At 37.0% G+C, this 40,766-nt stretch carries 37 protein-coding genes and 1 pseudogene; 30 read left to right on the forward strand and 8 right to left on the reverse strand.

Translation table 11 applies throughout. From position 1 onward, the window contains the following. Positions 1 to 88: 88 nt before the first annotated feature. The 22 genes and pseudogenes from CI949_RS02200 (at position 89) to ric (ending at position 22,637) form a co-directional block, all read left to right on the forward strand. Positions 89 to 1,312 (forward strand): fucose isomerase, encoded by a 1,224-nt coding sequence (locus CI949_RS02200; protein ID WP_133529904.1) that lies wholly within the window; start codon positions 89 to 91, stop codon positions 1,310 to 1,312. Between the two features lie 120 nt (positions 1,313 to 1,432). Next, on the forward strand, positions 1,433 to 2,182 hold the full coding sequence (locus CI949_RS02205; protein WP_133529905.1) for an ABC transporter ATP-binding protein: 750 nt from the start codon (positions 1,433 to 1,435) through the stop codon (positions 2,180 to 2,182). Further along, positions 2,182 to 3,120, forward strand: a complete 939-nt coding sequence (locus CI949_RS02210) for a SufD family Fe-S cluster assembly protein (protein ID WP_290762676.1) — start codon at positions 2,182 to 2,184, stop codon at positions 3,118 to 3,120. The genes CI949_RS02205 and CI949_RS02210 overlap by 1 nt, the downstream gene beginning before the upstream one ends. Before the next feature lie 157 nt (positions 3,121 to 3,277). Beyond that, positions 3,278 to 4,228: an ABC transporter substrate-binding protein gene (locus CI949_RS02215; protein WP_133529907.1), complete on the forward strand. Its 951-nt coding sequence runs from the start codon at positions 3,278 to 3,280 to the stop codon at positions 4,226 to 4,228. Beyond that, complete coding sequence (locus CI949_RS02220; protein ID WP_133529908.1) at positions 4,209 to 4,961, forward strand: ABC transporter permease; 753 nt, start codon at positions 4,209 to 4,211, stop codon at positions 4,959 to 4,961. The genes CI949_RS02215 and CI949_RS02220 overlap by 20 nt, the downstream gene beginning before the upstream one ends. Beyond that, complete coding sequence (locus tag CI949_RS02225) at positions 4,954 to 5,724, forward strand: ABC transporter ATP-binding protein (RefSeq protein WP_133529909.1); 771 nt, start codon at positions 4,954 to 4,956, stop codon at positions 5,722 to 5,724. Before CI949_RS02220 ends, CI949_RS02225 begins: the two co-directional genes overlap by 8 nt. Before the next feature lie 57 nt (positions 5,725 to 5,781). Next, entirely contained in the window at positions 5,782 to 6,531 is a 750-nt protein-coding gene (locus CI949_RS02230) for a patatin-like phospholipase family protein (protein ID WP_133529910.1), read from the forward strand. Between the two features lie 228 nt (positions 6,532 to 6,759). Next, a complete protein-coding gene (locus CI949_RS02235) occupies positions 6,760 to 7,764 on the forward strand; it encodes a cyclopropane-fatty-acyl-phospholipid synthase family protein (protein WP_290762683.1) in 1,005 nt (334 codons plus the stop codon). Positions 7,765 to 7,824: 60 nt separating this feature from the next. Continuing rightward, entirely contained in the window at positions 7,825 to 9,222 is a 1,398-nt protein-coding gene (lpdA, locus tag CI949_RS02240; protein WP_290762685.1) for a dihydrolipoyl dehydrogenase, read from the forward strand. A gap of 181 nt (positions 9,223 to 9,403) precedes the next feature. Then, on the forward strand, positions 9,404 to 9,802 hold the full coding sequence (locus tag CI949_RS02245; protein WP_290762687.1) for a ferritin-like domain-containing protein: 399 nt from the start codon (positions 9,404 to 9,406) through the stop codon (positions 9,800 to 9,802). Continuing rightward, positions 9,803 to 10,603, forward strand: a complete 801-nt coding sequence (locus tag CI949_RS02250; protein ID WP_133529914.1) for a family 1 encapsulin nanocompartment shell protein — start codon at positions 9,803 to 9,805, stop codon at positions 10,601 to 10,603. It begins immediately after the preceding gene. A 347-nt stretch (positions 10,604 to 10,950) separates the two neighbouring features. After that, entirely contained in the window at positions 10,951 to 12,222 is a 1,272-nt protein-coding gene (locus CI949_RS02255; RefSeq protein WP_290762690.1) for a putative DNA modification/repair radical SAM protein, read from the forward strand. A 41-nt stretch (positions 12,223 to 12,263) separates the two neighbouring features. After that, positions 12,264 to 13,055, forward strand: a complete 792-nt coding sequence (locus tag CI949_RS02260) for a TIGR03915 family putative DNA repair protein (protein ID WP_290762692.1) — start codon at positions 12,264 to 12,266, stop codon at positions 13,053 to 13,055. 130 nt (positions 13,056 to 13,185) lie between these two features. Continuing rightward, a complete protein-coding gene (locus CI949_RS02265; RefSeq protein ID WP_133529916.1) occupies positions 13,186 to 13,665 on the forward strand; it encodes a DUF6530 family protein in 480 nt (159 codons plus the stop codon). 11 nt (positions 13,666 to 13,676) lie between these two features. Further along, positions 13,677 to 14,825, forward strand: a pseudogene (gene wecB, locus CI949_RS02270) (UDP-N-acetylglucosamine 2-epimerase (non-hydrolyzing)). Positions 14,826 to 15,075: 250 nt separating this feature from the next. Next, the gene (locus tag CI949_RS02275) at positions 15,076 to 16,752 is read left to right on the forward strand and encodes a 2-oxoacid:acceptor oxidoreductase subunit alpha (protein ID WP_290762695.1); all 1,677 of its coding nucleotides are present in this window, start codon (positions 15,076 to 15,078) and stop codon (positions 16,750 to 16,752) included. Then, positions 16,752 to 17,603, forward strand: a complete 852-nt coding sequence (locus CI949_RS02280) for a thiamine pyrophosphate-dependent enzyme (protein WP_290762696.1) — start codon at positions 16,752 to 16,754, stop codon at positions 17,601 to 17,603. Before CI949_RS02275 ends, CI949_RS02280 begins: the two co-directional genes overlap by 1 nt. 91 nt (positions 17,604 to 17,694) lie before the next feature. Further along, the gene (locus tag CI949_RS02285; protein ID WP_108139556.1) at positions 17,695 to 18,186 is read left to right on the forward strand and encodes a ferritin family protein; all 492 of its coding nucleotides are present in this window, start codon (positions 17,695 to 17,697) and stop codon (positions 18,184 to 18,186) included. A 286-nt stretch (positions 18,187 to 18,472) separates the two neighbouring features. Next, entirely contained in the window at positions 18,473 to 18,997 is a 525-nt protein-coding gene (locus CI949_RS02290; RefSeq protein WP_133529920.1) for a DUF2179 domain-containing protein, read from the forward strand. 175 nt (positions 18,998 to 19,172) lie between these two features. Then, a complete protein-coding gene (hcp, locus tag CI949_RS02295; RefSeq protein ID WP_365941424.1) occupies positions 19,173 to 20,837 on the forward strand; it encodes a hydroxylamine reductase in 1,665 nt (554 codons plus the stop codon). Between the two features lie 264 nt (positions 20,838 to 21,101). Then, positions 21,102 to 21,872 (forward strand): DUF438 domain-containing protein, encoded by a 771-nt coding sequence (locus CI949_RS02300; protein WP_133529922.1) that lies wholly within the window; start codon positions 21,102 to 21,104, stop codon positions 21,870 to 21,872. A 51-nt stretch (positions 21,873 to 21,923) separates the two neighbouring features. Further along, the gene (ric, locus tag CI949_RS02305; protein WP_133529923.1) at positions 21,924 to 22,637 is read left to right on the forward strand and encodes an iron-sulfur cluster repair di-iron protein; all 714 of its coding nucleotides are present in this window, start codon (positions 21,924 to 21,926) and stop codon (positions 22,635 to 22,637) included. Positions 22,638 to 22,740: 103 nt separating this feature from the next. Here ric and CI949_RS02310 read toward each other — a convergent pair whose 3' ends face one another. Further along, positions 22,741 to 24,516, reverse strand: coding sequence for a methyl-accepting chemotaxis protein (locus tag CI949_RS02310; protein ID WP_290762703.1), 1,776 nt, complete (start codon positions 24,514 to 24,516; stop codon positions 22,741 to 22,743). 343 nt (positions 24,517 to 24,859) lie between these two features. Between CI949_RS02310 and CI949_RS02315 the strand changes: the two genes are divergently transcribed. Together CI949_RS02315 and CI949_RS02320 are read left to right on the forward strand one after the other, a co-directional pair. Continuing rightward, the gene (locus CI949_RS02315; protein WP_133529925.1) at positions 24,860 to 25,702 is read left to right on the forward strand and encodes a methyl-accepting chemotaxis protein; all 843 of its coding nucleotides are present in this window, start codon (positions 24,860 to 24,862) and stop codon (positions 25,700 to 25,702) included. A 70-nt stretch (positions 25,703 to 25,772) separates the two neighbouring features. Continuing rightward, positions 25,773 to 26,261 (forward strand): inorganic diphosphatase, encoded by a 489-nt coding sequence (locus CI949_RS02320; protein WP_133529926.1) that lies wholly within the window; start codon positions 25,773 to 25,775, stop codon positions 26,259 to 26,261. A gap of 275 nt (positions 26,262 to 26,536) precedes the next feature. Here the strand turns inward: CI949_RS02320 and CI949_RS02325 are convergent, their stop codons facing one another. Further along, the gene (locus tag CI949_RS02325) at positions 26,537 to 27,205 is read right to left on the reverse strand and encodes a Crp/Fnr family transcriptional regulator (RefSeq protein ID WP_133529927.1); all 669 of its coding nucleotides are present in this window, start codon (positions 27,203 to 27,205) and stop codon (positions 26,537 to 26,539) included. Between the two features lie 394 nt (positions 27,206 to 27,599). Between CI949_RS02325 and CI949_RS02330 the strand changes: the two genes are divergently transcribed. The 3 genes from CI949_RS02330 to CI949_RS02340 are packed head-to-tail and all read left to right on the forward strand — an operon-like array spanning position 27,600 to position 30,537. Next, positions 27,600 to 28,808 (forward strand): ABC transporter substrate-binding protein, encoded by a 1,209-nt coding sequence (locus tag CI949_RS02330; protein WP_133529928.1) that lies wholly within the window; start codon positions 27,600 to 27,602, stop codon positions 28,806 to 28,808. Then, positions 28,805 to 29,500, forward strand: a complete 696-nt coding sequence (locus CI949_RS02335; RefSeq protein ID WP_133529929.1) for a GTP-binding protein — start codon at positions 28,805 to 28,807, stop codon at positions 29,498 to 29,500. The genes CI949_RS02330 and CI949_RS02335 overlap by 4 nt, the downstream gene beginning before the upstream one ends. Further along, positions 29,500 to 30,537 (forward strand): ATP-binding cassette domain-containing protein, encoded by a 1,038-nt coding sequence (locus CI949_RS02340; protein ID WP_290762705.1) that lies wholly within the window; start codon positions 29,500 to 29,502, stop codon positions 30,535 to 30,537. The genes CI949_RS02335 and CI949_RS02340 overlap by 1 nt, the downstream gene beginning before the upstream one ends. A 148-nt stretch (positions 30,538 to 30,685) precedes the next feature. Here the strand turns inward: CI949_RS02340 and CI949_RS02345 are convergent, their stop codons facing one another. Together CI949_RS02345 and CI949_RS02350 are read right to left on the reverse strand one after the other, a co-directional pair. After that, positions 30,686 to 31,258 (reverse strand): hypothetical protein, encoded by a 573-nt coding sequence (locus CI949_RS02345; RefSeq protein WP_290762707.1) that lies wholly within the window; start codon positions 31,256 to 31,258, stop codon positions 30,686 to 30,688. A gap of 78 nt (positions 31,259 to 31,336) precedes the next feature. After that, entirely contained in the window at positions 31,337 to 32,407 is a 1,071-nt protein-coding gene (locus CI949_RS02350; RefSeq protein WP_166637112.1) for a metalloregulator ArsR/SmtB family transcription factor, read from the reverse strand. Positions 32,408 to 32,588: 181 nt separating this feature from the next. On the opposite strand from CI949_RS02350, the gene CI949_RS02355 reads away from it, so the two are divergent. Genes CI949_RS02355 through CI949_RS02365 form a run of 3 tightly spaced genes read left to right on the forward strand, consistent with a single transcriptional unit; the run spans position 32,589 to position 36,199 of the window. Continuing rightward, positions 32,589 to 34,382 carry a DAK2 domain-containing protein gene (locus CI949_RS02355; protein ID WP_290762708.1) on the forward strand — a complete coding sequence of 598 codons (1,794 nt, stop codon included), beginning with the start codon at positions 32,589 to 32,591 and terminating at the stop codon, positions 34,380 to 34,382. A gap of 41 nt (positions 34,383 to 34,423) precedes the next feature. Then, positions 34,424 to 35,200, forward strand: a complete 777-nt coding sequence (locus CI949_RS02360) for a DUF1295 domain-containing protein (protein WP_290762710.1) — start codon at positions 34,424 to 34,426, stop codon at positions 35,198 to 35,200. A gap of 24 nt (positions 35,201 to 35,224) precedes the next feature. Next, positions 35,225 to 36,199: a DUF523 and DUF1722 domain-containing protein gene (locus tag CI949_RS02365; RefSeq protein WP_108139526.1), complete on the forward strand. Its 975-nt coding sequence runs from the start codon at positions 35,225 to 35,227 to the stop codon at positions 36,197 to 36,199. Between the two features lie 115 nt (positions 36,200 to 36,314). On the opposite strand, the gene gndA is transcribed toward CI949_RS02365, so the two are convergent. The 4 genes from gndA to CI949_RS02385 form a co-directional block, all read right to left on the reverse strand. Then, positions 36,315 to 37,712, reverse strand: a complete 1,398-nt coding sequence (gene gndA, locus CI949_RS02370; protein WP_290762712.1) for an NADP-dependent phosphogluconate dehydrogenase — start codon at positions 37,710 to 37,712, stop codon at positions 36,315 to 36,317. Positions 37,713 to 37,748: 36 nt separating this feature from the next. After that, complete coding sequence (locus CI949_RS02375) at positions 37,749 to 38,405, reverse strand: cyclase family protein (protein ID WP_290762714.1); 657 nt, start codon at positions 38,403 to 38,405, stop codon at positions 37,749 to 37,751. 64 nt (positions 38,406 to 38,469) lie between these two features. After that, positions 38,470 to 39,993: a glucose-6-phosphate dehydrogenase gene (gene zwf / locus CI949_RS02380; protein ID WP_290762715.1), complete on the reverse strand. Its 1,524-nt coding sequence runs from the start codon at positions 39,991 to 39,993 to the stop codon at positions 38,470 to 38,472. Between the two features lie 71 nt (positions 39,994 to 40,064). Then, a complete protein-coding gene (locus tag CI949_RS02385; protein WP_133529939.1) occupies positions 40,065 to 40,700 on the reverse strand; it encodes a lactate utilization protein in 636 nt (211 codons plus the stop codon). Positions 40,701 to 40,766 lie beyond the last annotated feature (66 nt).

Below are 40,766 nucleotides of genomic sequence, written 5' to 3' on the forward strand. Positions count from 1 at the left end.
GCTTAAAGCATATAGATTAAATATAATAGATGTAGAGTAAACTTAGAACCTAAATTAAAAAACATTTAGCTAAGCTGGAGGTAATAAAATGAAAATAGCACTGGTTTCTATTGTGTCTGAGATTCATGATGAAGATAGAATAGATGAGACATTAGAGGATAAGTATAAGGTATTAAATGATAACTTTGAGTTGGAAGAAATAAAGGTCGATGAGATTCCTTTTACTGATTTTGATGAATTTGATTTAACAATCAATTTTATTAAATCAGGGGGCTCAGAGAGTATTTTTGCAGAAAATGTTGACTATCTGCCCCAGCCGTCCTACCTATTAGCGACTGAGCTGCATAATTCGCTTCCCGCATCTCTAGAAATATTGAGCTTTTTGAATGCTGAGGGTTTGGATGGGAAAATTTTACACGGAGAAATGGAAGATTTAGTTGTAGAAATTGAAGAACTGGCTGCCTATAAGCAGGTAAGGGACCGAATTGCTGAGGCAAGACTTGGAGTTATTGGTCAGCCTTCAGACTGGTTGATCGGTAGTCAGATTGATTATCAGCATGCTGCTCACCACTGGGGAACTGAATTTGTGGATATCGAACTTGAGGAAGTTTATCAGGCCCTGGAGCAGGTTGATTCTGCTAAGGCTAAAAGAATAGCAGCTGATTTCTTAGAAAATGCTGCAGAAATTGTGGAGAGCAATGAAGCTGATCTGGTTGAGGCTGCAAAAATTTATCTGGCTTTAAAAGAAGTTGTTTATGCTAATGACTTAGATGCACTGACAATTCGCTGTTTTGATATTGTAATGGAATTAAATACCACCGGCTGTCTGGCCCTGGCCCTTTTAAATAATGAAGGGTTGGTTGCTGGCTGTGAGGGTGATGTTCCGGCTGCTTTTACCATGTTTTTAGCCCATCAGTTAACCGGGCAGATGCCCTTTATGGCTAACCCGGCGGCAATAGATAAAAAAAATGATGAAATTCTTTTTGCCCACTGCACTGTAGCTACAGATATCAGCAAGGATTACATTATCCGCTCGCACTTTGAAACTGGTATTGGAGTTGGAATTCAGGGGATTTTAGAAGAGGGGCCGGTTACAGTATTTAAGATTGGTGGAGCCGGACTGGAGCAGTATTTTGTGGCAGAAGGAGAAATTATTGAAAACATGGATTCTCCCAATGCCTGTAGAACTCAGCTTAAAATATCGCTTCCGCAGAGTTCGGACTACTTTTTAAATGATGCGATTGGTAATCATCATTTGATTATACCCGGTTATCATGCAGACAAAATCAATGAATTTTTAGGAATGGAATAAATAAAGTGTGTAGCCACCGTTTACGGAACCATAAATTACCATTTATAAGTTTGAGTTTGTTAGATAAATATTTGGCAAAAAATGTTTTGGTAAACGGTGGTTCATATAAGGAGGAGTATGATGTCGAAATTATTAGAAGTTAAAGACCTGCATCTAAAAATTGAAGATGCAGAAATTTTACGGGGGATGGAATTTTCCCTGGAAAAAGGAGAAGTATTTGCCTTAATTGGGCCAAATGGCTGTGGGAAATCAACACTGGCTTACACTCTGATGGGGATCAATAATTACCACCCGCAAAAAGGAGAGATTCTTTATAAGGGTGAAAAAATCAATGACTTAAAAATTAATCAGAGGGCCAAAAAAGGAATAACCTTAGCCTGGCAGGAACCAGCCCGCTATCAGGGAGTAACTGTGAGAGAGTTTTTAGCACTAGGTTTAAGAAGCAAAGGTGAAGAAGTAACAGAAGAAAAGCTTCGGGATGCCTTAAATAAGGTGGCAATTAATCCCTATCAGTATTTAAACCGCTTTGTCGATAAAAGTTTGAGTGGAGGAGAAAGAAAAAGAATTGAGCTAGCTTCCTTAATTTTAATGCATCCGGAGCTGATAATTTTAGATGAGCCGGATTCTGGCGTTGATATAGTTGCTCTAAATAATATTGCAGATATGATTAAGTATTTTAAGGATTCAGGCAGTGGCCTGCTTTTAATAACTCATTCTGAGGAGATGCTGCAGTATGCAGATAAGGCAGCTTTAGTCTGTGAAGGAGAAATCATTCGTCAGGGTGACCCAGCAGATATCAGCGAATATTTTAAATCGTTCTGTTTTCCCTGTGCCAAAGAAGAAGAGTGTGAGACGGAGGTGGCCAGCTGATGAATGACTACGAAATGATGGTCGATGCCTACAAAGATGCAGGTGGAGATGATATTTTTTCTGACAGTGAAGTAGCACATGTAGTTTTAGAACAGGACAGAATTCTCGGCATGCATGCTGTTGAAGGACTTGAAGTTGAAGCTGACAAAGTCGAAGCTAATAAAGTAAGGGTTAAGGTTACCGTCAGAGAAGGATATAAAATCAAAAACCCGGTGCATATGTGTTTTGGGGTTCTGCCTAAAGAAGGTAAGCAAATTATAGATATGAATGTTGATATCCAGAAAGATGCCCAGGTAGAAGTAAGAGCTGACTGTGTATTTCCCAACGCTGTTAAAGTTCAGCATATCATGGATGCGGTGATTAATATTGGTGAAGGCGGCAGCTACATTTATAAGGAGCACCATTTTCACGGAGATAATGGTGGGGTAGAAGTAATTGCTAAATCTGATATTAATGTTGAAGCCTACGGAAAACTGGTGACCAAATTTGATCTCTTAAAAGGTAGAGTTGGAAAAATTGATTTTGATTATGAAGCTGAAATTGCTGAACATGGAACTGTTGAAATGCTGGCCCGGATCAGCGGTCAAAAAGATGACCTGGTTAAAATTAGAGAGGCAGCTCATTTAAATGGCGAGTCAGCCAGAGGAATTCTGGATTCTAAGATTGCCTTAAAAGATCAGGCAGAAGCTGAAATTTACAATGAGCTGACAGCAGATGCGGCAGATGCGATGGGGCATGTGGACTGTACTGAGATTATTAAGGATCAGGCAGTTGCTCGGGCAATTCCAATAGTAGATGTCCGTCATCCTGAAGCAAAGGTAACTCATGAGGCAGCAATTGGTAGTGTAGACAGCACCCAGCTGCAGACTCTGATGGCTCACGGCTTAGACGAAGAAGAAGCTTCTGATGTAATTATTCAGGGACTTTTAAACGATTAACTTAACACGTACACGCACCGGGAACCACCCGATTTATGTCGCAATTAGTCGAAAACAGGGTGTTTGAGACAAAAAATTACAAAAAACGACAGGTTCACGGTGCGTGCACATAAATGAACACAAATAAACATAAACGAAAATACAGGAGGAATAATTTATGTTAAAGAAAAAGAGATTATTAACATTAGTTTTACTAGTAAGTATTATGGCTTTAGCAGTATTACCTGCTGCAGCCAAGAGAATAAATATTCAGACACCTACTGTTCCAGCTGCACTTCCATTTTTATGGATGCAGGAAGAAGCTGAATTACCGGAGGCAGTGGACCTAAATATTAATCTGTCTTCTGATCATCAGCGCGGTATTTCACTGCTGGCCCAGAACGATATAGACTTATTGGTTACTGGTTCTAATGTTGGTGCCAATGCCTACAATCGAGGAATTAATATAAAGATGCTTAATGTTAATACCTGGGCGATTGATTATCTGTTGACCGACGGTTTTAAAGCAGAAAGCTGGGAAGATTTAAAAGGAAAAGATCTGGTACTGCCGCTGCAGGGAGGCCCTCTGGATTTTCTTGCCCGCTATCTGGCTTCAGAAAATGGACTTGATCCAGAAACCGATCTCAACCTGGTTTATAGAGCCCTGCCTGGTGCTGCTCAGTTATTTATGGCTGGAGAACTTGATGCTATTATTCTCCCTGAGCCGCTGGCAACTATCAGTCTAGCTAATAGAGAAAGCGCAGAACTGTCAATGGATATTCAAAAAGAGTGGGCTAAAATTCATGGTGATGAGAGAATTCCTTTTGTAGCACTTTTTGTAAATGGAAATTTTGCCGAAGAAAATCCTCAGTTTACAAATATAATTAATGGTTATTATAAACAGGGTGTAGAATGGGTAAATAACAATCCGGAAGCAGCAGCTCAGCTTGCTTCTAAACATTTTGAAATGCCGGCACCTGTTTTGAAAAAGTCATACAGCAGAGTTAACTTAAATATTTATTCAGAAGCAGAAAGTCGTGAGTTGACAGAACTTTACTTCGGTGAGATTTTAGAGATGTATCCAGACTTATTAGGTGGAAGTCTGCCCGATGAAGAATTTTATTACTAAACCATTCTGGCTCTTATTGATAGTAATTTTTCTGATCTGGGAAAGGGGTGCGGCCGGCTTAAACAGCCTCATCCTGCCCTCGATTGGAGAAAGTTATCAGGCTTTAAAAGGAATAGCAGTTTCAGGAATTTTAGTTGAAAGTTTTATCATAACTTTACGAAGAACATTAATTGCCTATGGGGCTGCTGTGCTGGCTGGAATAAGTCTGGCCCTTCTTCTGCACCGCTTTTCTCTGCTGCAGCGAACATTCCGGCCTTTGATTACAATTATTCAGGCTACCCCACCGGTTGTCTGGGTTTCCCTGGCTGTGGTCTGGTTTGGTGTAGCCGATGATCTGACACCAATATTTTTGATTTTCACTGTTTCTCTGCCTGTGATTTTCGTTAATATCTTTCAGGGGCTGGAGGAGATGAATACCGATCTAATTGAGATGGCCAGAGCATATTCAACACCACGCTTAAGAATTTTAAAAGAGATATATTTACCTTCACTGCTGCCGGCTCTAGTTTCTGCTTTAAGTGTAGCTTTTGCCTTTGCCTGGAAGTCATCAGTTTTTGCAGAGTTTATTGCTTCCTCGAGTGGGATCGGTTATCAGCTCAGTCGGGCTAATTCTATGATGGCAACAGACCGCCTTTTTGCCTGGACCATAGTTTTAGTTTTATTTATGCTTTTTGTAGAATATTATCTTTTAGAAAAATTAAAAGCACATGTCAGCAGGTGGAAAAATGACTGATCAAGAAAAAATTTTAGAACTCAAAAATGTCAATAAATCATTTCAGGATTTAAAAGTACTGCAGAATTTGAATTTGGAAATCAACCAGGGGGAAATTTGCTGCCTTTTAGGACCTTCAGGCAGCGGTAAAACAACTCTCTTTCGCATTGCCTCCGGACTCGAAGCAGCAGATTCGGGGCAGATAATTAAAAAGAACCGGCCTCGTTTTGCCTATGTTTTTCAAAGCCCACGACTTTTGCCCTGGAAAACAGCTGCAGAAAATTTAATTTTTGTGCAAAAAAATTACGGCCTGGAAAAAGAAGAGAAACTCAGAAATTTACTTTTTAAATTATCCGGACTCGAAGAGTTTAAGGATTCCTACCCGCATGAATTATCGGGAGGAATGCAGCAGCGGCTTGAATTAATAAGAGCCTTTGCAGTAAAGCCAGATTTAGTCTTTTTAGATGAGCCGTTTAAATCCTTAGATATGAAAACCAGGGTTAATTTAAGAAAGCTGATCAGTTTAATTCAGCGAGAAAGTGGAATCACAATTTTTTTGATAACCCATGATCCGGAAGAAGCTCTCCTACTTGCTGACAGAATTTATATTCTAGCAGCCGAAAAAAAGGGGATCCTAAAAGAAATCAGGGTAGAAGAACCGCGCGAGAATCGTAAAATAGCTGAGCCTGATCTTTATCAGCAGCTGGAAAATATAATGAATATTTTTACAAGTTTAGTCTCTGATTTAGATTATGCAGTTGAAGATATTAGAAAGCTCTTTTAGCAAGTAATTTTTTAAAATTTTAATTTCATTTGGTAAATATAAAGAGAGGATGATTTTATGGCGCCAAAGATAGGAATTGCCTTATCCGGGGGAGGAGTTAAGGGTTTTGCTCATTTAGGAGTTTTGCAGGCCTTAAAAGAAAAGGGAATTGAGCCAGATCTGCTGGCAGGAGTCAGTGCCGGGGCAATTGTGGGTTCTTTTATAGCAGCCGGAAAAAGTCCGGCAGAGGTAATGGAATTAATTAATGAAAATGATTTCTTTGATTTCGCCAAGCTGAGTATACCAGACCGAGGTATTTTTACCTTAGATAACATGACAGAAAACTTAGAAAAATCACTCGGGGCTGAGACTTTTGAAGAATTAAAAATTCCATTTTATGTTGGTGCAGCAAATATTGAAAAAGCGAGAATGGAATATTTCAGCAGTGGGGAGTTAGTGAAGATTATTCAGGCTTCTTCTTCAATCCCGGTGCTTTTCTCTCCAGTTGAAATTAATGGAGATCTCTATGTTGATGGTGGCTTATTTGAAAATTTGCCGGTTAACCCACTGATTAATAAATGTGATAAACTGATCGCTGTCAATGTAATGCCGGTAAACTTAGAAGAAAAAATGGAGAGTATTACAGATATTGCTGTCAGAACTTTTCAGCTGAAAACAGTTGCTAATGCCATGGAATTGAGAGAAAAGGCGGATATTTATATTGAGCCGACAGGAATAGAAAAGTATAATATTTTAAATACCAAATACAGTCAGGAATTATATGATCTTGGTTATAATTACTGTAAAAACTTAGAGATTGATTTATAACTCAAAAACTGGCAACAGGAGGTTATAAAGATGCTGACTAAAAAGATTCTGAATGCTGTTTTTAAGAGAGTTGACGGGCAAAAATTTGAAATTGAATACTGGGACGGAGAAACTTAAGTTTTTAATTCAGAACTTAAATCTGAATCTGCCTTTAAAATAATTTTCTCAGAAAAATTAAGTTTAAATGAAATTAGAAAAAGTCCGCAGCTTAAACTAGCAGAAGCCTATATGGAAGAGAAAATCAATTTTGAAGGTGATATCAAAAAGCTGATTGAAACAGCAGGTGAAAATATTTTCGAGCTGATGGAAGAAATTAAAAAATATAAAATTGATCAGCCACTTAACTTTCAAACTTCTAATTCGCTGGCTGAAGAGGAAGAAGGAGTTAGAAAACATTATGACCTCGGCAACGATTTCTTTAAACTCTGGCAGGACGAGACAATGACTTATTCCTGTGCATATTTTAAAGATGAAACTGATGAGCTTAAAAAAGCGCAGCTGCAGAAACTCGACCATGTTCTTAAGAAATTAAATTTAAAACCGGGCGAAAGACTGCTCGATATTGGCTGCGGCTGGGGTTCACTTGCCCTGCGTGCTGCTGAAAAATATGGAGTAGATGTAATGGGGATTACTTTGAGTAAGGAGCAGGAGATAGAAGCCAAAAAGAGAGCTGCCGCGGCTGGACTGACGAATCAGATAGAGATTAGAAGACAGGACTACCGCAGGCTGGCTGAGGAAGAGCAAAAATTTGATAAAATAGTAAGTGTGGGGATGTTTGAACATGTCGGCAAAGATAATATTCCTCAATATTTTGAAGCTGTAGATAAGATGTTAAAAAACAGGGGACTTTCACTGCTGCACAGTATTACTCATTTAAAAGAGAAGCCAACTCATCCCTGGCTGCAGAAATACATTTTCCCCTGGGGCTATATCCCTTCCCTGAGAGAAATAGTCTGGGAGCTTCCCGAAAGAAATTTTCATCTTATAGATGTCGAGGATATTGGTTATCATTATTCACTGACTGCAGAAAGATGGCTTGATAATTATGAAGAGGTCAGCCAGGAAGTTAAAGAAAAGTTTGATGATCATTTTTATCGCATGTGGCAGACTTTTTTAATGGGAGCTGTATTTACTTTTAGATTTGCCTCAACTTCAGTCCATCAGCTGCTTTTCTCAAAAGGTAAAAATATTGATCTCCCCCTGACAAGAGATTATATCTATCAAAATGATTAATAAATTAAAGCAATCAAAATAGACAATAATTATAATTTAAAAATAAAAGGAGCTGAAAAAATGGCAGACAAAAAATATAAAATTGCAATAATAGGAAGTGGGCCCGGAGGCTATACAGCCGCTTTAAGAGCTGGTCAGCTGGGTGCGGATACTGTTTTAATCGAAAAAGAAGCTCTGGGAGGGACCTGCTTGAACTGGGGCTGTATCCCAACCAAAGCTTTTGTTCGCTCGGCAGAGGTCTTTGCCGATATTCAGAATGCTGAAGATTTTGGAATTAAGGTAGAAAATGCTGAACTGGACTTTTCTGCAGTTGTAAAAAGAAAAGATAAAATAGTTAAGCGTCTGGTGCGGGGTGTTGATCACCTGCTCGGCAAAAAAAACATAGATCGAATCGATGGCAGGGCATCATTTATTGCTCAGAACAAAATACAAATAGAAAAAGAAGCGGAAACTATAGAAATTGAAGCTGATAATATTATTATAGCTACCGGGTCTGAAACTGCTTCTCTTCCGATTCCAGGGGCGGATCTGGACGATATTTTAGACAGCCGCTCTGCACTTGATCTGGATGAACTGCCGGAATCAATGATTATTGTCGGTGGTGGAATAATTGGGATGGAATTTGCTTTTATCTTTCGTAATTTTGGGGTTGATGTAACAGTAGTTGAATACTTGGATCAGCTGGTAAGCGGCGTCGATTCTGAAATTGCTTCTGAACTAAACCGTTCTGCCCGCCGCCGCCGGATTAGTGTTAAAACTTCTGCTGAGGTCAAAGAAATCAAAAAGCAGGCTGATGCTTTTGAGGTAGTCTACCAGCAGAAAGGAAAAGAAAAAACTGCTGCAGCCGAAAAAGTTCTGATGGCAGTCGGCCGCAGACCATATACTGATGGCCTTAGTCTGGAAAATGCCGGGGTAAATCTTTCTGAAAAAAGAAGGGCAGTTCAGGTGAATAAAAAAATGGAGACAAATGTTTCGGGGATTTATGCGGTTGGTGATGTGACAGATAAAATTCTGCTGGCCCATGTAGCTTCTCATCAGGGAGTTATTGCTGTAGAAAATATTATGGGGATGGATAAAAAAATGGATTATCAGGCTGTTCCTGGTGCTATTTTTACTTCGCCTGAAATTGGGACAGTTGGTTTGAGTGAAGAGGAAGCAAAAGAAAAAGGTATAGATTATGAGGTTGGCAGTTTTCCCTTTGCAGCCAGCGGTAAGGTTATGGCTATGGGAGAAAGAGAAGGTAAAATTAAGCTGATTACTGAAAAAGAAAGTGATAAAATTATTGGAGCGGCTCTGATTGGAATTGAGGCCAGTGATTTAATTTCAGAACTGACTCTGGCGGTAAACCTTGGTCTAACTGCAGAAAACTTGCGGGAGACTATTCATGCCCATCCGACAACAGCAGAGGTTGTTCACGAAGCTGCTTTAGCCCTTGCCGATGGTTCTCTAAATGCCTGATTAGAATTAGATTAAATATGCAGGGGGAACGGTTTTAAAGACTATCACAGCAGGCTTTATCAACATTTTTCGACAAAGTTAAAATTTGACTTCAGCAGAAAAGAAAGATATAATTACTTTGAGAATGAATATCAATTTTCCGTTTAAATTTAGGTATTAAAATTTGAGGGAGGTTAGATTTATGAGCGAATATCATGAACCAGAGGAAAAATTATCTGAAGAAGCGATTGATTATCATCGTGTTATCAAAAGTGTAATTGAGGAGTTAGAAGCTGTTGATTGGTATAATCAGCGTGCTGAAGCAACAAATGATCCCGATGTTCAGGCAATTGTTGAACATAATCGTGACGAAGAGATTGAGCATGCCTGCATGGGGCTAGAATGGTTACGCCGTAAAAATCCTGTCTGGGATGAAATGTTAAGAACTTTCCTTTTTCAAACAGCAAAAATAACTGAAATAGAAGAAGAGGGTGAAGGTGAAGAAGGTGGAGAAGGTGGAGAAGGTGGAGAAGGCAGCGGAGAAGAAGCGCCTGCTTCCAGTAAATCACTTGGTTTAGGCAGTATGAGAGGAGGAGAATAAATGGATATTTTAAAACGCTCTTTAGCACCATTTGCAGCAGAAGCCTGGAATTTCTTAGATGAAGAGGCAACTGACGTACTGAACCAGAAATTAAAGGCTCGTAAAGAAGTTGATTTTCTGGGACCCAAAGGCTTAGAACTCTCTTCAATAAACACCGGCCGTTTTAGCCCGGTAGGAATTGTAGATGTGGAAGGTGTAACTTATTCCACCAGAGAGGTTCTACCCTTAGTAGAATTAAAAGTTCCATTTACAATGAAGCTCAGTGAGATAGAAGCTCTGGCTAGAGGAGCAGAAGATGTTGACACAGATAATTTAATTGATGCTGCTTCTAAACTGGCTAAAGCTGAAAATAAAGCTGTATTCTATGGTCTCGATGAGGTAGGAATTGAAGGTATTGTTGAGGCTTCAGAATATGATGAAGTTAGTGTTTCCGGCGGAGAAAAAGAACTGATTTCTGGTCTCTTAAGAGCGCTGACCTTATTTGAAGAAAATAGTGTTGGTGGAGCTAAGCGGTTACTCTTAGGTCCTGAACTTTATGCTCTGCTTTATGAATTAGATGATAAAGGTTATCCACTAAAGCGTAAGGTTGAAGAAATGGTTGATAACGGTGCTGTCTTAGTACCTGATCTCGGCAACAGAGGTCTATTAATTTCCGAACGCGGTGGAGACTTTGAATTAACAGTTGGTCAGGACATTTCTCTAGGATATGAAGATAGAAATAGTGATGAGGTAGAATTATTCTTCCTTGAAACCTTCACCTTTAGAGTTAATGGTCCAGAAGCCGCTGTAGTCTTGAAGTAAAATTAAACCATATAATTAAGGATCTAAACTACCGTCTGCTGAAAAATTTTAGCGGGCGGTAGTTTTTTGCTTGCTGGGTGAACTGATGTATGTTATAATTAAAGATATCAATAGTAATACAATCTTCATTTGACGTATATTTTGTTATTTTTAGGAGCTTCTCTAACTCCTTTCAGTCAAACAGACGAGAAATCACAAAAAGAAAAAAATTATTTGGCATTTTTGAGGAATATGCCAATCCTTATTTAATTAAAAAAGAGGAGAATGCATGGAGAAATGCGGTGAGTGGAAAAAATGCTGATAAGATATTAAATGGAGAAATTAATCAGGATTAGAAAGGAAAAAAGATGGATCTTCAGAAAAAACTTGAAATTTTAAGTGATGCAGCTAAATATGATGTTTCCTGTTCTTCAAGCGGCAGCAGTGGGCGTGGTGACAGCTCGAGTCTTGGCAATACTGCGGCAGGCGGAATCTGTCACAGCTGGACTGATGATGGCCGCTGTGTTTCCCTGCTCAAAATTTTATTTACCAACTACTGCATCTATGACTGTCAGTACTGTGTAAATCGGGCCAGTAATGATCGGCCGCGAGCTTCTTTTACTCCGAAAGAGGTGGCTCAGCTGACTGTTGATTTTTATAAGCGCAACTATATTGAAGGTCTGTTTTTAAGTTCAGCAGTTAACAGAGATCCGGACTGGACCATGGAGCAGCTTTTAAAAACTGTGCAGCTTCTGCGCAATAAACATAATTATCAGGGATATATTCATCTTAAAGCAATTCCAGGCGCTGATTTTAAACTGATTTATCAGGCTGGACTGCTGGTGGATCGGATGAGTGTCAATATTGAGCTTCCCAGCGAAGGTAGCCTGGAAAAGCTGGCACCTCAGAAGAAAAAAGCAGGAATTTTAGCTCCGATGAAGGGTATCGGAGAGGGGATAGAAAATAATATTGTAGAGCGCAAAAAATATAAGCTGAAAGAAAAATTTGTGCCGGCCGGGCAGTCAACTCAGCTGATTGTAGGGGCCAGCCCAGAATCAGACAGGCAGATTATTTCTTTATCAGAAGGCTTATATGATCATTTTAATTTAAAGCGGGTATATTATTCTGCCTATTTACCGGTTAATAATTCCTCACTTTTGCCGGCTCTGCCGGGGCCACCACTAAAGCGGGAGCACCGGCTCTACCAGGCAGATTGGTTATTAAGATTTTATGGATTCAAGGCGGGAGAATTATTAACTCCCGGTAGAGAAAATTTTGATCTAAAAATTGACCCTAAAGCTGACTGGGCCTTAAACAATCTGGATAAATTCCCGGTAGAAGTAAATACTGCTGATTATGAGATGCTGCTTAGAGTCCCCGGGATTGGTCCTCGCTCAGCTGCTAAAATTGTTAAAGCTAGAAAAGAAAAAAAGTTGAGCCATTATAACTTAAAAAAGATGAGAATTGTTTTAAAGCGGGCAAATTTCTTCATCACCTGTGATGGCAAGTATGCAGCGGCAGTTCCTTTTGAGAGTGAGGTTATTTACAACCGCTTGGCTGAAAAGGAAAGTGAACAGCTGTCCTTATTCAGCGCCAATCAGAGCCAGGAAAAAGAATGGGACTTAGATTTAGTTAATTAAGTTATTTTTGAGGATATTAATCTAGAAAAGGTTTGATGAGAATGATGAGCAGAAATAATTCGAAAAAAGTATATACTTATGATGGCAGCTATCAGGGTTTAATGACAGCTCTTTATACTGCTTTCAAAAATAGAGAGGCACCAGTTAAAATTTTAGCTGAAGCAGAATTTCGTGATGATTTGTTTTATCAAAAGGAAGTAATTAATACTGATCAGGAAAAATCAGAGTTTTTTTCTGAACAGATTAAAAAGCATATTTCAGCCCAGGCCTTAAATAATATTTTCCACTGCTACCTTTCGGAGTCAGATAAAATGGAATTATATATCTTTCGCTATTTGTTTACCGGTTTTAAGGTTGGTAAAAGTGTGGACGAACTTTTAACTAAAGATTATATCCGCCAGATTCACGACCTGGCCAACAGGGTGAGGCATGAGAGCCACCGTTTAAAGGGCTTGATCAGACTGAAGGAGGCTGCCGGAGGTAAATATTATGCAGCAGTAGAACCTGATTATAAAACTCTAATTTTACTGGCACCTCATTTCAAAAGTAGATTTTCGACTATGGACTGGATAATCCACGATCATAAACGAGAAGAAGCTGTAATTTATTCTGCCGAGGATAAGGAGTGGCTTTTAATTGATTTAGAAAAAGGATTTGAGCCAAAACTTTCAAGAAGAGAAACAGAAGTTCAGGATCTCTGGCGGGCATTTTTCTCTGCCGTTAGTATTAAAAATCGAAAGAACAGAAAGGTTCAGCAGCAGTTTATGCCTAAAAAATACTGGAAGCACCTGATTGAGACACCGGGGAGCAGCCAGAACTATAAATTAGAATAAAATTTTTGCTGCAGTTTAAATGACTGCAGTTTTTATTATTTTAGTATATTGACAAAAAGCAAAAAGAGGTTTATACTTAAGTAGTAATTTAGTAATTTACTAAACTAGTAAATAAATTGGAGGTCTAAAAATGAAAATACCAACAAGTTTAAAACACAAGCCGGTAATAGTCTGTGAAAATTACGAAAATATTGACGGCAGGAATGCTTATGATTCTGATGCTAAAGGACTATCTTTAGGTTTAGCTCAGTGGAATGACCGCGGTAAAGTAGATATTTCCGCCAAAGTCTGGCGCCACACAGGAAATAAATGGTCCAGGCAGTCAGAGGAACTTCCCTTGCATCGAGTACTTGATCTTGCAATTTTAGTCGCCAGGACTTCCAAGCATTTTAGAGAAGCATACCGTTACGAAAAGTTATATGACCAGGAAGATCCACAGCTGGACAGAGTTGGTCTTCAGGGTGATGCAATGACAGTTGCAGTTGCAGAAGATAATGAAAATCTGGAAGAAGATATTAAACTTTTTGATCAGGCACTGCGAAATGATAATGAACTGATTGGTGAGAGGTTATCAGTGCTGGCAAGGATTCTAAAAGATATGGGTTATTAAGGATGATTAAGATGCAGAAAAAAATCATGGCTGTTTTTGGAACCAGGCCAGAAGCAATTAAGATGGCACCACTTCTAAAGGCACTTAAGGAAAATGAAAACTATAAATTAGTAATTACAGTAACTGCTCAGCACAGAGAAATGCTGGATCAGGTGATGGAGCTCTTTAAACTGGAAGCTGATTATGATCTGGATATCATGCAGGACAGGCAGACTTTAAGCGGCCTTTCTGCCAGAATAATTAACAAACTGGATGGCATTTTGAGTCAAGAAAAACCCGATCTTTTACTGGTCCATGGGGATACATCCTCCACCTTTATTTGAGCCCTGACTGCTTTTTACAATCAGATAGATATTGCTCATGTGGAGGCAGGCTTAAGGACTCATAACAAATATTCACCTTTTCCGGAGGAGATGAACAGACAGCTGACAGGAGTGCTGGCTGATCTCAATTTCGCCCCTACCAGCAAAGCAAAAGCTAATTTAATGCTGGAAAACACTGCTGAAGACAGGATTTTTGTGACCGGAAATACGGTTATTGATGCTCTGCTTTCTGTGGTAGATGAGAATTATCAGTTTGAAAACCAGCTGCTTAAAAAGATGGACTTTGCAGAGAAAAAAGTAATACTGCTGACAGCTCACCGGCGGGAGAATTTAGGCCAGCCGATGGAAAATATTTTTAGAGCGGTGAGAGAGTTAACAGCTGAGATTTCAGATTTAGAAGTTATTTTCCCAGTCCATCTAAATCCGGTGATTAGAGAGCTGAGTAAAAAAATGCTGGCAGACAATAATCAGATTCATTTAATTGAGCCGCTTGATTATTTACCCTTTGCCAATTTGATGGCCAGAGTTGATCTGGTGCTTACTGATTCGGGTGGAATCCAGGAAGAAGCTCCTTCACTCGGCAAGCCGGTATTAGTTCTAAGAGATACTACCGAAAGACCGGAGGCTGTTGAGGCTGGTACTGTCTTAAAAGTTGGAACTGAATATAATGATATTTATCAGCAGACCTACAAATTGTTAACTGACAGCAGTGAATATAATAAACATGCAGCAGCTGTTAATCCTTATGGGGATGGGCAAGCTGTAGTGAGAATTATTAAGGCAATGGATTTTAATTTTGAATTTAGTCAGGAGAGACCGGAAGATTTTAATCAATAATTAAATACGAGATTTTTTAGAGGGCTCTCAGTTAAAATTATTTTAACCGGGAGCTTTTTGCTGTCAGTAATAATAATCATTTTTAGTATTAGATAAATCAAAATTTTTCTAAAATCACGCCAAAATATTTCCATTCACAAGCAGGATTTACCAGCTCTCTCTTGAATAATATATATTAGACAGAGAGTATAATTTAAGTTTTGTTAAACAGAGAAAATAAGATTTGGAATTCGCAAAGGAGGTAATAAGATTGGATTTTAACATTGTAATTGCTGGAGAAGCAGGTCAGGGTTTAAAAACAGTAGAAGCAATGCTGACCAAAACTTTTTCCCGTCACGGTTATTACTTATACAGCACTAAAGATTATATGTCACGTGTTAGAGGTGGCCATAACTTTATGCAGATCAGAATAAGTGATCAAAAAGTAGAAGGACCGGATGAGGGAATAGATTTACTTTTAGCTTTAAATGACGAAAGTGTAGAGATTCACCGTTCAGAAATGAATGAAGATGGAACAATTCTTTCTGAAGTTGAATCAGATAAGGATGAGATGATATATATTGATGCCAGGGGAATGGCGAAAGAGGTTAACCCCCGAGCGGTCAATACTGTCTATGTTGGTGCTGCTTTTAAAATTATGGGACTGCCTACAGATCAGGCTGAAGAAGCAGTAAAAGAACACTTTGCTAAAAAAGAATCAGTAATTGATGACAATCTTGAATTGCTTAAAAAAGGTTATGAAGCAGTAGATCAATTATATAATCTTAAAGACCTCGGTAAAAAAGAAGATAGAATGGTGATTGATGGTAACAGTGCTGTTGGTTTAGGTGCTTTACTTGGTGGCTTAAGTTACTATACAGCCTACCCGATGTCACCTTCAACTGTTATCTTACATTATGTAGCCGGTAAACAGGAAGAACTGGGCATAGTTGTTGAGCAGTCTGAAGATGAGATTGCCTCGATTAACATGGCACTTGGTGGTTCCTATGCAGGAATGCGCTCGATGACAGGTACCTCAGGTGGAGGCCTGGCTCTAATGGCTGAAGGAGTTGGACTGGCTGGAATTACAGAGACCCCAATTGTAATTGCCGATGTACAGCGTCCGGGTCCGGCCACGGGTTTACCTACTAGAACCGGTCAGGGAGATCTGCTTTTTGCAGTTAATATTGCTCAGGATGAGTTTCCTCTGATGGTTTTAGCACCCAAGGATCAGGAAGACGCAGTTTATCAGACATTTAGAGCGATGAATCTGGCTGATAAATATCAGATTCCAGTAATTATTCTTTCCGATCAGTTTATTGGTGATGGCTCTAAAACTATTCCAGTAATAGATACATCTGAGATGAAAATTGAAAGACATTTAGTTGATCCGGCAGAGGTAGAAGGAGAGTATAAGCGCTATAAATATACTGAAGACGGAATTTCTCCCCGCGCCTATCCGGGCCAGCTTAAAGATAATATAGTTTTATTAGATAGTGATGAGCATGACGAATATGCTCATATTGTAGAAGACGGAGAAATAAGAGATAAGATGGTTGCCAAAAGAACTAAAAAAATGAAAAAATTAGCAGCAGAAGATCTGCTGGAGCCAGAATATACAGGTCCAGATGCACCTGATTATATTTTAGTTGGCTGGGGTTCAACTGCCGGTCCACTTAGAGAAGGAAGAAAGATTCTTTCTGATGAATATAATGTAGGACATTTAGAATTTAATGATCTCTGGCCGCTGCCGACTAAAAAATTAGAAGAGCTGGCAGCAACAGATGCTAAATTAGTCTTTGTAGAAAATAATGCTGGTGCTCAATTTGACAGACTTGTACGCAGTGAAACAGGAATCAAAGCAGATTATAATATCTTAAAAGATGATGGAAGACCTTTCTCAGGTCAGGAAATCTACAGAAGATTTAAAGAAGAGGTGAGTAAATAATGGTAGATAAAAATATTTATCAAGCTGACCGCGAAACTGCCTGGTGTCCGGGCTGTGGTAACTTTCCTTTAAGAACCGCTCTGGCTGATGCTTTAGCTGAGATGGATTTAAAACCGGAAGAAGTTACAATGTATACCGGAATCGGACAGGCAGCTAAGATGCCTCATTATATTAAAGTTAATGGTTTCAATGGACTGCACGGACGCTCACTACCACCTGCAATCGGAATGAGAGTTGCCAATCCTAAGATGACAGTAATTGTTGAATCTGGAGATGGCTGCAGTTATGGTGAGGGTGGAAATCATATTCTGCACAATATAAGAAGGAATCCGGATATTATTCATCTGGTCCACGACAACCAGATTTATGGTTTAACCAAAGGCCAGGCTTCTCCAACAAGTGTTCCGGAGCTGAGAACTCCAGTTCAGACTCATGGAGTTAACGCTGAGCCCTTAAATCCAGTTCAATTCGCAGTTGGAATGAAGGCCAGTTTTGTCGCCCGCAGTAGTGTTGGTGACCGTGAGCACCTTAAAGAAATGATTAGAGAAGCAAAAAAACATAAGGGTTATGCTTTAATTGATATTTTCCAGCCCTGTGTTTCCTTTAATAAAATTAATACCTATCAGTGGTACAATAAACGAGTCTATAAATTAGAAGATCATGATCCAACTGACCACGCAGCTGCGATGAAGGTAGCTCAGGAATTTGGAGATAAAATTCCAATTGGAATTATCTACAGAGAAGAAAAGCCGACATTCAGGGAAAGAATGACTTATTTAGAGGATAAAGCCTTAGTTGAGCGTGATGTTGAAGTTGATGATCTGAAATTCTTAATTGATGAATTCAAATAAAAAGCTAATTTAATTTTGAAAGTAGACGATAATTGTCCAGTAGATGGAGAAAATAAATTGGAATTAAAAATATTTAAGGAGGCTTATAATTATGAATATTTATGATTTTGCTATTGACTTTGAAATTGAAAATCGTGAGTTTTACGAAGAGTGTGCAGCCAATACCAGTCATGAGGATTTAAAAAAGGTGTTTTTAGAACTGGCAGAGGAAGAAAAAAAGCATGAAAATATTGTACGCCAGTTAAAAGAAAACAAAGAGGTTGACGAAGTAGAATCCGGAATTCTACCTAAGGCCAAGGAAGCCTTTGATAAAATTGCTGATAATATGCCTACCGGTGATGATGTAATGCCGGAAGAACAGGTAGATGTTTATAAAAAAGCAATTGACTTAGAAAGAAAGAGTTACGAATTCTATACCGAAAAAGCTGAAGAATCAGATTCTGAGCTGGTCAAAAAGACCTTTAAGCGTCTGGCAGAAGAAGAAAAGAAGCATGAGAAAATCATGGATAATATTACCGAAATGGTAGATCGTCCAAATACCTGGCTGGAAGATGCTGAGTGGTATCACTTAGAAGATTATTAAATCAATAATAATAATTGAATAAGATCTTGCTATTAAGCAAAAATAATTTGAGCAACATCTGCACCCGGAATTTATGATAAGTATGAGTTTAGTTTAATCCATCTTATATTGGTTAATTGAATGCGTGGACTCTAATGATCCTAAAAAGTGATAGAGTTTCCAAGCGTAAAAACAATCAATCTCCGGCTGCAGATGTTTTTTTAAAATGTTAATTGCTTTAAATCTTATTTTCTGCTAAACTACTATGGATATTATCAATAAATAGATATCTATAGGAGGAAATTTTATGTTAAATATTATATTAGGTGGAGTTTTTATATTTCTGGCTCGGGTTATAGATGTATCAATGGGAACTATACGTGTGCTGATGATTTTTAAGGGACGCAGGCTTTATGCTGCCCTAATCGGTTTTTTTGAGGTGATGATTTATGTCCTTGCCTTATCAAGGGTTGTGAATACTTTAGATAACCCCTTTTATTTAATCTTTTATGCCTGTGGTTTTGCAGCAGGCAATTATTTTGGTTCATTTATAGAAGAAAAAGTTGCGATAGGTCAGGTAACTGTGAATATCATCTGTTCAAACTGTGGTGAAGAATTGGTAGAACAGCTTAGAAATGAAGGTTATGGTGTGACAGTACTTGATGGAACAGGACGTAAGGGCAAAAAGAAAATATTATTTGTAACAATGGAAAGAAGATGTTTAAACCATTTATTTGAGGTAGTAGATAAACATGAATCTGATTCTTTTGTAAATATTTTAGATTCACGCTCAACTCGTGGTGGTTATTTTGAACGAAATAAAAGGAAGTAATGGAGATTAATTTAAATAAGCTTCTGTGATATAAATCATAGAAGAAAAATTTGAATGCGGTATAATTATACCTGAGTTAAACACTTATAATTTAAATTTAATTTTGAACTGCAGTTACATAGGATAAATAAAATTGCAGTAGATACTTATTTTAAAAGGAGGAATAATTATGTCCATGTTTTGTTACCAGTGTCAGGAAACAGCAAAGAATGAAGGTTGTACTGTAAGAGGTGTCTGTGGTAAAGATGCAGATGTTGCTAATCTACAGGATTTATTAGTATTTGTTCTCAAAGGCATTTCTGTTTACGCAGAAAAAGCTAAGGCTGAGGGTGTTGACCTGTCAGATAAGACTGCACCATTTATTATGGAAGGTCTTTTTGCCACAATTACTAATGCTAACTTTGATGCTGACAGATTTGAAGATTTAATTGAAGAGGCTTTTGCTTTAAGAGATGAAGTTCGGGCAGAATTTGAAAAGGCATATAAAGAAAATCACGGCGAAGAATTTAGTGGTGATTTACCTGAACATGCTACCTGGTACAGTGATGATCATAGCGATTATTATGATAAGGGTACTGATGTTGGGGTTCTAGAAACTGAAGATGTTGATGTTAGATCCTTACGTGAGCTTGCTACATACGGCTTAAAAGGTATTGCAGCTTACGGTGACCACGCAAGAGTTTTAGGTAAGCATAAAGAAGAAATTGATAGATTCACTCAAAAATGTTTAGCTGCTACAACAGATGACAGTATGAGTGTTGATGATTTAGTAGGTTTAGTTATGGAAACCGGTGAGATGGCTGTAGAAACAATGGCTCTCCTGGATGAAGCTAATACATCTACTTATGGTCATCCAGAGCCAACTGAGGTAAATATTGGTGTTCGCAACAACCCCGGTATTCTAATCAGTGGTCACGATCTAAAAGATATGGAAGAGTTATTAGAGCAGACAGAAGGAACTGGAGTAGATGTTTATACTCACAGTGAAATGCTGCCTGCAAATTCCTATCCAGCTTTCAAAAAGTATGATCACTTTGTTGGTAACTATGGTAACTCATGGTGGCACCAGGATAAGGAATTCGAATCATTTAATGGCCCAATCCTGATGACAACCAACTGTATCACCCCTGTTAAAGATTCTTATAAGGACCGCATCTTTACTACAGGTATGGCAGGATATCCTGAGGTTACTCATATTCCTGACCGCAAAGAAGGAGAAAGCAAAGACTTCTCCGAACTGATTAAAATGGCTAAAACCTGTGATTCTCCAGTTCAGTTAGAAGAAGGTACAATTCCTGGTGGTTATGCTCGTAATACAGTAATGAGCGTTGCTGACAAGGTGATTGAAGCTGTTGAAAATGGAGATATCGGCCGCTTTGTAGTAATGGGTGGTTGTGACGGCCGCTTTAAAGATAGAGAGTACTTTACAGATGTAGCTAAAGAATTACCAGAAGATGCTGTAATTCTAACAGCTGGCTGTGCTAAGTACCGCTACAACAAACTTGACTTAGGAGATATCGGTGGCATCCCAAGAGTATTAGATGCAGGTCAGTGTAATGACTCTTATTCCTTAGCTTATATTGCTTTACAGCTGAAAGAAGCTATGGGTGTAGATGATATTAATGACCTCCCAATCTCTTATGATATTGCCTGGTATGAGCAGAAAGCTGTAGCTGTATTACTTGCACTTCTATCTCTAGGGGTAAAAGGAATCCGTCTTGGACCCACACTGCCAGCATTTGTTTCCGAAAATGTGCTTAATGTATTGGTTGATAAGTTTGATATTAAGCCAACCGGTGATGTTAAAGAAGATGTTGCCGCAATCATGGCTGGTGAGTAAAACCAGGAGGGTACCGGGCACCTGGAGAAAAATTAAAATATACCTAATAAAGATCTGTCTGCATTATGCAGGCAGGTCTTTTTTTAATGCAGTCATTAATTTTAAACTTAGTCTTAAAAATTAAACTCAGCAGCCTGCAGAAATAAATTTAAAATAAAACTACTTATGTGATATATGTCATAGTAATGCCATAAAATTAATGTCATAATTAAAACATAGTAAATTACTCAAGTTTAAATATAATTAATATAAGGAGGCAGTACAATGACTGCAGAAACAAGAAAAGAAGAACTTAAGAATCTTTTAGAAAGATTAAATAGTGGTGAGGCAACTGAAAAAGTAAAAAAAGAGGCTCAGGAGTTAATTGAAAGCATCAGTGCTAAAGAATTATCTGAAGCCGAACAGGAATTAATTAATGATGGCTTAGAAGAAACTGAGTTAAGACACCTCTGTACTGCTCATATTGAAGCGATGGCAGAGGAATTAAAGGCATTGAAGGCTAATGTACCTGTTGGCCATCCTCTAAGCACTTTAATCGCTGAACATGAAGAAATTCTGAAAATATTAGATCGTCTGGATGAAGTAAATGCTGAAATTCAAAAGCTGAATAAATTTGAGGCAGATAACCCTCTATTTGAAGAATTAAAAGAGATCGGAACTAAATTGCTGGATACAGAAAAACACCACACCAGAGAAGAAGAAACTCTTTTCCCTGAGGTGGATAAAAGCGGAGTTACAGGTCCAACCAGAATTATGCGGATGGAGCACGATGATCTATGGCCCCACAAGGAAGAAATAATGAAGCTGGCAGAAAATGCTGCTGAGATGAACTTTGATCGGTTTAAAGAAGAATTAAAGATGCATTCAGAGTATGTTGTGGTTACTTTAAGGGACCATATCTTTAAAGAAAATAATATTCTATATCCAACAGCTAAAGATATGATTGCAGAAGAAAAGTGGGAAGAAATAAAGGCTCAGAGTGATCAGATTGGCTACTGCAGTTTTACGCCAGAAGCGGAACTTGCAGCTAACTAATTTTTTAGAATGATAAATTAAAAGTAGATAATTTTAAAAAGAGGTGAAAAAATGTTTAAATTAAATGATACAGTTGGAAATATTGTAACAGAATTTCCGGGTGCTGCAGAAATATTAAAGAAACATAAGATTGATTTTTGCTGTGGCGGAGATCGAGAATTAAAGCTGGCTGTTAAGGAAGATTTAAATGATGATTCTAGGGCAGCAGAAATACTGAAAAAGATAAATGAGAATTATTCTAACAAAAATGATTATTATCAAGAAATAGAAGACCCGAAAAATTTATCCCAATCACAGCTGATAGAATATATAATAGATAAGCACCACGGATTTTTACAGCAGACTCTGCCCCAGCTTTCAGAGCTGACAAAAAAGATTCTGCGGGCCCATCGAGAAAATCACGGTCAAGTTTTGAAAAAGGTTCACCGCTTATTTAATACTTTAAGAATGGAGCTAGAAGAACATTTAATTAAAGAAGAAGAGGAAATTTTCCCTCTAATTATAAAGTATTCACAGGCTGAAAATGGTGGCGAAAATGAGGAAACTCTGAATGGAATTCTGGAATTAGAAACTGAACATGATACAGCAGGTGAGATAGTCAAAGAATTGAGAGAAGTTACAGCTGATTATCAGCTGCCCGAAGACGCCTGTAATTCATTTAAACTATGCTACAGTCTGCTTGAAGAATTAGAATCTGATCTTTTTCAGCATATCCATCTGGAGAACAATATTTTATTTGCCCGACTGGAAAATAATAAGAATTAAAATTTAAATCAAAATAGTATATCTTAAAATCAAAACCCCCTGACCGGAATTGCTCCTGGCAGGGGGTTAATTGTTTTAATTTTTAAATTAGAGAATTTAAACTTTATTCTACTTTAAAGTTAGCAATCATATTTTTCAGGTTATCTGACATTTCAGATAGTCTGTGGGCAGCGGAGACAATTTCTTCAGTAGAAGCGATCTGTTCTTCACTGGAAGCAGCAACTTCTTCAGCATTGCTGGCAGCCTCATCACTTACTGCAGCTACATTATTAATCATATTATTAACATCATCACTAACAGCTGCCATTTCGCTGGTTTCAGTGTCAATTTCAGTAATTAAACTGCTTAAATTAGCAACAGCTTTTTCAATATTTTTAAACACTTCACCGGTATTTTCGATCACTACTACACTGCTGTTGACGGCAGTTTCAGTTCCATCCATCTTTTGAACTGCATTATCAACTCCAGCCTGAATCTTATCAATTAACTTGGAAATATTATCTGTTGCTTCGGCAGACTCTTCAGCCAGCTGTCTAATTTCATCAGCCACAACAGAAAAACCGCGTCCGGCTTCACCAGCTCTGGCAGCCTCAATAGCTGCATTTAAAGCCAGTAAATTTGTCTGTTGAGAAATATTATTAATCAGTTGAACAATATTTCCAATTTCTTCTGATAAATCCCCAAGATTATTGATAGTAACTCCAATTTCAGCTGAATTATCCTTAACTTTATTAACCTGTTTAATTGAGCTCTGCATTGATTCGGTACCAGTTTTAACATTTTTTATTACCTGCTCAGAAGATTGATCCATCTTTTTAGATTTTTCTCTGGTATTTTGAATTTTACTGATCAATTGATGTAAATTCCTGCTTGTTTCAGAGATCTGAGCTGATTGTTCTTCAGCTCCAGAGGCGACATTTTCAATAGCTCCTCCAACCTGTTCAGCAGCTCTCTCTACTTCCTGTCCTGAAGCTGCAAGCTCTTCACTTTGAGCGCTGAGCTCACTTACTTCCATTTGAATTTCTTCCACCATTTTTTTCTGAGCAGAAGCAGTTTGATTATAGGCCTGAGCAAGTTTTCCAATTTCATCTCTGCTTTTTATATCTAATCTGTAGGTTAGATCACCTTCAGACATTTTATCCATTCCAGTTAAAACTTTATTTATGTTTTTAGCAATATAGCGGGAAATGAAGAATATTACTAAAGCAAAAATCAGAGCTGTAATTATTGCGAAAATCAATAGTGAACCTGAAATATTAGAAATAAAACCATCTAATTCATTCTGCACAGAATTTACTTCACTATTAATTATGCCGGCATAGGTTCCAGCTCCGATGAGGTAATTTGTGCCCTCAATTGGAGCGACATAACTAATTTTATTTTCTTCTTCACCTGTGTCAGGGTTGGCGTAAATATAATCCACAAAAGCTCCCCCACTTTTAGCGGCTTCAACCAGAGATCTTAAAATATATTTTCCATTTGCGTCCTGCAGGTTCCAGCGATTTTTGCCCTCAATCTCAGGTGTTGGTGGTAATGAAACTGTATTTCCGTCAGAGTCATAAATAAAAAAGTAACCAACCTCACCAAATTCCAGGTCCTGATTATAGTTTCTAATTAGAGCAGTTAATTCTTCTAAACTTAAGTTGTTTTCGCGTTCAGCCACCAGTTCTTCCATAAAACCAGCAGCAGTTTCTGTTGCATGCTGAATTCTTTCTTTTTCTGAATTCAGTAAATATCTACTTACGGTTTCAGTGTTGTCATGGCTTAGCTTATTAAATTGGTAGTTTAAAAAATACCCCATTATTAATACTAAAACTAAAAAACTTAGACCAATTACTAAGAATATTTTTTTAGCAATACTCAAATTTTTAAAAAACATCTACTTTCCTCCTTATATTCCTCAAGAATTATAAAATGTAAAAAATTAAAAATAGTGTCTCTATTATAGCATATATGGAAGATCTTTTAAATAAACTTTAGGAGAAAATAGCCTTAAATTAGGTTCAGCTTATCATATAATTTTAGAATGAAATTTCGTAATTAATTGTGAAAAAAAGTTTTTGGCAAAAAGTGTTGATTTTTTTGAGATGAAGTTATATATTAATTAAGCAGAGTTTAAAGCCCTTTCCTCTTTGATTCTGTTCAAAAAGCAGGATTAATTATTCTGACCTAGAAATAAATATTAGTAAAGTAATCAAATTTAAAAAGTGGAGGAATTATTTATGCTTAATATAGGAATCATTGGGGCCGGGGATGGTGGAGCTTCAATTTTGGAAACCTTTTTGGATATGGAAGATGTAAAAGTTATTGGGATCTGTGATACAAATCTAGATGCTCCCGGGATTTTAAAGGCAGAGGAAAACAATATTTCAGTCTATAAAGATTTTAATGATCTTTTAAATATAAATAGAGAAAAGGTTATACTGGAGGTCACTGGTAATAAAAAACTCTCTGAGCTGGTTAAAGAAGCAGCTGATCAAAAAACAAAAATAATTGATTCTGAGACTTCTTTAATTCTTTTTAAAATTGTAAACTCCAGAGAAGAAATGTTAAACAGAATGGAAGTAGAGGCAAATAAACTCTGCAATCTGGCCGCAGATATTGGAGGAACAATCAAAGAAATCAGCAGCAGCAATACTCAAAATATAGCAGAACTGGATCAGACAGCAGAAAAATTACAGCAGGCATCAGAAAACAGCAAGGCCAATTTGGAGAAAACAAACGAGATAGTTAAATTTATTAAAACTGTCTCTGACCAGACTAAAATGCTTGGCCTTAATGCAGCAATAGAAGCTGCCCGGGCTGACGCCAATGCCAATGGGTTTAATGTAGTTGCTGATGAGATTAGAAAACTTGCTGATGAGACAGGATCATCAGTTAAAGAGATTACTGTTTTTATAGATAATCTAAATCAGTCAACCGAAAACACAAAAGAAAATATTGATAAAATGAACCAGAAGGTCGAATCTTTTACTGAAAACGAAAAATTAATGACTGAAAAACTACATAATGCAGCTGACCAAATCACGCAGATGGCAGAAAGACTTTCAGAACTTATTAATTAGAACAGCTTTAAAATATCTTTGTCTAAATTTAATTAAAGAGTATATTGAATTTATAATTGGGGGAATAAATATGAGTGGTAATGTAATTGATGTTTTTGTTGAAATACCAAAGGGCAGCAACAACAAGTATGAATATGATAAGGAAAAGGGGAAGTTTAGACTGGACCGGGTAATGTATTCACCGGTTTATTATCCAGCAGATTATGGCTATTTAGAAGAAACTTTAGCTGATGATGGTGATCCCCTTGATGCAATGGTTTTAACTACTTTTCCGACCTTTCCCGGCTGTATTATAACTGCCAGAGTAATCGGAATGTTTATTATGGAAGATGAAAAGGGAAGAGATGAAAAAATATTTACAGTTCCCGAACATGATCCGCGTTTTAGAAATACTAACACCTTATATGATCTAGAAGAGCATCTGCTCAAAGAATACGAGCATTTCTTTTCTGTTTATAAAAATTTAGAAGAAAAAGAAGTTAATATTATTGGCTGGGCCGGTGTTGAAGAAGCACTTGCAGTAATTGAAGAGTCCAAAAAAGCTTATCAAAATAAATAGAATAACTAAAAAAGGTCCTGAACAGCAAAACTGTTTAGGACCTTTTTAAATTCTGTATTAGTTTATTTCTTAGTTGTTTTTAGAAAAATACAATTCAGCTAATTGTGGAATCATTACTATCCCCACCATTACAGCTGATATTAGAAAATCTCTCATTATATCAACCTCCCTTTCTTATATTCTTATAGGCTTATAAAAGGTTGTTGAGACTATTATATAAATTTATTTGATTCTTGCAAGTAAAACAGCTAACAAAAAAATTAATTAAGCTGCCTTTAAGTGTAAGCTTTAATTTTATCTAATTTATAGATAATAATTTTTTTGCGGGAGGTTTTAATCAGATCCTCACTTTCGAACTGTCCCAGAACCCGGGATACAGTTTCTCGACTGCTGCCAATCATACTGGCTAATTCCTGCTGGGTTAGAGAAATATCTAAAACAATTTTATCCTTTTTCTTCTTGCCATATTTTTCAGCCAGAAATATTAGCAGGCCGGCAACTCTGGCAGAGCTGTCTTTTAAAGCCAGGTCTCTTACATTCTGCTGGGCCCGGCGCAGGCGTCCGCTCATTTCTCTCAGCAGTTTAACTCCAATTGAAGGATGTTTTAAAATTAGATTTTCTAATTCAGACTGATCAAAGACAATAGCTTCAGTATCAGTCATTGTTACAGCAGAAGCCGGATAATTACCTTTATCAAAGGCAACTATTTCTGCAATTATATCATGGTCACTAAAAATATTTAAAATCTGTTCATCTCCATTTTTGATCATTTTTGTTAGTTTGACCTGACCATTTTTAATAATATAAAATTTATCTCCTTCTTCACCCTCAAAAAAGATATATTCTCCTTTTTTAAATTCAGTTTCACTGGCAATTTCATCAATTAAATCCAGTTCTTTTTCTGTAAGTAAACTAAAAAAAGGTATTTCTTTAACAACACTCATCTATTACCACCTCTTATTTATTCTATATATTCTATAATAAGCAATAATTTTTATAAAAGCAAGTAATTTGCTCAACATTAATCAAATTTCTCTGCTAAATAATAAAAAAACCTTGATTTTTGTGAGATAAAACGCAGAAAAATTATATTGAGACTGATATAATTAAAATGTTATTGTTATCAATTATTATAACAAATAAAGAAAGCTAAAAAAAGTTTTAGCTGGGTGACACAGGTCACAGAACAAAGTTGAGTAAAATGCTAAACTTTAAATAGTGAATAATTGTCCAAATAAAGTTATACAAATGAACCTGGTCCAAATGAGCTTAATTAAACCAGGTCCAAATGGACCCATTTGGACCTGGTACCATAAATTTAAAGGAGTGTTTTTTAAAATGGAAATAAAAATTGATGTTAATAAAAATTTATTTGAGATAACTGAGGAATATCCAGCAGTTATTTCGGTACTGGTTAATAAAGGTTTTAATCAATTAGATGATGAAGCAAAAAGAAAGAGTTTTGGTAAACAGATTACTTTAAAGCAGGCTGCAGGACTTAAAAATCTGGATCTGGAAAAGCTGGTAGAGCTGATGGAAGCAGAAATAGAAAAAAATTCGACTCAAAAAACAGGTGGAGCTAAAATTAAAGTATCTGGTTCCTTACCCTGTCCGGTGAAGATTCCGATGACTGAGGAGTTAGAAAAAATAAGCTCCGAACTTGATTATGAGGTTGAACTTGATCTAAAATCAGCTTCTCAGGGACTGGAGTGGCTGCAGGATGGTTTTGATCAGATAACATCCCCGACTGAACTTTCGGATATCTTTATTTCTGCCGGTTTTGATCTTTTCTTTGATAAGGATTTAATGGACCGCTTCCGCCGCCAGGATGTTTTTAAAGACGCTACTGGAATCAAAGAATTAAACAGTGATTTCACTGAAGCAGGAGTTGATCTATTAGATCCTGAGGGAGATTACTCAGTTTTAAGTATTGTCCCGGCAGTTTTCCTGGTAAACAAAGAAGAACTGGACGGGAGAGAGGTCCCCAGAAGCTGGGAAGAAATTTTAAGCGAAGAATTTGCTAATAGTGTCAGTCTTCCGGTCAGCGACTTTGACCTCTTTAATGCAATTTTATTAAATATTTATAAAGTCTACGGCAGAGAAGGAGTTCAAAAGCTCGGCCGCTCAATGAAAAAAGCACTTCACCCATCTCAGATGGTTAAAGAGGGTGGACGCAAAGCTGATGATCAGCCGGCAATCACAATCATGCCTTATTTCTTTACCAGAATGGCCAAGCGCTTCCCCCACATGGAATTTGTCTGGCCTGAAGATGGAGCAATTGTTTCACCAATCTTTATGCTGACTAAAAAAGAGAAAAATGAAAAAATGAAGCCTTTAATTGATTTAATGGCTTCAGAAAAAATGGGTAAGATTCTGGCTGAACAGGGATTATTCCCGAGTGTGCTGCCGGAAGTAGATAATGGACTGCCCGAAAAGGCTCAGTTTATGTGGCCGGGCTGGGATTTCTTAAGAGGAGAAAATCCAGGTGAATTATTAAGAGACCTGGAAGCAGAATTTAACAAAGCTGTGGAGGTGGCTTCAGTATGAATCTAGTAACTTTTTCAGGACCACCTTCCTCCGGTAAAACTGCTGTAATTTTAAAAACAATAGAAGCAATTCAGCAGCAGGGATTAAAAGTTGGTGTGGTTAAGTTTGACTGTTTATATACTGATGATGATGAACTCTACCGTAAGGCAGGCGTGCCGGTCAAAAAGGGTTTATCCGGTTCCCTCTGTCCTGACCATTATTTTGTCAGCAATATCGAAGAAGTTGTGCAGTGGGGTAGAGAAAGGGATTTAGATCTTTTGATTACAGAAAGTGCCGGTTTATGCAACCGCTGTTCCCCCTATATCAAAGATATTAAGGCAATTTGTGTGATTGATAATTTAAGTGGAATTAACACCCCGAAAAAAATTGGTCCAATGCTGAAAACTGCAGATATAGTGGTAATTACTAAAGGAGATATTGTTTCTCAGGCGGAAAGAGAAGTTTTTGCCTCCCGGGTGAGCACAGTTAATCCTGATGCAATGGTAATGAATGTTAATGGTTTAACCGGTCAGGGAGCTTTTGAATTTTCAACTCTGCTCTATGATCAAGAAGACCATATCGACACTGTAACCGGTAAAAAACTAAGATTTTCTATGCCTTCTGCTATGTGTTCTTACTGTCTTGGTGAAACAAGAATTGGAGAAGAACATCAGCTGGGTAATGTCAGAAAAATAGAACTGGGTGATGAATAATGATCAGTAAAGATAAATTAAAGAATTCAAGCATCAAGGAAATTATAGAAGAATACCCCTATACAGAGAGTTTTTTTGAAGATCAGAAGCTGGCTGTTGATGATCAGGAAAAAACTTTAAAGGAAATTTTTTCAGAATTAACCATTGAAGAAATGGAAGATGTGGTATTTGATCTGGACCAGTTTGCCGAGAGTCTATCTTCGCACATCAGAAATATGCAGGAATTTCTGGGTGAAAATGATTCGATTGTCGCCAAACTTTCCATTCTGGCCGGGAATAACAAAGATAGCGAAAAAGAAAATTATGAGAAGCTGGATATTCACAGTGGAGAGATAATCTCGATTGTTGGTCCTACCGGCTCCGGGAAAAGTAGACTGCTGGCAGATATAGAATGGACTGCTCAGGGGGATACTCCGACCGAAAGACAAATTCTAATCAATGATGAAGTGCCTGATAAAAAGTGGCGCTTTACCGGCGGTAAAAAACTGGTGGCTCAGCTCTCACAGAATATGAATTTTGTCATGGATCTGTCGGTAATCGAATTTTTGAATCTGCATGCAGAGAGCCGCTTAATTGATAATCAGGCAGACGTTGTGGAAAGAATTTTTAGAGAGGCCAATAAACTGGCTGGAGAACAGTTTGGCCGCGAGGCTCAGATTACCAGTTTAAGTGGAGGGCAGTCGCGGGCCCTGATGATTGCAGATACTGCAATTTTAAGTTCTTCTCCAATTATTTTGATTGATGAGATTGAAAATGCCGGTATAGACCGCGAAAAAGCGCTGGAGCTACTGGTGGGAGAGGAAAAAATTGTGCTGATGGCCACCCATGATCCAATTCTGGCTTTAATGGGAGATAAAAGAATTATCATTAATAATGGTGGAATCAAAGATATTATCGATACAACTGCAGAAGAAAAGGAATTAATGCAGGAATTGAAGGTTTTGGATAAGGTTCTGACTGATTTAAGAGATGATCTGCGTTATGGCAAAAATTTATCAAGAATAAGTGAGGAACTTGCAGAAATAAAAAGTGCATAATTATTTAAACCAGGTTCAAAACGGCCGTTTTGAACCTGGTACAGGAGATTATTTTCACAAAGTTATAGATAAACAAAAATTCCGGTCAGCTAAAAGCCTGACCGGAATTTTATTCTTTAAATTAAATTTCACCTGATAATTTTTCAGTCTATATTTCCTGAAAGGTATTGATATAGGCTGAGAGCAGATAATAGGCTGCAGTTATCGAAAGAATGACGGGAATAGTATTTAATTCAATTATATTAACAATACTAACTGCCAGAATTACAATTAATAATTTTTCTAAATTGTGCTGAAGGATTATTTCTTTAATTTTCTGGTGATTATTTCGTCTTTTAGATTTTTGATAATAACTACAGTAAGCTCTGTTTAAAACTCCATAGACAGGTGCAGTACTCAGAACAAGCAGATAAAAAGCTGCTGTATTCAAAGTAAAACTATTATAGATTAGCAGAGCTGCAGTAAATGTAATCAGTGACAGAGTAGATTTAGTAAATATAAGCGTATTTTTTAGTTTGAATTTCTGAATAATTATCTCAGATTTTCTGGCACTAAAGATGAAGCTCAGAATAAATAAAGCTAAGATCAGAGATAGTTTAGCTAGATTAATATTGGAGCTTAAAAGATAATAGATTACAGTACTCATAAAGAAATAGATACATAGATTAAGAACAAAGTGGCCGGAATGGCTGAGTTTAAGATTTTTTTGCTTAAGAGTCATTTTGGACCCTCCTTTTTAATTAAGACTAACTTCTAACTTAGATACTTTAGACATTCATCTAACATTGTTTTAAAAAAATTAGATTAGATTGTCAATAGACTTTAAAATTGTTTTTTTGAAATTTTTTTTGTTTAATTGAAAATATAATTTATTATCTTCTTTGTGGGCCTGAATAATGTTGTTCATCAATAATTTGCTGACATGGTGAGAGATAGTAGCATTAGTTAGATTTAATTTTTCAGCTATCTCATTACCGTACATAGTTTTCTCTCCCAGAAGGGAAATGATGTTTAACCTTGTTTCATCTGCCAGGGCTTTGAATATTTCCAGACTTCCCAAAATCCCTTCCTCATCGGCGGCAAAGATCTCCGGGAATCGAAATCCGATCAAATAAAAATTGCCTCCATTTTTGGTGCTGCTGTTTAAAAGAGAAGTTTCGTAAAAATAAGAAAAAGCAATATAGTTTTCTTCTGCGCTTAATGGTTCATCTATTAATTTTTCTAGGATGTTTTTTAAATATTTTTCTCCATAGCGGTTTAAATTTTCCTGATAAGTATCGTTAATCTTCGCTGATTTATCACTTATCCAGTCTTGATCTTCCTTAAACAGCTCTTCATAATACCATTCAAGCAGACCGATAAATTCTTCCTTCATTGTTTCCGGATTAAAATAGAACTGAAGTAAATTCCATTTTTGATCAGAGGCTAAATTAATCTTATCATTTACAAATTTTGCAGCCTCTTTTTCGCTGTTAATAAGCTTCTCAACTTTTTTTAGATCAATATTTTCTGAAGGAGCGGGGCCGTAGCCTGACTGAGTAAATCTCCTGATAAAATCTGCTGGTTCTTTTGTTTTTAGATATGCTAAATATTCTTCAATAGTTGTCAGTTCAAGCTCTGGTATTTCGGAAACAAGACAGAGCCCAAAATAACTTTCTTCATTGAAATATTTGGCGATTAAATTTCTTTTTGTTTCTGGAATTTTTGTAAGTTTATCCTCGACCCAGTTAACAATTTCCTTCTCCAACTTAATTTCTTTCTCCAGGTCAAGCTGTTTAAGTTTCATGCCTTCATCATTTTCCAGACGAAAAAGACTCAATAAAAACTCATAAATTATTGATCTGTCAAGCTGATATTTTTTCGAACCCATCAAAAACATCTCCTTTTGATTAACTTCTAACTATATTATAATTAGATACTCATCTAATGTCAAGTCAAATTTTAAATTTTTTAAAAATTTGTCTTCAAATAACTTTCAATTTTTAGCATTTAAGGATATAATAAATTTAACAGTAAAGATTATTAATTTGAGTACGCAGGAGGAGATTGGGATGAAAATAACCTATCTTGATGGAAAAAGATTATATTATGCTTTTTTATCTGGAGCAAAAGAAGTTATTGCCAATAAAAAGGAATTAAATAGAATCAACTTATTTCCGGTTGCAGATGGAGATACCGGGAGTAATCTGTCACGCACTCTGAGTGTTGTTAGAAGTGAAGCAGTAAAGGATGATTCTTTGACTGTGACTTTAAATTCTATGGGGGATGCGGCTTTAAGAGGGGCTATTGGTAATTCGGGGATTATTTTTGCACAGTTTATCAATGGTTTAAAAAATAGTATTGATCGAGCTGAAAGTGTTAATGTCAGCAAATTTGCGCAGGCAGTAGATAATGCAGTCAATTATACCTACCAGGGAATTAATAATCCTGTTGAAGGAACAATTCTGACAGTGATGAAAGACTGGGCGGATTCCTTAAAAAAATTAAAAAATAGGAGCAGTGACTTTGCAGAAGTGATGGAGGAATCTCTAATAAGTGCTTCCAGTTCTCTGGAAAATACTAAAAACCAGCTTGCAGTTTTAAGAGAAGCGGATGTGGTTGATTCTGGAGCTCAGGCTTTTGTACTTTTTTTAGAAGGAATTGTAGGTTTTATCAAAACTGGTGATTTAAAAGACTTAAAAATTAATTCTACAGCAAAAATTGAGATTGCTCAGGAAGAAGAGATTGGTAAAGAAACGGAGATTAAATACCGCTACTGCACAGAAGCCTACCTTGAAAACCTGGAGATTGAAATTCCTGAACTGAGAGAAAAGATCTCTGATCTCGGAGATTCTTTAATTGTAGCCGGTGACAGGAGTAAGCTGCGGGTTCATATTCATACCAGTAATCCACCTGAACTTTTTATTAGATTAAAGAAATTTGCAACTATTTTAGACCAAAAAGCTGATAATATGCTGCTGCAGCAGGCAGTTAAATATAATAGAAAAACTGAGATTGCAGTGCTGACAGATTCAATTGCAGATTTACCGGAAGAATATCGTGATCAGCATCAGGTTCATCTGCTGCCTTTAAATATACTGCTTGCTGGCACCAATTATTTAGATAAAGTAACAATAGACAGCAAAAACTTTTTTGACATTATTGATGAGGCAGAGGAGTATCCATCTTCTGCCCAGCCGGCTGTAAAGAAAATTGAGGATCAGCTTAACTACCTGGCAGAACATTATGATTCGATTATTGCAATTACCGTCTCGGCAAAAATGAGTGGAACCTATGATAATCTAGCTAAAGCAGTAGAAAATGTTAAAAAAGAAAATGAGGGGCTTAAAATTGAAGTTATCGATTCCAAAACAAACTCTGGCGCTGAAGGCCTCTTAGTTATGGAGGCAGTTGAACAGATAGAAGCAGGGAAAAGTTTTGAGGAGGCTGTAAGCTATCTAAAATCAATTAGAGAAAAGCTCTACATTTATGTCAGTGTAAGTGATTTCAAATATATGGTTCGAGGCGGTCGGGTCAGTCCGTTGAAAGGAAAACTGGCCGGATTTCTTAACTTAAAACCGATTATTTCAATTGATCGCGAAGGTAATGGGATAGCTTTTGCCACCGCTTTCAGTAAAAAAGGTAATTTTAAAAAGATAAAATCTATTTTAGAAGATCATCAAAACGAAAATGGAATTAAACGCTTTGCAGTTGTCCATGGTGATGATCTTGAGCGGGCAAAAAGGTATCTGGAAAGTTTTAGAGAATTATTGGATATAGAGGTAGAATTTTTGGAAGCAATTTCTCCGATTGTGGCGATGAATGCCGGGAGAGGAAGTACCGCTGTAGCTTTACTGGAAAAATAATCTGATCATTATTTACAGATCAGTAATGAGGAGTTGTTAAAATGTTGAACTCAATTTATTTTCAATTATTTCTTTTAGTCCTGCTTTATTTTTCAATATTCTTTGTGATTGCTGTTTTAAAAAAAGATAACTCAATTGTTGATATTGGCTGGGGCCTGGGTTATGTCTATACCGCAAATATGGCTCTCTATTTAACAAATAATTATAATCTTAGATCATTTATCATTACTTTTCTGGTAACAATCTGGGGTTTGAGATTAAGTTACCATATTTTTAAACGTAATCTTGGTAAGGGTGAAGATTTTCGTTATGCAAAATGGAGAGAAGAGTGGGATAATTTTTATCTAAAATCATTTTTAAGAGTTTTTATGCTTCAGGGTGTTCTTTTATTTATAATTTCTACTCCTATAATTAAGATTATTTCTGCTCCTTATCACAGCTTGCAAATAATTGATTTTATTGGTTTATTTGTCTGGGGAATCGGTTTTGCTTTTGAGGCAGCTGGTGATAAACAGCTTAAAGATTTTAAGTCCAGACCTGATTCAGAAAAAGATGGACACGTAATGAAGGAAGGGGTCTGGAAGTACACCCGCCATCCCAATTATTTTGGTGATGCTGCGGTCTGGTGGGGCTATTATATTATTGCTCTGGCGGTAAGTGGAGGCTGGAAATTTATCTTTAGTCCAATAATTATGACCTATCTGCTGCGTTTTGTTTCGGGAGTACCACTTTTAGAAAAACGCTATGCTGATGATGAGGAATATCAAGAATATGCGGAAAAAACAAATATATTTTTTCCCTGGTTTCCTAAAAAATAAAGATAGAAACAGGAGGAATTTATTTTGAGAGAATTTAAAAAGCCCAATCTGATTTTAAGTAAATGCCTTGAATACTGTAAATGCCGCTATAATGGTGATAGTATTCCTGATAAATTTGTCCGTGCTTTAGAAAAACATGTTAATTATATTAAAATTTGTCCTGAAGTTGAGATCGGACTTGGAGTTCCCCGCAACTCTGTGCGCTTAATTAAAAAAGACTCTGAATATCGGCTTGTAGATTCGATGACAGGAGAGGATCATACAGAAAAGATGGACAGCTATCTTGAAAAGCTTGTTTCTGATTTAAATGAGGAAGAAATTGAGGGGTTTATTGCCAAAAATCGTTCACCATCCTGTGGGACAAATGATTCAAAAGTTTATCCCAAGGCAGGTAAAGTGCCTGCGCTGGGAGAAAAAAGAGCCGGTTATTTTACAGACAATCTGGCCCAGAATTTTCCTTCTTTAGTTATTGAGAATGAAGGTCGACTTAAAAACTTCAAGCTGAGAGAAAATTTTTTGATTAAGATATTTTTGCTGGCCGATCTGCGGCATGTGATTGAGGGTGGGAAGATTAAAGATTTAATTGATTTTCACAGCAATAATAAATATTTAATAATGTCTTATAATCAGAATGGTTTAAATAAGCTGGGGAGAATAGTTGCTGCCCATGAAAAAGGAAAGACAGAAGAGACGATGCATAATTATAGAGAGCAGATGCTGAAAACTTTAGATGTGCTGCCTGACACAGGTAAAAGAGTGAATATGCTGCAGCATATTTTTGGTTATGTTTCTTCTGACATCAGTAGAGATGAAAGGGAATATTTTTTAGAGACTCTGAAAGATTTTAGGAATGATAAAGTTCCATTTTCCTTACCGCTGGCACTGCTGAGGTCCTGGATTATCAGGTTTAAAGTAGAGTATTTAATGCCTCAGACCATTTTCAAGCCTTATCCAGAAGGATTGATTGACTTAAGTGACTCAGGTAATGGTAGAATTTAAATAAAAAAAGTGCAGAGCTTAAAAATTAAAGCTCTGCACTTTTTATTATATGTTTGTGAAATCATTCATCTAAACCAGGTCCAAAAGCGCTGTTTTGGACCTGGTTCAAAATTTATTATTCCCACTCGGTGTGGAAAATGCCATCTTCATCCCGGCGCTGGTAGGTATGAGCACCAAAGAAGTCGCGCTGGGCCTGGATTAGATTGGCAGGAAGTTCTTCCGATTTTAAACTGTTGAAATAATCGAGCGCAGAATGAACTGCTGTTAAGGGTAATCCTGATTGAGCAGCAGTTGTTATTAGTTTTTCAATTTCTTCTGCAGCTGCATTAAGTTGAGTTTTAAACTGTTGAGCTGTGATTAAAGTTTTTAACTGCATATCATCAGCAAATGCTGCCTGAATTGGCTCTAAGAGTCCGGAGCGAATTATACAGCCATCTTCCCAGATGCGGGCAATTTCTTTATAATTTAGCTGATAATTATATTCTTCTGAAGCTGTTTTTAAGAGTTTAAAGCCTTCTGCATAAGCAATTACTGAAGCAAAATAGAGAGCAGATTTAAGTACCGGCAGCATTTCGTCTTTACTGACTACAGCTCTGGTGTCATCTGCAAACTGAGCTGCATTTTCGACTCTTTCGCTTTTAATTGCGGACATTAAGCGAGCATTAACTCCGGCATTAATTGTTGGGATTGCAGTACCGAGATCTAAAGCACTCTGAACACTCCATTTACCAGTGCCTTTGTGTTTGGCTTTATCCAGAATTAAATCAATTAGCTTTCTGCCTGTTTTAGGGTCATCTTTTTTCATGATTTTAGCAGTGATTTCTACCAGATAGGAATCAAATTCCTGATTCCATTCAGCAAAAATATCTCCCATTTCTTCTGGCTTAAGCTGCAGGACTTTGCGCATATAATCATAAATTTCAGCCAGAACCTCCATGATCCCATATTCGATACCATTATGAACCATTTTAACATAATGGCCGGCCGAATTTGGTCCTAAATAGCTGACACAGGCACCTTTTTCAGTCTGGGCAGCTGCATCTTCCATGATTTCTGAGACTTCGGCATAAGCTTCTTCATTACCACCGGGCATAATCGATGGTCCGTGAAGAGCACCATATTCACCACCACTAATACCTACACCAAGATAGCGGATATCTTTTTCTTTAAGATTATTTAATCTTCTGTTTGTATCATCAAAATGAGAATTTCCACCATCAATAATTATATCCCCTGCTTCTAAATAGGGGAGCAGGCTGTCAATAACTAAGTCTACAGGTTTTCCGGCTTTGATCATCAGCATAATTTTGCGCGGCTTTTCTAATGAAGCAACAAAATCCTCCAGCTCATATGCTGCTTTAAGATCCTGATTTTTCACTTTATCTTTCATAAAAGCTTTAGTTTTGCTTTCTGTACGATTATAAACTGCAATCGAGTGATTGCGGGCAATATTAAGAGCAAGATTCTGCCCCATTACTGAAAGCCCGATCAGTCCAATCTCATATTTTTTCATTTATAACTACCTCCTTAAAATCCTAACTTTAATAATCTATTTGAATAACTTAAGCATGGTTTCGATTTCTCCCTGCTCAAACAAATAAGCTCTACCAGGCAGTCCATCACTTTCTGCAATTTTTAAGAGAGAAAGCAGCAGGATATATTCACCTGCCGGGACTTCATTCAAACGCAGTCCCTCTAAAATCATAATTTTTTCTCGCAGCAGTTTTTTGTGAGTTGGATGCTCGGATTGAGCCCTTTCTATGCCGTTGGTATCAATTCCGACTCCTTTGATTTTTTTGTCAATCAGGTAGTCGGCTCCGCTTTCGGCTAAGTATATAAATTTCTCTGGAGTTTTTTCCAGAAATCCGGGCTGAGAGTTTTTGGTTTTTAAAATTAAAAATGAATTTTCTTCAATATTATATTCTTTTAAATCTTCAGCAGTGATTTTTTCCTCCAGCTCAGTCAGATCTATCAGCTGAGCTCTGTAAAATGGATTCTCAGCAAAAAAGAGATTGGCATTTTCACCGTCTTCCAGCATGTGCAGAGGAGCGTCCACATGAGTTCCAGTGTGGACATTCATCTGCAGCTCGGATTCGTGGGCATCTCCCTGAGAGAAATCCCTAACAGTACTCAACCGGGGCCTGATCTCATCTTTACCTTTATATACTAACATATTTTTTCTGATTGTCATTGAGATATCATACATAAAAAATCCCCCTTAGATTAGTGGAATTAAGTTGATTGAAAAATGTCTTAATTATTTTTTAATCTTATTCGTTATCCAGCCAGCTCCGACCATCTGCTTCCAGGAGTCTATCAGCTGCTTCAGGCCCTTCACTTAAAGCTGGATATTGATGCAATTCAATATTCTCATCTACACATTTCTGCTGGATTTTATCGATAAACTTCCAGGAGTAAGATACCTCTTTCCAGCTGGTAAATAGTGTTTTGTCACCAGCTATCATATCATAGATTAAGCCCTCATAATTTTCAGGTGAGTTGAAAAACTGCTGACAGCTCTGACAGAATTCCATTTCAACCGGAATGATCTTATTATTACTGGCCGGTTTGCGGGTGTTAAACCTTAAAGAAACACCTTCCTCAGGCTGAATTTTAATCAGCAGCAGATTACTGGCCAGGTTCTGGTTCTTAAGATAGGAAGAATGAAAATCATCTTTAAATTCGACTGCAATTGCAGCTTCTTTTTTATTTAATCTTTTGCCAGATTTAAGGTAAATTGGGACATCACGCCAGCGCTCATTATTTAAAAATAATTTAAGTGCCATAAAGGTAGCTGTCTGAGAGTTGGGATCAATTTGATCTTCTTCGCGATAGGCTTTGATCTTTTCGCCATTTAAAGTATTTGAATCATACTGTCCTCGGACAATGTGTTTATCTATATCACTTAAATCATTGTCAGCAAGTTCTTTGAAAACTTCAACCTTTTTCGCAGAGATTTCTTCAGCACTAAGATTTTTCGGTTCTTCCATTGCTATTAATGATAAAACCTGGAGGATATGATTTTGAAACATATCTTTGATTACTCCGGTATCATCATAGTATTTACCGCGATCTTTAACACCTTCTGATTCATTTAAATAAATCTGAATATTGTCGATGTGTTCCTTATTCCAGAGTGCTCTAAAAATTGGATTGCTTAATCTGATAACCATGATATTTTGAATCATTTCTTTACCCAGATAGTGGTCAATTCTAAAGATGTTTTTTTCAGAAAAAATATTGCTGAGGGTATTATTTAATTTTTGAGCTGACTCAAAATCATGACCAAAGGGTTTTTCAATTACCAGTCTGGAGTCACTGTGCTCAAAACCAGCATTTAAAAGATTGTATTCCTTTAAATTTTCTGCAATTTCAGCAAAAAACTTTGGTGCAGTCGCCAGATAGAAAATACGATTAGAGATTTTTTCGTTTTTAGATTTCTCTAAAAGTCTCTGGCGGAGCCTTTCAAAGTCATTTGGTTCTTTAAAAGAGAGCTGAAAATATTCAATATGATCTGTAAGTGACTGCCAGATCCGGTTATCTATTTTTTCTTTTTTATTTTCAAGTGAAGCATATAAATTGTTAAGATATTCATTTTTGTTGTCATAACGGCGGCCGGTAGCTATTATTGTGTAATGATCCGGCAGTATATCTTTGGCTGCTAAATTATAAAAAGCAGGAATGATTTTATTATGTGCCAGATCGCCTGTACCACCAAATAAGATAAATTGAAAATTATCTTCTATATTTTTATCATCTGGACTATTATAAAGTTTATCTATTGTTTGATTCATTAAGAACACCTCCCATAACTATACTAAACTTAACACAATTACTCATCTATTACTGTAAATAGATTAACATTCTAAAATCCCAGCTCTTCGCCAACCAGAATAACTTTAATTCTACCATCCTGGCGGGAACGTCGGGTAATAACAGTCTGACAGCAGATAGTGTCATCTATCTGACAGCTGCTGCAGTAACCGGTTTTAGCACAGGGAGTTTTTTGATTCAGTCGAACAGAATTGGCAGGGGCTGCCTGGTTGCGGACTCTTTTAATTGCACTTTCCTGATCAACTGTAACTTTGTTCATTCCAGCTACGATAATCACATTTTTGGGACCATAAATTAATGCTGCCAGTCGGTTGCCGTTACCATCAACATTTACCAGCTCTCCGGCTTGAGTAATTGCATTTGAACTCATTAAGTAGTAGTCAGCACTTAAAGCTTGATGATAAATCTTATCTTTTTCGGCTGAGTTGCTGGCAGTTGACCGATCTAGCAACTTATAATCTCCAGCTTTTAACTTATCAAAAACTCCAATTTCAGCAAGAGTCGTCGAGCCTCCCCAGGAGACTGATGACCTTTCTTTGATTAGTTCAAGCACTTTTGCTCTGGCTGCTTTTGAATCTTTTACATAAAAACCTTCAATATTTCTTTTCTCAAAATTTCTAATTAAATTTTCTGCTTTAATTCTGTAGTATTCTTTTTTTGCACTCATAAAAATTCTCCTTTCAATATTTATTCCTCACTAATAATAATTGTACAAAAGTACTCAAATTACAGT

The organism is Halanaerobium sp. (assembly GCF_003070835.1).

Bases quoted from the DNA above. Each gene is read 5' to 3' on its own strand.
- CI949_RS02385 (WP_133529939.1), bottom strand. From the start codon at position 40,700: ATGAGTGCAAAAAAAGAATACTACAGAATTAAAGCAGAAAATTTAATT.
- zwf (WP_290762715.1), bottom strand. From the start codon at position 39,993: ATGAATCAAACAATAGATAAACTTTATAATAGTCCAGATGATAAAAAT.
- CI949_RS02250 (WP_133529914.1), top strand. From the start codon at position 9,803: ATGGATATTTTAAAACGCTCTTTAGCACCATTTGCAGCAGAAGCCTGG.
- CI949_RS02360 (WP_290762710.1), top strand. From the start codon at position 34,424: ATGTTGAACTCAATTTATTTTCAATTATTTCTTTTAGTCCTGCTTTAT.
- CI949_RS02265 (WP_133529916.1), top strand. From the start codon at position 13,186: ATGAAAATACCAACAAGTTTAAAACACAAGCCGGTAATAGTCTGTGAA.
- CI949_RS02300 (WP_133529922.1), top strand. From the start codon at position 21,102: ATGACTGCAGAAACAAGAAAAGAAGAACTTAAGAATCTTTTAGAAAGA.
- CI949_RS02245 (WP_290762687.1), top strand. From the start codon at position 9,404: ATGAGCGAATATCATGAACCAGAGGAAAAATTATCTGAAGAAGCGATT.
- CI949_RS02355 (WP_290762708.1), top strand. From the start codon at position 32,589: ATGAAAATAACCTATCTTGATGGAAAAAGATTATATTATGCTTTTTTA.
- CI949_RS02205 (WP_133529905.1), top strand. From the start codon at position 1,433: ATGTCGAAATTATTAGAAGTTAAAGACCTGCATCTAAAAATTGAAGAT.
- lpdA (WP_290762685.1), top strand. From the start codon at position 7,825: ATGGCAGACAAAAAATATAAAATTGCAATAATAGGAAGTGGGCCCGGA.
- CI949_RS02280 (WP_290762696.1), top strand. From the start codon at position 16,752: ATGGTAGATAAAAATATTTATCAAGCTGACCGCGAAACTGCCTGGTGT.
- CI949_RS02325 (WP_133529927.1), bottom strand. From the start codon at position 27,205: ATGAGTGTTGTTAAAGAAATACCTTTTTTTAGTTTACTTACAGAAAAA.
- ric (WP_133529923.1), top strand. From the start codon at position 21,924: ATGTTTAAATTAAATGATACAGTTGGAAATATTGTAACAGAATTTCCG.
- CI949_RS02235 (WP_290762683.1), top strand. From the start codon at position 6,760: ATGGAAGAGAAAATCAATTTTGAAGGTGATATCAAAAAGCTGATTGAA.
- CI949_RS02330 (WP_133529928.1), top strand. From the start codon at position 27,600: ATGGAAATAAAAATTGATGTTAATAAAAATTTATTTGAGATAACTGAG.
- CI949_RS02200 (WP_133529904.1), top strand. From the start codon at position 89: ATGAAAATAGCACTGGTTTCTATTGTGTCTGAGATTCATGATGAAGAT.
- CI949_RS02290 (WP_133529920.1), top strand. From the start codon at position 18,473: ATGTTAAATATTATATTAGGTGGAGTTTTTATATTTCTGGCTCGGGTT.
- CI949_RS02220 (WP_133529908.1), top strand. From the start codon at position 4,209: ATGAAGAATTTTATTACTAAACCATTCTGGCTCTTATTGATAGTAATT.
- CI949_RS02340 (WP_290762705.1), top strand. From the start codon at position 29,500: ATGATCAGTAAAGATAAATTAAAGAATTCAAGCATCAAGGAAATTATA.
- CI949_RS02345 (WP_290762707.1), bottom strand. From the start codon at position 31,258: ATGACTCTTAAGCAAAAAAATCTTAAACTCAGCCATTCCGGCCACTTT.
- CI949_RS02285 (WP_108139556.1), top strand. From the start codon at position 17,695: ATGAATATTTATGATTTTGCTATTGACTTTGAAATTGAAAATCGTGAG.
- CI949_RS02320 (WP_133529926.1), top strand. From the start codon at position 25,773: ATGAGTGGTAATGTAATTGATGTTTTTGTTGAAATACCAAAGGGCAGC.
- CI949_RS02375 (WP_290762714.1), bottom strand. From the start codon at position 38,405: ATGTATGATATCTCAATGACAATCAGAAAAAATATGTTAGTATATAAA.
- CI949_RS02335 (WP_133529929.1), top strand. From the start codon at position 28,805: ATGAATCTAGTAACTTTTTCAGGACCACCTTCCTCCGGTAAAACTGCT.
- CI949_RS02215 (WP_133529907.1), top strand. From the start codon at position 3,278: ATGTTAAAGAAAAAGAGATTATTAACATTAGTTTTACTAGTAAGTATT.
- CI949_RS02350 (WP_166637112.1), bottom strand. From the start codon at position 32,407: ATGGGTTCGAAAAAATATCAGCTTGACAGATCAATAATTTATGAGTTT.
- CI949_RS02255 (WP_290762690.1), top strand. From the start codon at position 10,951: ATGGATCTTCAGAAAAAACTTGAAATTTTAAGTGATGCAGCTAAATAT.
- gndA (WP_290762712.1), bottom strand. From the start codon at position 37,712: ATGAAAAAATATGAGATTGGACTGATCGGGCTTTCAGTAATGGGGCAG.
- CI949_RS02260 (WP_290762692.1), top strand. From the start codon at position 12,264: ATGATGAGCAGAAATAATTCGAAAAAAGTATATACTTATGATGGCAGC.
- hcp (WP_365941424.1), top strand. From the start codon at position 19,173: ATGTTTTGTTACCAGTGTCAGGAAACAGCAAAGAATGAAGGTTGTACT.
- CI949_RS02210 (WP_290762676.1), top strand. From the start codon at position 2,182: ATGAATGACTACGAAATGATGGTCGATGCCTACAAAGATGCAGGTGGA.
- CI949_RS02315 (WP_133529925.1), top strand. From the start codon at position 24,860: ATGCTTAATATAGGAATCATTGGGGCCGGGGATGGTGGAGCTTCAATT.
- CI949_RS02310 (WP_290762703.1), bottom strand. From the start codon at position 24,516: ATGTTTTTTAAAAATTTGAGTATTGCTAAAAAAATATTCTTAGTAATT.
- CI949_RS02225 (WP_133529909.1), top strand. From the start codon at position 4,954: ATGACTGATCAAGAAAAAATTTTAGAACTCAAAAATGTCAATAAATCA.
- CI949_RS02230 (WP_133529910.1), top strand. From the start codon at position 5,782: ATGGCGCCAAAGATAGGAATTGCCTTATCCGGGGGAGGAGTTAAGGGT.